48 protein-coding genes, 1 tRNA gene and 1 pseudogene (1 of these 50 running past the window's edge) are annotated in these 57,671 nt (G+C 38.4%); 12 read left to right on the top strand and 38 right to left on the bottom strand.

The window, feature by feature from the left end:
• Positions 1-89, top strand: the 3' end of a protein-coding gene (locus tag PVV57_RS05290) for a DEAD/DEAH box helicase (protein ID WP_273783602.1). 1,315 nt of this gene lie to the left of the window's left edge; 89 of the gene's 1,404 nt are visible here — the last part of the coding sequence; its start codon lies off the left edge, out of view; its stop codon occupies positions 87-89.
• A 59-nt stretch (positions 90-148) separates the two neighbouring features.
• Here PVV57_RS05290 and gltX (PVV57_RS05285) read toward each other — a convergent pair whose 3' ends face one another.
• The 7 genes from gltX (PVV57_RS05285) to PVV57_RS05255 form a co-directional block, all read right to left on the bottom strand.
• Entirely contained in the window at positions 149-1,522 is a 1,374-nt protein-coding gene (gene gltX, locus PVV57_RS05285) for a glutamate--tRNA ligase (protein WP_273718638.1), read from the bottom strand.
• A 10-nt stretch (positions 1,523-1,532) separates the two neighbouring features.
• On the bottom strand, positions 1,533-3,194 hold the full coding sequence (locus tag PVV57_RS05280; protein WP_273718636.1) for an NAD+ synthase: 1,662 nt from the start codon (positions 3,192-3,194) through the stop codon (positions 1,533-1,535).
• 127 nt (positions 3,195-3,321) lie between these two features.
• Positions 3,322-4,701, bottom strand: coding sequence for a class II 3-deoxy-7-phosphoheptulonate synthase (locus PVV57_RS05275; protein ID WP_273718634.1), 1,380 nt, complete (start codon positions 4,699-4,701; stop codon positions 3,322-3,324).
• A 71-nt stretch (positions 4,702-4,772) separates the two neighbouring features.
• On the bottom strand, positions 4,773-6,164 hold the full coding sequence (gene gor, locus PVV57_RS05270) for a glutathione-disulfide reductase (protein WP_273718632.1): 1,392 nt from the start codon (positions 6,162-6,164) through the stop codon (positions 4,773-4,775).
• 202 nt (positions 6,165-6,366) lie between these two features.
• On the bottom strand, positions 6,367-6,924 hold the full coding sequence (locus tag PVV57_RS05265; protein ID WP_273718631.1) for a DUF2059 domain-containing protein: 558 nt from the start codon (positions 6,922-6,924) through the stop codon (positions 6,367-6,369).
• Between the two features lie 98 nt (positions 6,925-7,022).
• Complete coding sequence (gene rpiA, locus PVV57_RS05260; RefSeq protein ID WP_273718630.1) at positions 7,023-7,727, bottom strand: ribose-5-phosphate isomerase RpiA; 705 nt, start codon at positions 7,725-7,727, stop codon at positions 7,023-7,025.
• A gap of 331 nt (positions 7,728-8,058) precedes the next feature.
• The gene (locus tag PVV57_RS05255; protein ID WP_273783601.1) at positions 8,059-10,335 is read right to left on the bottom strand and encodes a ComEC/Rec2 family competence protein; all 2,277 of its coding nucleotides are present in this window, start codon (positions 10,333-10,335) and stop codon (positions 8,059-8,061) included.
• Between the two features lie 116 nt (positions 10,336-10,451).
• Here PVV57_RS05255 and gltX (PVV57_RS05250) point away from each other — a divergent pair, with 116 nt between their 5' ends.
• From gltX (PVV57_RS05250) to PVV57_RS05220, 7 genes are all read left to right on the top strand, one after another.
• On the top strand, positions 10,452-11,882 hold the full coding sequence (gene gltX / locus PVV57_RS05250; RefSeq protein WP_273718627.1) for a glutamate--tRNA ligase: 1,431 nt from the start codon (positions 10,452-10,454) through the stop codon (positions 11,880-11,882).
• Between the two features lie 277 nt (positions 11,883-12,159).
• Positions 12,160-13,455: a citrate synthase gene (gene gltA / locus PVV57_RS05245; RefSeq protein ID WP_273718625.1), complete on the top strand. Its 1,296-nt coding sequence runs from the start codon at positions 12,160-12,162 to the stop codon at positions 13,453-13,455.
• Between the two features lie 807 nt (positions 13,456-14,262).
• On the top strand, positions 14,263-15,015 hold the full coding sequence (locus tag PVV57_RS05240; protein WP_273718623.1) for a transporter substrate-binding domain-containing protein: 753 nt from the start codon (positions 14,263-14,265) through the stop codon (positions 15,013-15,015).
• A 487-nt stretch (positions 15,016-15,502) separates the two neighbouring features.
• Positions 15,503-16,255, top strand: a complete 753-nt coding sequence (locus PVV57_RS05235) for a transporter substrate-binding domain-containing protein (protein ID WP_273718621.1) — start codon at positions 15,503-15,505, stop codon at positions 16,253-16,255.
• A gap of 78 nt (positions 16,256-16,333) precedes the next feature.
• Complete coding sequence (locus tag PVV57_RS05230) at positions 16,334-17,056, top strand: ABC transporter permease (protein WP_273718619.1); 723 nt, start codon at positions 16,334-16,336, stop codon at positions 17,054-17,056.
• The gene (locus PVV57_RS05225) at positions 17,053-17,760 is read left to right on the top strand and encodes an ABC transporter permease (RefSeq protein ID WP_273718618.1); all 708 of its coding nucleotides are present in this window, start codon (positions 17,053-17,055) and stop codon (positions 17,758-17,760) included. The genes PVV57_RS05230 and PVV57_RS05225 overlap by 4 nt, the downstream gene beginning before the upstream one ends.
• A gap of 80 nt (positions 17,761-17,840) precedes the next feature.
• A complete protein-coding gene (locus PVV57_RS05220; protein ID WP_273718616.1) occupies positions 17,841-18,614 on the top strand; it encodes an amino acid ABC transporter ATP-binding protein in 774 nt (257 codons plus the stop codon).
• A 20-nt stretch (positions 18,615-18,634) separates the two neighbouring features.
• Here the strand turns inward: PVV57_RS05220 and lpxB are convergent, their stop codons facing one another.
• The 14 genes from lpxB to PVV57_RS05150 all read right to left on the bottom strand — a co-directional run bounded on the left by lpxB (position 18,635) and on the right by PVV57_RS05150 (position 32,728).
• Positions 18,635-19,831 carry a lipid-A-disaccharide synthase gene (gene lpxB / locus PVV57_RS05215; protein WP_273718614.1) on the bottom strand — a complete coding sequence of 399 codons (1,197 nt, stop codon included), beginning with the start codon at positions 19,829-19,831 and terminating at the stop codon, positions 18,635-18,637.
• Positions 19,824-20,696 (bottom strand): LpxI family protein, encoded by an 873-nt coding sequence (locus tag PVV57_RS05210; RefSeq protein ID WP_273783600.1) that lies wholly within the window; start codon positions 20,694-20,696, stop codon positions 19,824-19,826. Before PVV57_RS05210 ends, lpxB begins: the two co-directional genes overlap by 8 nt.
• A gap of 2 nt (positions 20,697-20,698) precedes the next feature.
• On the bottom strand, positions 20,699-21,523 hold the full coding sequence (gene lpxA, locus PVV57_RS05205) for an acyl-ACP--UDP-N-acetylglucosamine O-acyltransferase (protein WP_273718610.1): 825 nt from the start codon (positions 21,521-21,523) through the stop codon (positions 20,699-20,701).
• A 24-nt stretch (positions 21,524-21,547) separates the two neighbouring features.
• Positions 21,548-22,015, bottom strand: a complete 468-nt coding sequence (gene fabZ / locus PVV57_RS05200; protein ID WP_273718608.1) for a 3-hydroxyacyl-ACP dehydratase FabZ — start codon at positions 22,013-22,015, stop codon at positions 21,548-21,550.
• A 1-nt stretch (position 22,016) separates the two neighbouring features.
• Positions 22,017-23,063, bottom strand: a complete 1,047-nt coding sequence (gene lpxD, locus PVV57_RS05195; protein WP_273718607.1) for a UDP-3-O-(3-hydroxymyristoyl)glucosamine N-acyltransferase — start codon at positions 23,061-23,063, stop codon at positions 22,017-22,019.
• Positions 23,064-23,128: 65 nt separating this feature from the next.
• A complete protein-coding gene (gene bamA, locus PVV57_RS05190) occupies positions 23,129-25,525 on the bottom strand; it encodes an outer membrane protein assembly factor BamA (RefSeq protein ID WP_273783599.1) in 2,397 nt (798 codons plus the stop codon).
• A gap of 203 nt (positions 25,526-25,728) precedes the next feature.
• Complete coding sequence (gene rseP / locus PVV57_RS05185; protein WP_273718605.1) at positions 25,729-26,877, bottom strand: RIP metalloprotease RseP; 1,149 nt, start codon at positions 26,875-26,877, stop codon at positions 25,729-25,731.
• Positions 26,878-26,892: 15 nt separating this feature from the next.
• Positions 26,893-27,708: a phosphatidate cytidylyltransferase gene (locus PVV57_RS05180; protein WP_273783598.1), complete on the bottom strand. Its 816-nt coding sequence runs from the start codon at positions 27,706-27,708 to the stop codon at positions 26,893-26,895.
• 736 nt (positions 27,709-28,444) lie between these two features.
• Positions 28,445-29,005 carry a ribosome recycling factor gene (frr, locus tag PVV57_RS05175; RefSeq protein WP_273718603.1) on the bottom strand — a complete coding sequence of 187 codons (561 nt, stop codon included), beginning with the start codon at positions 29,003-29,005 and terminating at the stop codon, positions 28,445-28,447.
• Positions 29,006-29,042: 37 nt separating this feature from the next.
• Positions 29,043-29,762 carry a UMP kinase gene (gene pyrH / locus PVV57_RS05170; RefSeq protein ID WP_273718602.1) on the bottom strand — a complete coding sequence of 240 codons (720 nt, stop codon included), beginning with the start codon at positions 29,760-29,762 and terminating at the stop codon, positions 29,043-29,045.
• Between the two features lie 23 nt (positions 29,763-29,785).
• Positions 29,786-29,914: a hypothetical protein gene (locus tag PVV57_RS05165; RefSeq protein ID WP_273783597.1), complete on the bottom strand. Its 129-nt coding sequence runs from the start codon at positions 29,912-29,914 to the stop codon at positions 29,786-29,788.
• Between the two features lie 3 nt (positions 29,915-29,917).
• Positions 29,918-30,841, bottom strand: a complete 924-nt coding sequence (gene tsf, locus PVV57_RS05160) for a translation elongation factor Ts (protein ID WP_273718601.1) — start codon at positions 30,839-30,841, stop codon at positions 29,918-29,920.
• A gap of 102 nt (positions 30,842-30,943) precedes the next feature.
• Entirely contained in the window at positions 30,944-31,723 is a 780-nt protein-coding gene (gene rpsB, locus PVV57_RS05155; protein WP_273718600.1) for a 30S ribosomal protein S2, read from the bottom strand.
• A 168-nt stretch (positions 31,724-31,891) separates the two neighbouring features.
• Positions 31,892-32,728 (bottom strand): cell envelope integrity EipB family protein, encoded by an 837-nt coding sequence (locus tag PVV57_RS05150; RefSeq protein WP_273718599.1) that lies wholly within the window; start codon positions 32,726-32,728, stop codon positions 31,892-31,894.
• 142 nt (positions 32,729-32,870) lie between these two features.
• On the opposite strand from PVV57_RS05150, the gene PVV57_RS05145 reads away from it, so the two are divergent.
• Together PVV57_RS05145 and PVV57_RS05140 are read left to right on the top strand one after the other, a co-directional pair.
• Entirely contained in the window at positions 32,871-33,332 is a 462-nt protein-coding gene (locus PVV57_RS05145; protein WP_273718598.1) for a RidA family protein, read from the top strand.
• 134 nt (positions 33,333-33,466) lie between these two features.
• On the top strand, positions 33,467-33,901 hold the full coding sequence (locus PVV57_RS05140; RefSeq protein WP_273718597.1) for an HIT family protein: 435 nt from the start codon (positions 33,467-33,469) through the stop codon (positions 33,899-33,901).
• Here the strand turns inward: PVV57_RS05140 and clpA are convergent.
• Positions 33,898-36,249: an ATP-dependent Clp protease ATP-binding subunit ClpA gene (gene clpA, locus PVV57_RS05135; protein ID WP_273718596.1), complete on the bottom strand. Its 2,352-nt coding sequence runs from the start codon at positions 36,247-36,249 to the stop codon at positions 33,898-33,900. The two genes, PVV57_RS05140 and clpA, sit on opposite strands and share 4 nt — an antisense overlap.
• A 6-nt stretch (positions 36,250-36,255) precedes the next feature.
• Positions 36,256-36,627, bottom strand: coding sequence for an ATP-dependent Clp protease adapter ClpS (clpS, locus tag PVV57_RS05130; RefSeq protein ID WP_273718652.1), 372 nt, complete (start codon positions 36,625-36,627; stop codon positions 36,256-36,258).
• Positions 36,628-36,859: 232 nt separating this feature from the next.
• On the opposite strand from clpS, the gene PVV57_RS05125 reads away from it, so the two are divergent.
• Both PVV57_RS05125 and PVV57_RS05120 read left to right on the top strand, forming a co-directional pair.
• Positions 36,860-38,209: a D-alanyl-D-alanine carboxypeptidase gene (locus PVV57_RS05125; RefSeq protein ID WP_273783596.1), complete on the top strand. Its 1,350-nt coding sequence runs from the start codon at positions 36,860-36,862 to the stop codon at positions 38,207-38,209.
• A gap of 31 nt (positions 38,210-38,240) precedes the next feature.
• Positions 38,241-38,519, top strand: a complete 279-nt coding sequence (locus tag PVV57_RS05120) for a hypothetical protein (protein WP_273718594.1) — start codon at positions 38,241-38,243, stop codon at positions 38,517-38,519.
• An 832-nt stretch (positions 38,520-39,351) separates the two neighbouring features.
• Here PVV57_RS05120 and PVV57_RS10520 read toward each other — a convergent pair.
• From PVV57_RS10520 to tuf, 15 genes and pseudogenes are all read right to left on the bottom strand, one after another.
• Complete coding sequence (locus tag PVV57_RS10520) at positions 39,352-39,573, bottom strand: phage integrase central domain-containing protein (RefSeq protein ID WP_404977240.1); 222 nt, start codon at positions 39,571-39,573, stop codon at positions 39,352-39,354.
• A 101-nt stretch (positions 39,574-39,674) separates the two neighbouring features.
• Positions 39,675-39,944, bottom strand: a complete 270-nt coding sequence (locus PVV57_RS10515; protein WP_404977239.1) for a hypothetical protein — start codon at positions 39,942-39,944, stop codon at positions 39,675-39,677.
• A 1,179-nt stretch (positions 39,945-41,123) separates the two neighbouring features.
• Positions 41,124-42,518, bottom strand: a complete 1,395-nt coding sequence (locus PVV57_RS05110; RefSeq protein ID WP_273783595.1) for an L-serine ammonia-lyase — start codon at positions 42,516-42,518, stop codon at positions 41,124-41,126.
• 339 nt (positions 42,519-42,857) lie between these two features.
• Positions 42,858-43,547: a nitroreductase gene (locus tag PVV57_RS05105; protein WP_273718591.1), complete on the bottom strand. Its 690-nt coding sequence runs from the start codon at positions 43,545-43,547 to the stop codon at positions 42,858-42,860.
• A 211-nt stretch (positions 43,548-43,758) separates the two neighbouring features.
• Positions 43,759-44,145: a MerR family DNA-binding transcriptional regulator gene (locus PVV57_RS05100; protein WP_273718590.1), complete on the bottom strand. Its 387-nt coding sequence runs from the start codon at positions 44,143-44,145 to the stop codon at positions 43,759-43,761.
• 550 nt (positions 44,146-44,695) lie between these two features.
• Entirely contained in the window at positions 44,696-48,907 is a 4,212-nt protein-coding gene (gene rpoC, locus PVV57_RS05095; RefSeq protein ID WP_273718589.1) for a DNA-directed RNA polymerase subunit beta', read from the bottom strand.
• A 170-nt stretch (positions 48,908-49,077) separates the two neighbouring features.
• A complete protein-coding gene (gene rpoB / locus PVV57_RS05090) occupies positions 49,078-53,229 on the bottom strand; it encodes a DNA-directed RNA polymerase subunit beta (RefSeq protein WP_273783594.1) in 4,152 nt (1,383 codons plus the stop codon).
• A gap of 286 nt (positions 53,230-53,515) precedes the next feature.
• Positions 53,516-53,887, bottom strand: coding sequence for a 50S ribosomal protein L7/L12 (gene rplL / locus PVV57_RS05085; protein ID WP_012231477.1), 372 nt, complete (start codon positions 53,885-53,887; stop codon positions 53,516-53,518).
• A 101-nt stretch (positions 53,888-53,988) separates the two neighbouring features.
• Positions 53,989-54,507 carry a 50S ribosomal protein L10 gene (rplJ, locus tag PVV57_RS05080; RefSeq protein ID WP_012231475.1) on the bottom strand — a complete coding sequence of 173 codons (519 nt, stop codon included), beginning with the start codon at positions 54,505-54,507 and terminating at the stop codon, positions 53,989-53,991.
• A 354-nt stretch (positions 54,508-54,861) separates the two neighbouring features.
• Positions 54,862-55,566 (bottom strand): 50S ribosomal protein L1, encoded by a 705-nt coding sequence (rplA, locus tag PVV57_RS05075; RefSeq protein WP_273718582.1) that lies wholly within the window; start codon positions 55,564-55,566, stop codon positions 54,862-54,864.
• Positions 55,567-55,570: 4 nt separating this feature from the next.
• Positions 55,571-55,999 (bottom strand): 50S ribosomal protein L11, encoded by a 429-nt coding sequence (gene rplK / locus PVV57_RS05070; RefSeq protein WP_012231471.1) that lies wholly within the window; start codon positions 55,997-55,999, stop codon positions 55,571-55,573.
• Between the two features lie 148 nt (positions 56,000-56,147).
• Positions 56,148-56,678, bottom strand: coding sequence for a transcription termination/antitermination protein NusG (nusG, locus tag PVV57_RS05065; RefSeq protein WP_273718580.1), 531 nt, complete (start codon positions 56,676-56,678; stop codon positions 56,148-56,150).
• 20 nt (positions 56,679-56,698) lie between these two features.
• The gene (secE, locus tag PVV57_RS05060) at positions 56,699-56,911 is read right to left on the bottom strand and encodes a preprotein translocase subunit SecE (RefSeq protein WP_273718579.1); all 213 of its coding nucleotides are present in this window, start codon (positions 56,909-56,911) and stop codon (positions 56,699-56,701) included.
• 224 nt (positions 56,912-57,135) lie between these two features.
• Positions 57,136-57,211, bottom strand: a tRNA-Trp gene (locus tag PVV57_RS05055).
• A 47-nt stretch (positions 57,212-57,258) separates the two neighbouring features.
• A pseudogene (gene tuf / locus PVV57_RS05050) lies at positions 57,259-57,671 on the bottom strand (elongation factor Tu); the annotation flags it as partial.

Below are 57,671 nucleotides of genomic sequence, written 5' to 3'. Positions count from 1 at the left end.
AACAGCGCCTTCGAAAAAATAAGAATTACGCTCCCCTTGGATTTGGTGATGATATTCCTGCATTCATGCTCATAAAAACGAGTAGATAACCCTGCGTTTTACTCTCTGTAAGCGTAAAATAAATAAAAAAGCTTTTAAAAAGTTGCTCTTATTTCCTAGAGAGTCTTTCTATTACCTTTTCACGCCCTAAAAGCTGCAAAAGCTTTCCCATTTCAGGTCCATGATCCACGCCCGTAAGTGCTTGACGTAATGGCATAAATAAAGACTTTCCTTTCCTCCCCGTTTTTTCTTTTAATGCCATCGTCCAAACTTTCCAGCTTTCATCCTTCAAGACACCTTTAGGTAAGAAATTGAGCGACTGCTGCACAAATGCGCGATCCTCTTGTGCCACTGTATCAAAATTCTGTTCATCATGAATGATTTTCCACCACAAGACAGCCTCATTGACTTTATCAATATTGCTTCTTATCGCATTCCAGAAATACTCCGCCTTTTCTCCTTCAATAGAAAGATTTTTAAGGCGCGTTTTAACGTCCTCATAATTTAGTTCATGAACAAGATGACTATTCAAAGTACAAAGATCAGCAATATCAAATTTTGCAACTGATTTTGATGTATCTTGTAAATTGAAATGTTCTAAAAGTGCTTCTTGATGGGGATAGGGATGTACATTTTGTGATGTTCCAATTAAAACAGCAAGACACTGAACGGCTATTGATTCAAATCCTTCTTCTCGTAGAGAACGAATAGAAAGATCATTATTACGTTTTGAAAATCCTTTTCCTAAAACTGTTGCCAATAAATTGGTATGACCAAAAACAGGTAATTCTGCATCAAGAGCTTTAAAAAGAGCAATCTGAACACCTGTATTTGTAATATGATCATCACCACGAATAATATGTGTAATGGCCATATCGACATCATCCACAACAGATGGTAATGTATAAAGATAGGTTCCATCTTCACGAATAAGCACAGGATCTGAAAGAGAAGCCAAATCAATCGTCTGTTTTCCCTTTACGGCATCATTCCAGCAAACTTCTGTTCGCTTTGTTTGCAAAGGATTATTTTCAAAATTAGGAAGAAGAAAACGCCAATGGGGCTTGCGACCTTTTAATTCAAAGTTTTTTTTGTCTTCTTCTGTTAACTTCAATGCTGCACGGTCATAAATGGGAGGTAGTTTGCGTGAAAGCTGGATTTTCCGACGCCGCTCTAATTCTTCCGCTGTCTCATAACAAGGATAAAGAAGACCACGTTGTTTGAGAATTTCTGCCACCTCGTCATATCGACTAAATCGCTTAGATTGGTAATAAATTGCATCTGGTTGAATACCAAGCCATTCAAGGTCAACAGCAATAGCATTGATATATTCTTGTTTAGAACGCTCAACATCTGTATCATCATAGCGCAAAATAAATTCTCCCTTATGCGCTCGTGCATAAAGCCAATTGAACAGGGCACTACGGATATTGCCAATATGAATATAACCTGTTGGAGAGGGAGCAAAACGAACTTTAACCATAAAAGAATACTCAACTTTTATCACGAAAATGATTGACTATGGGATAACGACGATCGCGTCCGAAATTCTTGTAACTGATTTTTACACCGGGTGCAGATTGTCGTCTTTTATATTCAGCACCATAAAGAAGCTGTTCAATTTTCTCAACAGTTTCCCTCAAATACCCACGTTGAACAATATCATCAATACTCATGTCATTTTCTACAAGAGATTGCAAGATATCATCTAGAATAGGATAAGGTGGTAGAGAATCTTCATCTTTTTGATTTTCCCGCAGTTCTGCAGAAGGTGCTTTTTCTATAATATTGGATGGAATGACAATTCCTTCTGGGCCCTTTAAATGGTGCAAATAATTTTTATTACGCCACTCAGCTAAGGCATAAACCTGCATTTTATAAATATCTTTAAGAGGATTAAACCCGCCATTCATATCACCATACAGTGTTGCATATCCCACAGCCATCTCTGACTTATTGCCTGTTGTTACCACCATTGAGCCAAATTTATTTGAAAGAGCCATTAAAAGCGTACCGCGTATACGACTTTGAAGATTTTCTTCCGTCACATCAGGTAGTAGCCCTAAAAAAAAAGGTGATACTATATTTAAAAAAGTCTCAACAGCTTGCTCAATTGGTATGATTTCATAGTGGCATCCCAAAAGATCGGCACATTCTTTGGCATCTTTCAATGATTCTTGTGAAGTATAACGATAAGGCATCATAATGGTGCGAACTCTCTCAGCACCAAGAGCATCTACCGCCATTGCTGTACACAGAGCTGAATCAATTCCTCCGGAAAGACCAAGAATAACATCCTTAAAGCCGTTTTTATTAACGTAATCTTTCAAACCTAAAACACAAGCTTGATAATCAGCCGCTACCCCATCGAGAAGACTTTCATTAGGGCCTGAAACACAGTGCCACCCTGTCGTTTTTCGTTGCCAATGACTTACAGAAATATGACTTTCAAAATGTTTCATTTGAAATACCATTTTGCCTTGACCATTCAAGGCAAAAGAGCCTCCATCAAAAACCAGCTCATCCTGACCACCAACTTGATTAGCATAGATAATCGGCACTCCAGATTGAAGTGCATGCGCATGAACAACTTCTATCCGCTTTCGTATTTTATTATGATAATAGGGAGATCCATTAAGAACCAGAATCATCTCAGCACCTTTATTGCTAAGTTCTACACACACAGAGGAATCATTCCAAATATCTTCACAAATCACTATCCCCAATTTTATCCCATGATAATTAATCGGCTTAGGACGCGGTCCAGAAGAAAATAGACGCTTTTCATCAAACTCAGCATAATTAGGTAAATCAAACTTCAAGCTTTCAGCAATGACTCGTCCTTCATCAAGAAGCATGACACCATTGTAAATATTGCCATTACGTCTTAATGGAAGACCAATAATAATTCCTGGTCCGCCTACGGTTATTTTTGCTAATTTTTCAACAGACTCTTCACATGCTTTCGTAAAAGCAGGTTTTAGAACAAGGTCTTCTGGCGGATAAGCACTTATAAAAAGCTCTGTGAATAAAACAAGGTCAGCCCCCTCTTCTTTAGCCTTTTGATGCGCCATAACGGCTAGAGAAAAATTTCCCCCAATATCACCGACAATAGGATTTAATTGGGCAACTGCGACCCGAAAGTTATTTTTCATAAGCCTTTGTATCACTTCATCAGTTTGGCAACCACAACTTTATTCCTCATTATCGGAAATACTCCTTTTTAAAAATTCTTTATCTGCCATAATGATCTAAAATAAAAAATGTCAGACAAATTTTTGCCTACTCACCAACAGCAAGTGCTAATGGATCAGTTACACGTTTTTTTTTAAGGAGTTCAGCAACAAGAAAAGCTAATTCTAACGCTTGATCTGCATTTAGTCGTGGATCACATTGCGTATGATAACGATCAGATAAATCATCTACAGAAATAGCATGCGCTCCTCCCGTACATTCAGTGACATCACGACCTGTCATCTCGATATGAATGCCTCCTGGATAGGTTCCCTCTCCATGATGCACTGCAAAAAAATTCTCTACTTCTTTTAAAACATAATCAAAGGGACGCGTCTTATAACCATTAGCAGTAATGGTATTGCCATGCATTGGATCACATGACCATATAACCTCACGCTTCTCGCGTTCAACAGCATGGATGAGTTTAGGCAGATAACTTTCAACCTTATCATAACCAAAGCGCGTAATAAGAGTAAGACGCCCCGGTTCGTTTTCAGGATTTAAAATATCAATTAATTTTAAAAGCTCGTCCGGCTCAATAGAAGGACCACACTTTAATCCTATAGGATTTTTAATGCCGCGACAATATTCAACGTGAGCATGGTCAATCTGACGTGTGCGGTCACCAATCCATAACATATGACCAGATGTTGCATACCAATTTCCTGAAGTTGAATCAATCCGCGTCAAAGCCTCTTCATAACCAAGCAAAAGCGCTTCATGACTGGTATAAAAAGATGTTTCACGCAACGAAGAATGCGTTTTGGATGTAATCCCTATGGAACGCATAAAATCAATTGCTTCAGAAATACGCTCTGCTAATAATTCATAACGTTCCCCCTGCGGACTGTTAGAAACGAAACTCAACATCCATGTGTGAACATTTTCTAAATTAGCATAGCCACCTTGTGAAAACGCACGCAATAAATTAAGTGTTGCCGCAGATTGGCGATACGCCATAGACATCCGTTGCGGATCTGGAATACGAGAACCGGCTCCAAATTCAATGCCATTAATAATATCCCCCCGATAAACAGGAAATTCAATTCCTTCTTTTCTTTCTATATCAGAAGAGCGGGGCTTTGCAAATTGACCAGCAATACGACCAATTTTAACAACGGGTTTAGAACTACCAAAGGTTAAAACAATCGCCATTTGCAAAAATACACGAAAAAAATCGCGGATATTATCAGCTTCATGTTCTGCAAAGCTTTCGGCACAATCACCACCTTGCAATAAAAAAGCCTTGCCTTGCGCAACAGCTGCTAATTCATTTTTTAAATCACGTGCTTCACCGGCAAAAACCAAAGGAGGATAGCTCCTCAGCTTTCGTTCTACATCTTCTAACATAGACTTATCCGGATAAGTCGGAACTTGTTTAATTGGCCGTTTTCTCCAAGAGTTAGGCGCCCATTCTTTTATCATTACACTCTCTCTAAAAATGAAGTTTCCAAGCCTGCCATATCAAAAACTTTTTACCACACTATGAATGTTGTTTAATTTTCTATTTTCTTCCCATTTTCATATATATAACTTGGTTTATACATCGTTACCAATTCTTCTGCCATTGTTGGATGCACTGCCATCGTTTCATCAAAGATATCCTTCGTCAGTTTGCCCTTAAGAGATATGCCAATAAGTTGTGCCATCTCACCAGCATTTTCTCCTAAAATATGAGCGCCTACAACAATACGGCTTTCACCATCAACAATGAGCTTCATAAACATTTTCTCTGAACTACCAGACAGAACATTACGCATAGGACGAAAGACTGTACGATAAATTTCAAGATGCTTATAACGCTGTATTGCCTCTTCTTCTGAAAGACCTACCGTCCCAATCTCGGGCTGTGAAAAAACTGCTGTTGTAATTAAATCATAATTAGGTTTTGTGGGAATATTCTCAAATGCTGTCTTAACGAAACACATTGCATCATGGATCGCAACAGGTGTTAATTGAATATGGCCCGTTACATCTCCTACAGCCCAAATATGGGGGATATTTGTTGTCATTTTCTCATCAACAATAACACCACCAAACTCATTAACTTCTATACCTGCCCTCTCAAGTCCTAAACCCACTGTATTGGGCATACGCCCCGTGGCTAACATAACTTGATCAGTGTTGATCGTTTGCCCGTTTGATAAAAGAACATCATAACAATTTTCTGCCGCCTGCACTTTAGAAATTGTTACTCCATAGAGAATAGAAATCCCTTTTTCAATCATTGCATCGTTGAGCAATTGCCGCAAATCATGATCAAAATCACGGAGAATTAAATCACCACGATGAAGGAGTGTTGTTTTTACACCTAGCTCATGAAAAATATTAGCAAATTCAACACCAATATACCCTCCACCAACAATGACTATTGATTTTGGGAGTTCATCAAGATCAAAAATCTCATTAGAAGTTAGGCAAAAATCACCGCCTTCTATGGTCGTATTTGTTGCAACTTTTGCCCCCGTTGCAATCAAAATTTTTTCCGCCCTTACTCGCTCACCCGTAGCACAAAGCTCTAATGTATGATCATCGATAAAAGTAGCACGACTTTCATAAATATGCACATTGTTATTTTCTAACCCCTGACGATACAGTCCTTCTAATCTTGATATTTCTTTATTTTTAGCCGCAACCAACTTTTCCCAGCTAAAAATTGGATCCGCATATTTCCACCCAAAACCAACGCTTTTCTTAAATTCTTTTGCATATTGTGAAGCATAAACATAAAGCTTTTTGGGAACGCAACCACGAATAACACAGGTTCCCCCTATACGATATTCTTCTGCTATAGCGACACGCTTACCAAGACCTCCAGCAAGCCGTGCTGCACGCACCCCACCAGAACCACTTCCAATAACAAATAAATCAAAATCAAAAGAGCCCACGAACTATTCCTTCTCATATATCTGCAACGATAGGCTAAGGTCATTTATTATCAAATGAAAGTCTTTTTTCTTTTAAAGGAGCATTTTTCTATAAAGAGTAGTCTAAAAGGACAGACTCTTAATTAAAATACTAAAAACGGCGGAAAAACCGCCGCTCTTAAAAAATCAGAAATTGCCGATCTCTGTCATGATATCAATCAAGTTATTTTTTATTTTCTGAAGCTTCTGATTTTGTAGGCATTGTAGAATTATTCAAATTAAGTGTTTCAGACATCTCTTTTTTCACATTTTCTACAAGATCCTGCATAAGAGCAGAGCGCCATACATCAAATGCGGAATAGGAATCACGTGCAATATTGGGAACTTCTGTTAAAAACTTTTTACCGGTATCAGAATTATAAAATGCTGTGATTGCATCAAGCTCTTTTTGAGTAAAATATTTTGCATACACATGAGCAATCTCTTTTTCTAGATCCGAGCGCCTTTTAATTAAAGCAAGCGCCTGCTTATCAACGATATCAGAAATAGCTGTTGCCAAATTCGGATCATCACTGATCAGTTCATTTTTTAAATCTTGGACTGCATTTGGTAAAAAACTATCAAATTGATCCGTTGCATGAATGGCCCTAATCGCCTTTCGGGCAGAATCTAAATGTTGATCACTCACACCTTGTGCATGAACCATTCCAATATTCACAAAAAAAATGGCAATTGCACCAAAACATACGAAAAAACGCTGAAAAGAAAATATTATTCTCATTTTAATGATTACCCCAATCGCTAATTATAATTTAAATTCGTTATTCTACTCAAAATCTTTTTTTATTCTGCTAACATATCACAATGTAAATGTCTTTTCTAAAAATCAAATGGTTCTAAAACTTTTATTTGACCATCCGCCATAGCGACAATTGCACGTGAAGCCAACCCCAAAAAAAGACCATGCTCAACAACACCAGGAATGGCAAGAAGCGCATCTGATAATAATTTAGGCTGCAAAATGCATCCCCAAAATGCATCAAGAATAAAATGGCCACCATCTGTTTTAAAAGGATTTTTTCCATTCATTCGCAATGTAATTTCTCCAGAAAGTCCTAAATCATCAGCGACTTTTTCGATGGCTTTGCGTGTTGTATGGACACCAAATGGATTCACTTCAATCGGTAGTGCAAAAGCACCAAGTCTTTTGACCATCTTTGTTTCATCAGCAATGACAAGCATTGTACGAGATGCCGATGCGACAATTTTTTCATACAATAATGCTCCCCCTCCCCCTTTAATGAGCATCATCTCAGGACCAATTTCATCTGCTCCATCAATATCAAGATCCAGTTCAGGTATTTGTTCTAAAGTGCTAACAGGCACTCCAAACTTATGACAAAGTTGTTCAGAATATCTTGAAGTAGCAACACCAGTCACCCGAAGACCATCCGTAACACGCTCACCAAGAAGACGAATAAATTCATTAACAGTTGAACCAGATCCGATACCAAGCCGCATATCATCTTCAATAAATTCAAGCGCCTTAACAGCTGCCCTTTTTTTTAACTGCTGAACATCCATAAATGACTTTACCTTTTATCCGCAAACAACATTTATCACCACGATTACTACCAATAACAATGATAATAAAAGGCAGCCTCTTGACTCAATTTTTTAAATTTAACCGTCATCTTTTTTTGAAGAGATGTTACTCGTTATAGAAATATATGATAAGAATAAAATAGAATAATCAACAATTATCTTTTTTATTTTTTCAAAAAAAATTGTTGGTATTTCTCTCATTCACAATAAAATTGATAAACTGATCAATTAAAAAACGCAAAATATATCAGAAAAATCTTCTCTTATTTTTTTTCTATCAATTATCCAGATATGAAAAAAACGCGATAAATTATATGTTTTTTTGTAAATGCTGTCTGTGCATATTCCATGGTCTATGAAATCCTAGCGAAGACCAAATAATATCCCCATCTTTAGTCATCATAACACTTCCTCTTGATAATAATTGCCGGGGAGTAAATATTATTTTTGCCTTCTTGTGACATGTTGGAGTATGCATTACAAATGTCTGAATGAGGATATCTGCCTCTATGCAGTGATCTATTTCTCCACGTAAAACGATAACTTTTAATCCATTCTCTAATAAGGATGTACAGACATAGTGATCACAAATAAATTGTCCGTGAAACGAAGGTCCATACCTTGTTGATTTAATCGTTTCATTCAAACGAAATGACTTTTTCCATATGGATGTCGTAAACTTAGAATGATGATAACGATCAATATATAATTTTTTATCCTGGATAACGCCCACAAGACGCATATTATCTGCTATAATCAATTGTACAGGTGAATGCGTGATACAAATAGAAATACCAGCCAAAATAAAAAGACTAAAAAAAAGCCTGATGGGTGTTTTGCAAAAAGTCAGTCCAACCAAGCCTATACTCAATAAAAGCAACGCAGACAACGGCATAAAACCAGGATTCAAATCAGGAGAAATAGCCTTGATAGCGTGTGCAATCTTTATCACAAGATCAACACCAAAACCCATAATTTGAAGGGGAAGCCATTCGACACCTCCTAACATTGCCAGAACTGCGATTAAGCCAAAAGGAATGACGAAAATAGAGATGATAGGCAAAGCAAAAGCATTACTGATAACGCTCAAAGATGCCGTATTAGAAAAATGATAAGCAGCATAAATTCCACTTGCACTCCCTGCTACAAACGAAGACGCACATGTCGAAAATATTGATAAAAAAGCAAAATTTATCACTCCCCCTCCAACATAAGAGGAGACTGTTTTTCTTTTACGAAAAAGTGACCTTCTGCTCCACCAATCAAAAAACGCAATCAAAGCTGCCGTCGCAGAAAAGGACATTTGAAAGCTAGGGCCTAATATTTCATGGGGCCTAATTGCTAGAGTTATCAACCCCGCAATAGAAAAATTACGCATTGTTACAGCCGAGCGATTACACAATATAGCAACCAACATAACAGCAATCATCACAAAACTTCTTTGCGCTGATATCGCTAAGCCCGACAAGAGCAAATAAAAAGATGTTATCATAAATGCAACGATAGCAGCAAATTTTTTACTGGAATAATAGGAAGAAAAAACTGGAAAAAATGCTAAAAAACTACGGATGCTCAAAAGAACTAGACCGCTCAACAGAGCCATATGTAAACCTGATATTGACAAAATATGCGCTAATCCAGCTTTACGTAATGCTTCATTTGTCTCACTTGAAATCCCAGCACGCTGTCCTGTTATGAGAGCCGCCGCAACACTCCCCTTTTCTCCTTCAAGCGCTATATGGATTCTTTGCGTCATCTTCAGGCGTAAATTTTCAATTTTCTGTAGAATGATAGCGAATATTCCATCAGGCTGCGAAACGGATATTTTTTTTGGTTTTCCTAAATAAACACCTTGAGCCCCAATTCCTTTAAAATAATTATGAAAACTAAAATCGTAGCCTCCTGGACGCACCGGCCCAGAAAATGCACGAATCTTAGCTTTCCCATACAAGCCATCACCAATTGCTAATCCAGATGGCAAATATCTTGCCGATAAACGAATACGATGAAGACTATGGCGTAATATGGGCTTTTCTGTACTCAAAACATCCACGACTAAACGAAATCCCCCTTTGGTAACTGACTCAATAGAAACAATTCTTCCCGTCAATGTGGTGACAATATCACTGCTTAACATGGGGGTTGCAATACGCCATGTTTCTATTTTTGCCGCCAAAGCCCCCAATACGATACAAAACAAAAAGCCCGTAGGAATCCATACTTTTCGATAAAAACGTGTAATATAGAATATTCCTAGAAAGATGCCGATCAATGCCCCCAATTGTCCCCAACTTGGCTCCTGTTCTAAATGAAAATAAAACATGATTCCTAAGGAAAAAAAGACTAAAATCAGCGAAAAAAGGATCCCAAAAGAAACCTCTTTATTGATACAATCCGCTAACCATTGTCTCATAAAAATGATTGCTTCTTTTAAGAACGTCAATACAGAAAGTTTCTGTTGGCTATAACTGCCATTCTTTGCATCATCACACCTAGAAAAAACATCCTGCTCTATTTGACATGCGCCTTTTCTTTCTGTAGCAGATGTTACGGATAAACCCTCTTTAACTTTATTTTGATTAAACATCCGCAAATCCCCACTTTAACTTGCAATGCATCTATTGCACACCCCATCACCTATGCTAACATAACCTTTCTATAAAATTCCATAAGTAATATCTCAATATTTAAAGGAAAATATTCGTGTCTGTTATTACTCGTTTTGCTCCCTCCCCCACAGGCTTCCTTCATATTGGTGGCGCTCGTACTGCTCTTTTTAATTGGCTTTATGCAAAACATACCGGTGGGAAAATGCTTCTACGCATTGAAGATACAGACCGAGAGCGTTCAACAGAAGCAGCTGTAAAAGCCATTATAGATGGCTTGCAATGGATGGGGCTTAGTTATGATGGTCCCCCTATTTCGCAATTCGAACGTGCAGAACGTCACCGCCAAATCGCCGAACAGTTGGTCGAAAATGGTAAAGCATATTATTGTTATGCCTCACCTGAAGAGTTAGCTGAAATGCGTGAAAAAGCCCGTGCAGAAGGACGCCCACCACGTTATGATGGACGTTGGCGTAACCGTGATCGTTCTGAAGCTCCTCAAGGTGTCAAACCTGTTATTCGTATCAAAACCCCTGAAGATGGAGAAACGATTGTACACGACCGTGTTCAAGGTGATGTTCGTTTTCCTAATAAAGATTTAGATGACTTTATTATTTTGCGTTCTGATGGTTCGCCTACCTATATGCACGCTGTTGTCGTTGATGATCATGATATGGGGGTTACACATATCATACGGGGTGATGATCATCTAACCAATGCAGCCAGACAAACGATCATCTTTAAAGCGATGGGATGGGATATTCCTGTTATGGCCCATATTCCTCTTATCCATGGTGAAAACGGTGCAAAATTATCAAAGCGGCATGGTGCACTCGGTGTTGATGCTTATCGAACAATGGGATACCTTCCTGCTGCTTTGCGCAATTACCTTGTCCGTTTAGGGTGGAGCCATGGTGATGACGAACTCATGTCACTTCAAGATATGATTTCTTGGTTTGATATTGAAGATATTAACAAAGGTGCTGCTCGTTTTGATCTCAAAAAGCTCGATTCCATCAACGGACACTATATGCGCATGAGCAATGATGCAGAACTTTTTGATGCCGCTCTTGATATTCTACCAGAAACCGATGGGGGAGCACAAATCATTGAAAGACTTGATGAACAACGCCGTGTTCAATTTTTCAAAGCCATCCCACATTTGAAAGAACGTTCAAAAACACTGTGCGAACTGATTAACAATGCCTCCTTCATTTTTACGCAACGACCATTACAGCTTAACGAAAAAGCACAAATGCTCTTAGATAAAAATGGACAAACCATTTTAAACGATCTTTATCTTGCCCTGAAAGCTTGCCCCTCTTGGGATACAAAAAACCTCGATGAAACGCTTCGCTCTTATATCCAAACACAGAATCTCAAATTTGGATCTATCGCCCAACCACTTCGTGCAGCTCTTACAGGATGTACCACATCGCCAGGTGTTTTGGATGTTCTTATTTTATTGGGACGCGATGAATCTCTTCATCGCATCAAAGATCAACTTATCACAACAATAGGTTCATGATATGTACTGAGTATATCTCCTCAAATGGGCATCTATGTAGACATCTCAACACAATCTAAAAGAGTTTTTTTATCTTATATCATTGAAATACAGTTTTTATTGAGTAATAATGATTAATAAGGAAATATTTTTGATTGCATGTCCTCACTTTTAGAGGCAATCTGCCCTTAATATAAGTAAGAAAAATAAGTAAAAAAGCTTCAGTTATTATATATCTCGCACTCTGATGAAGCAGAGTCTTAATTTTTAGAAGAAAAGGATCTGAAAGGAATACCGAATGTCTGAGAATAACGCACATATTATTGTGAATGATAAAAAAGTAGAGCTTCCCTTGCGTAAAGGCACGAGTGGACCTGAGGTCATCGAAATTGCTTCTCTCTACAAAAAAACCGACATTTTTACTTATGATCCTGGTTTTACTTCAACAGCTTCTTGTGAATCAAAAATTACTTATATCGATGGCGATAAAGGGATATTGCTTTATCGTGGATATCCTATCGACCAATTGGCTGAAAAAGGAGACTTTCTCGAAAGTTGTTATCTTCTCCTTTATGGGGAACTCCCAACACAGCAAGAAAAAAATGACTTTGATCGATGTATCATGCAGCATACCATGGTCCACGAACAGTTTGCGCGCTTTTTCCATGGCTTTCGTCGTGACTCACATCCCATGGCCGTCATGGTTGCCTGCCTTGGCGCTATGTCTGCGTTCTATCACGACTCTATTGATATTACAGATCCTCACCAGAGAATGATCGCTTCTGTTCGTCTTATCTCAAAAGTTCCAACACTTGCTGCTATGGCCTATAAATATAGTATTGGACAAGCATTTGTTTATCCACGCAATGATCTGAGTTATGCTGCAAATTTCCTCCGTATGTGTTTTGCTGTTCCTTGTGAAGAATATAAAACAAACCCTGTGCTTGCTCGGGCAATGGATCAAATCTTTATCCTTCATGCTGATCATGAACAAAATGCTTCTACATCTACAGTACGTCTTGCTGGATCATCGGGTGCTAATCCGTTTGCCTGTATTGCAGCAGGTGTTGCATGTCTTTGGGGACCAGCACATGGTGGTGCCAATGAAGCATGTCTAAAAATGCTACAAGAAATAGGTTCTATTAAAAGAATTCCTGAGTTTATTGCACGTGCAAAAGATAAAAATGATCCTTTCCGCCTTATGGGCTTTGGTCACCGTGTCTATAAAAATTATGATCCACGTGCAAAAATCATGCAAAAAACCTGTCATGAGGTGTTAAAAGAGCTCAACATTCAAGATGATCCACTTCTTGATATTGCAATAGAACTTGAAAAAATTGCCTTGAGTGATGAATATTTTATTGAGAAAAAGCTTTATCCCAATGTTGATTTCTATTCCGGTATTACATTAAAAGCTCTAGGCTTTCCAACGGAAATGTTTACTGTTCTTTTTGCATTAGCGCGCAGTGTCGGATGGGTAGCGCAGTGGAAAGAAATGATTGAAGATCCTGCACAAAAAATTGGTCGTCCTCGACAACTCTATACAGGCCACCCTATGCGTGATTATGTTCCTATAGATAAACGTGTAAATTAAAGAAAGAAATCAATAAAGCTTCAGTAAACTGAAGCTTTATTGTAAATGATTTAAAAAACATCCTTTAAAACTTTTACAAAGTCTGATTTAAAAACTCTTTCTACAGAAATAACAGCATCATAAAAGTTTATAAAAAAACTCTAAGCTTTGGCTCTTTCAATAAATTGAGAATATTCTTTTAAAATGAGTCAAAAGGAAATTAAAAATTCTTACCTTATAATTCTCATTATCTTTAATGAAGCATACTTCCTATCATTCCTTCATGTTTAAAAGCCTTATTGTGTATTTTAACTTGCAATGTTAGAATTATTTTATTCTCTAATCTTCGCAAATAAAATTGCAAAAAGCTTACCTAAAGTGCTTTTTTACCATGCCAAAAACTTTTTATTCTCTTGAATCAATTAGAATAAACATGAAATGTCCTCTTAAAATTTCTACCCCAAATGACACTTTTCTATAGGAAGCATTATAAAAATCACTTTATTTTGATATTCTTTAATATCGAGGCATTTCATACAAGAGCTGAAATTTTCTTTGTATTTAAACGAATAGTTTTTCTTTTAAAGATAATTAATTGATTTTAAAAAAACTATTAAAACTCATCTCTTCATTAACGAGAATTTGCCTTCTTGCCTGTATTTCTCCCTTCATATTAATACGAACAAATCATTTTTTTGACATTAATATCCAGCGTAATGATAATAAAATGGAGGCAGATAAATTTTTTACATTGCTCCCAAAGGGCTTACGAATTATAAAAATGTCTCATGGTTTCATATTTGCCTGCTTATTGAATAGGAGAACATAATGAAGTTATTAGCAAGAGCTCTTATAATAAGCGCAACACTGTTTACCTTATCAGCCAATTCTCAAACGCTGAAAATAGCAAGTGATGCTTCCTACCCACCGTTTAGTTATATTGACTCAAATAACGAGCTTCAAGGGTTTGATATTGATATATCTTATGCACTTTGTAAAAAAATGAATGTTGAATGTACCATTGTCACGCAAGACTTTGATGGAATGATACCCGGCCTTCTGGCCAAGAAATATGATGCTATTGTTTCTTCCCTTTCTCCTACAAAAGAGCGCTTACAAAAAATTGATTTTACCGGTCCTTACTACAACACAGTACTTGCTGTCATTGTTACCAAAGATTCGGGAATTAAAGAAATCTCAACACAAGCCTTTAGAGGTAAAAACCTTGGTGTACAATCAAATACAACACAAGCTGCATATGCGGAAGATCATTATGCCTCTGAAGGCGTGAATATCAAACTTTATCCTACAGCAATAGAAGTGAATCGTGATCTTTTAAGCCATCGGCTTGATATCATCATCTTTGATAAATTAAAGGCATTAAATTGGCTTGAAAATGAAGGAAAAGATTGTTGTAAGCTTCTAGGAACATTAGACGAAGTAAAATTCCCTGTCGCAATTGCACTCCGTAAAAATAATAATGACCTTAAAAACAGCTTTAATAAAGCAATAGAAGCGATACGCACCGATGGAACCTATGAAAAAATTATGAGAAAATATTTTACATCCGATATCGATTAAATATCACTATCAATTAAAATTGAATCTTTTCAGAAAAGATCTTTTGACTTGTTGTTGAACAGGAAAAAAATGTTGGAAATTCAGAATTTTCATAAGAAAAATTTACATTTATCAAAAAATTAATTTTTAATGTTTCTCGATAGTTAAATGTTTATGAAATCTAATGGCAACAATGAGATTGTATTTTTATCTTATCTAAATCTAATTTTTTATGTTCAAATTGAATAGCCTTATTCTTAAAGAAAAGCCCTCAGTTTTTACTTGTGAAATGATGTAAACTTATCATTTCATGAAATTTAATCGTCGTACAGCAATAAGATGTTTATTCTTCTTTAAATTAATAAAGAAGATAATTTTTTGATAATAATGCCCAGCATAATAATCTAAAATAAACACCGATAAATTTTTGCATTGCTCCAGAAAAGCTTACAGATTATAAAAACGTAGACGACTTCATATTTGCCCGCTTATCCAATAGGAGAATATCATGAAACTATTCGCAGGAGCTCTTATAATAAGCGCCGCGCTATTCACCCAATTGGCTGATGCGAAAACGTTAAAAATCGCGAGTGAAGGCACTTATCCTCCCTTTAGCTATATTGACTCAAATAACAAACTACAGGGATTTGATATTGATATATCTTATGCACTTTGTAAAAAAATGAATGTCGAGTGTACGATTGTTACGCAAGATTTCGAGGGAATGATCCCTGGACTTATTGCAAAAAAATATGATGCTATCGTTGCTTCCCTCTCTCATACACAAGAGCGTTTACAAAAAATTGACTTCACAGATCCTTACTACGACACAGCACTGGCTGTCATTGTTACTAAAGCTTCGGGGATTAAAGAAATCTCGGCACAAAGCTTTAGAGGCAGAAATCTTGGTGTGCAATCAAATACAACACAAGCTGTTTATGCAGAAGATCATTATGCCTCTGAAGATGTAACAATCAAACTCTACCCTTCCACAATAGAAGTGAATCGTGATCTTTTAAATCATCGACTTGATGTAATTATTGTTGATAAATTACAAGCATTAAATTGGCTTAAAAATGAAGGAAGAGATTGCTGTCTCCTCTTAGGTGCTTTAGAAGAAACAAAATTTCCTGTTGCAATTGCCCTGCGTCAAAACAATAATGATCTTAAAAATAAGTTCAATGAAGCAATAAAAGAAATCCGTTTGGATGGAACTTATGAGAAAATTATGAAAAAATATTTTACAAGCGATGTTTATTAAATATCCCTATGATATTTAAATGAAAACCACCGTTTATTTCTAAAAACATTATCTAACTCTTTCATGAGGAACACAAGAATGATTGAAAATTTAGCATTGCTATCATTTAGCAATGGTGGATGGGGAACGGTGATACTTTCTAGTGCAGGAATGACATTGTCATTGGCGTTATGTTGCGGCCTTCTAGGACTTCCTCTAGGACTTTTAAATGCAGTGATGATTCGATCCAATATTAAGATGGCTAAAGCTATAGCACGTCTTTTTTCAACGGTGTTTCGTGGGCTACCAGAGCTTTTAACCTTGTTTTTAGTGTACTACGGATTACAAAGCCTTATTCAAAATGTCTTTGACTATTTTAATCTTGAAGTCATGTTCAGTATCAATGCTTTTGTTGCTGGTGTTCTTGCATTGAGTATGGTTCTTGCCGCTTTTTCTTGTGAAGTTTGGCTTGGAGCCTTCAACATTTTTGATAAAGGTCAATATGAGGCGGCCAAAGCCTTAGGCCTTTCACGGTCAACCACATTCTTTCGTATTGTCTTTCCTCAGCTCATCCGAAATGCCTTGCCAGGGCTTTCCAATAATTGGCTTACTTTACTGAAAGATACATCCCTCGTTTCAACCATCGCGCTTGTTGATCTCATGCGACAAACGAATTTAGCTGTCGCTGCGACCAATGAACCCATGCTATTTTATCTTGTCGCATGTTTACTTTATTTATTATTTTCAGCATTTTTTGCTGCAATCTTACGCCATTTAGAAACATACACTCAAACTGGTTATAAAAAGGTACTAAGTCAATGATTCCTGAGTGGCTTTATTTCCTTTTTAATCCTGATCTTTTAAGCCGTTATGGGCCAAAATTTATTAATGGCTTTATTGTTACTGTTGAGCTTGTTTCTATTTCTTGTTCTCTTGGTTTTTTCCTTGGTATGCTCATCGCTTTTGCACGTTTATCAAAGAATACGTTTTTACAATATTTTGCAAATTCTTATGTTTATTTTTTCCGCGGCTCTCCTTTGTTAGCCCAACTCTTCCTTTTTTATTATGGGCTTGGTTCAATGAACAGTTTTTGGCAACAGGTTGGTCTATGGTGGTTTTTTCAAAACGCGTGGTATTGTTGTCTTTTTATTTTCACACTCAATTCTGCTGCTTATCAATCTGAGATCTTTAAAGGAAGTTTTCTATCCGTAACAAATGGGCAACGTGAAGCATCAAAAGCTTTAGGTCTGAGCAATTCTGTCATATTTTTTAGAGTTATTCTTCCACAAGCAATGATTGTCGCATTACGCCCCCTAGGAAATGAGTTGATTTTAATGATTAAATCGAGTGCCATTGCCTCACTTGTTACTGTTTATGATTTAATGGGGATTGCCAAACTCACTTATTCACGTACATTCGATTTTCAAGTTTACGTTTGGGCCGCTCTTATCTATCTTTTTATTGTTGAACTCATTCATCGTTTTATCGTTTTTCTCGAACATCATCTCACGCGATATTTACGGTAAAATACAATGATCATAAAAAACTTTACCAAACCAAAATGTTGAATTAATCAATTTATTCATCAATGAAAGAATAAAACAAGATGAATTTGGAAAATAATCAATCGATCTCTCCCAGTAAAAACCCTGTGATCTCCATTCGAAACCTCAATAAATGGTATGGAAACTTTCAGGTCTTACACGATATCAACTTTGATGTTCAAGCTGGTGAACATATCGTTATTTGTGGACCATCCGGATCAGGAAAATCAACGTTAATTCGTTGTATTAACCAATTAGAACAAGCACAAAAAGGTTCAATCTGTATTCATAACGTTGATATCAATACCGCTCCTCTACAACAGCAAAAAGATGTTCTGCGAAAAATAGGAATGGTTTTTCAGAACTTTAATTTATTTCCCCACATGAGCGTTATACAAAATTGTATTTTAGCCCCTATGACCGTTCAAGGACTTTCCAAACAACAAGCAAAAGAACGGGCAATGCGTTACTTAACGCATGTCGGTATTGAAAAACACTGTGATAAATACCCTTTACAACTTTCTGGTGGACAACAACAGCGTGTTGCGATTGCCCGTGCGCTTTGTATGGAACCGGAAGTTATGCTTTTTGATGAACCCACTTCAGCTCTTGATCCGGAAAGTGTGGGAGAAGTTTTGGAAGTGATGGCTCAATTGGCCGATACAGGAATTACAATGCTTTGTGTTACCCATGAAATGGGATTCGCACGGAAAGTCTCAGAAAGAATACTCTTTCTAGAAAATGGAAAAATTGTTGAAGATACCGCCTCTGACAAATTTTTTACCACCCCTAAAAGCCAACGTGCCCGTGATTTCCTTGCTAAAATTAAACATTAGTCATCAAAATATTGCTTCATTTATACAATTTTACCCCTGCTTTTTAAAAGAGTGATAATTTTTTGCGCACCAACAATTCCCGATGGTACTTCAGTTTTCATTTTCTGTTCTACTATCTCAAAAGCATCGAGTTGGGCCTGGCGCAATAAAGGATTAAATAAAAGTTGTTCTATCTGTCTTGCTAACATGCCAGGACGTATCAGTTCATTCAAATATTCTGGAACAATAGGCTTATCAGCAATAATGTTTGGGAGAGCAGCACTCCATAACATCATTTTAGGAAAAATAAATAATTTAGAAAAACGATCAAGTTTATAGCAAAGAGCCATAGGAATTTTTGCTAAAGCTAATTCAAGTGAAACCGTCCCATGGGCTGCAAGAGCAACATCTGCTTGTGCAAAAGCACGCCATTTTTCATCTTCACCAACAACAATTTCTACTTTGCTTTTCCAGCCCTGCACAAAGTCACGGATTCTATCAACCAAATGGGGTAACGTTGGTAAAATAATCTGTAAATGAGGAATACGTTGTACAAGAATTTCTACTGTTTCTTGAAAAACAGGCATTAAGGAACGAATTTCTAAATTGCGTGATCCTGGCAAAATAACCAATGTAGACGATGATGTTTGTTGATCACACAAATTTCTTTGTTCTACTTGGCGCTTTTTTTCTGACTGAACTCTCAAAAGGGGAGGATATGTCAAAAGACGATGTCCAACATAGGTGGTCGCAGGACCTCCTAAATCCCGCATAACCTTTTCTTCAAAAGGAAAAACCGCTAAAACATGATCAACAAATCCGCGCATAGCTTTTGCACGCTCTGGCCTCCATGCCCAAACGGTTGGTGCAATATATTTAATAATCGGAATAGAAGGCGCTAGAGCGCGTACCTTTTTTGCAACACGATGTGTGAAATCAGGACTATCAATAATAATTAAACAATCAGGTTGTTCTTGTGCGATAAATTTGGATAAATTGCGAATATGGAGCAACAACAACGGTAATTTTTTCAACACCTCCTTTAAACCTATTAAAGCAATATCATGAGAATCAAAAAAGCTTTTTAAACCTAATGCCTTTAGGTGCCTCCCCCCAACACCAATCAAATGAGTGTTGCATCCTATTTGTTGTGATAAACAAGAAATTAAATCCGCCCCAAGCAAATCACCAGATTCCTCACCTGCAACCACAGCAATCTTTAAGAAACAATTATTCATGATCAAACTTTTCAAATGTTTCTATAAATAGAGAATATTTGTTGGCTTTTTCTATTGTTGTTTTCACCGATAATATGAGACTTCTATTTGCCTCTACCGCAATACCAGATAAACCACTCTTTGCAATATTCATTATTGTCGCGGGCCCAATTGATGGCAAATCAACGCGATTATCCTGTTGTGGCTTTGCACATTTAACAAGAACACCACCTTTAGGGGGGATTTGCCCTCTTTCTCGCATTTCACAAACACGCCACAACATATTATCAGTTCCCTCAGCGCCCTCCAAAGCAACCACCCTTCCTTGAACAACGACAACGGCTTGCCCGATATCCAATTGACCTAAAAGCTTTGCTGCTTGTGCTGCTAAAAAAATATCTTTCTTCTCTTTTTGCGTCGCACGCCGTACCGTTAAATGAAATTCTATGGGAGCTAAAAGATCTGGGACTATTTCGTGAGCACCGATAACACAAAAACCATGCGCTTCAATAACCCGTATAAAAGCTTTTAATAACGCATCATCCCCCTTCCTCAAAGCTCCGATTAACTTAGGAAGCGCTAAAAATGTTGTCCAGTCTAGTCGCAATTGTGTAAGAAGTGGTCGCTTTTTCACACCACCTGCCAAAACAACATTATAAACTCCAGCCTCTTTTAAGATTTTAATGAGTCGCGCTAACTCTACAATTGATAGCTCGCAATGCTCATAGCGATAAAGAACAGAATCTGCCTCACCATGCAAAAGCACAAGAAAAGGATTCCCTCCGTTCTTCTCAAGAACCTGCGCAACAGTAATCGGTAAAACACCACTTCCTGCTATAATAGCAGTACGGCCGGAAAGAAAATTTCTGGCACCCCAAATAGGCATTTTTAATCCTTATGTTCTTTTATTCTATCACCTTCAAATTTTGGTGTACAATAAAAACGTTTTCCTTCTTCTTTAATAAAATTAACAACATCAATAACCGACTGAGAAGAAGAATAGCAAGAAGCAACATCGCTAACACGCTCTTTAAATGGCTTGCTATGATCAAAAAGCATGGCAACCGCATGACGAAGTGCGTGAATATCTTGATGCTCAAGCCCTGCACGTTTCATGCCAATAATATTGAGTCCGGCAAGTTTTGCCTGCACACCAACAGCTGTTCCATAAGGAATCAGATCACCCACCAGAGCAGATACACCACCGATAAATGCATGATGCCCAACACGAACAAATTGGTGAACAGCAGCACCACCACCGATAATCACATAATCACCAACAGTAACATGACCAGCAATCATTGCATTATTAGCAAATGTTACATGATTGCCTACATGACAATCATGAGCGATATGCGCATAACAAAAAAATTGGCAATTATCACCAACAACTGTCATTCCCACACTCGAATCGGAACCTCTATGCATTGTTACGCCTTCACGAATCGTACAATTCTTACCAATAGAAAGAGTCGTAACTCCCCCTTTATGTTTATTATTTTGCGGATCTGCTCCCAAAACTGCATGAGAAAATACTTTACTCTTGGCTCCTAACGTTGTCTTTCCCATTATTACAACATGACTTGTCAAACTACATTCATCACCAATAACAGCCTCTGAACTAATATGGCAAAATGGCCCAACGCGTACATTCTCACCAAGCTGCGCTCCCTTCTCCACAAGAGCAGTTGGATGGATTTTCGTACCGGACATTTTTAAATTCCCATCAAATATCGTTTATTCTTCTTCAACAATCATCGCAGCAATTTCTGCTTCAGCCACGCGGACATCTTCTACTTTTGCAACACACGAAAAACGTCTCATACCAGATCTCTTTTTCAAAAGCTGAACATGAATCTTGAGCTGATCTCCAGGCATAACCGGCTTACGAAATTTCGCATTATCAACCGTCATAAGGTAAACTAAATTTGTTTGCTTATTGCCTAAATTTAAAAGTGCTATTGCTCCTGCTGTTTGTGCCATAGCTTCTAAAATCAAAACACCAGGCATAACAGGCTTTGCAGGAAAATGTCCCGTAAAATGTGGCTCGTTAATCGTTATATTTTTAATACCAATCGCTTCTTGTTCACCATCAATATCAACGATACGATCGATCAATAAAAATGGATAACGGTGCGGTAATATTGATAGCAGTTTCTCAATATCAACAGCTTCTAAATTTTTCATTTCTCCGGTGCTGATCATATCAGCTTTTCTCCTTTTTAACTTTTCCCATACTGCGCAACGTCGCTACTTCACGAAACCATTGTTTAAATGGTCGCGCTGGACTACCTCCCCATTTTTCACCATCTGGAATGTCATTCATAACACCGCTGCGCGCAGCAATCTGAACAGATTTTCCTATTACGATATGATCCGCTACTCCAACACACCCGCCAAGCTGAGACATATCCCCTATAGATGTACTTCCGGCAATTCCACATTGAGCGGCAATAAGGCAATAACGACCAATTTTTACATTGTGGGCAATTTGTACAAGATTATCAATCTTGCTTCCTTCTCCAATAACAGTATCTTGAAATGTCCCTCGATCAATAGTGGTATTCGCACCAATTTCCACACCATCCTCAATAATAACGCGACCAAGTTGTGGAATTTTTTCGATTCCAGAAATACCCCCAACATAACCAAAACCATCTTGCCCAATGCAAACACCAGGATAAAGCTGAACTCTATCACCTATTAAAGAACACTGAACGGTTACTTTAGGAGCAATATAGCAGTCACGTCCAATACGGCAATTTTCACCGATAACAGCTGTGGATGAAATAAGAGTTCCTGCGCCAATCTGAACATTTCTACCGATAACAGCTCCCGCTTCAATACACACATCATGGGCAAACTTAGCCGTTGGGTGAATATGCGCATGCGGTGAAATCTCCTTCTGTCCCAACCAAGGAACCGGCTTGACAGAATCAGGAAACAAAATACGACCAATCTGAGCAAAATCACGCTGCGGCGTGGAAGTTACCAAAATTGCCATCGTGTTAGGAACTTTAAAAACAATCTCATTCGTACAAAAAACAGCAACAGCAGAGCTGTCCCGTAGAGCATCAGAAAATTTCCGATGCTCCACAAAAACAAGAGAGCCTTCCACTGCACTCTCAAGCGAAGAAAGAGTATTGATAACTTTATGAGAAAACTCTGGATTAAGAAGCTTTGCACCCGTCAACTCAGCAACATTTGCAACTGTCAATTGCCGGGACGGCGTAAAAAAAAATGTATCCGCCATCAAAACACTTTCTCTCCCAGCTTAAGCCATTTTCTTCAAATTTTTCCTTCTTAAAACCACTCAAATCAGAACTTCGTAGAAATACCAAAGTTTAATTGCTGCAAACGATCCCCCTCCCGCTTTGTTATTGGCCAAGCATAATCAAAACGCAAAGGACCAAATGGAGAATCCCACATCAAACTCACACCTGCAGATGAGCGCCAAGCACTTTTTGTATTGGTAACAGGCGGCTCCCCCTTAAAAACGGCTTTATAATTATTGCCATAGAGTGTAGCAATATCCGCAAATAAAGCGCCGCGTAATCCAAATCCTTCCGGCACAACAGGAATAGGAAACTGTACTTCAGCAGTCGCATTCATATAGGTCGTTCCCCCTAAGAAATAAACTTCACCTTTACTGGAAACCTGACGTGGACCTATTCCATTGTATTTGAATCCTCGAATCATATCAGTATTCGCTTTAAACATATCGAAAATACGAACACCTTCTTTGCCTATTTCGTGGATATAACCACCGCCAAAAGAAAGCAAACCAACAATATCCCTCTGATCAGAAAGAGTCTTGTACATCATCGCCTTACCCGTGGTCTTCAAGAACTTTGCCCTCCCGCCAAGTCCTGCATATTCCTGAAGAAGATGCACATACCATCCATCATGGGGGCTTCTCATATCGTCAATCGTATTATAGGTTAAACCATAACTAATTGATGAACGTTTCCAAGGGCTTTGCTTCGCTGCTTGAACAATCGCACCAGAATATTTCCCATATAATTCTACTATATCACTCTCTTTGTTGAAATCATACTCTCCGCCAAAATCGTATTCTTCCTGTACATAAGAATAAGCTACATTTGCAGATAACTTATTATTAATAGGGAGTGAAAACCGTAGTGACCCCCCTGTCTGTCGTACATCATAGGCTTTATCAGCACGGTAAGTGCTGCGAAAAACATCAACGCCAGCTGATAAACGGTACCCTAAGAAATAAGGATCAACAAATGATAAATTATAATTACGGGACTTTTCTTGTCCCGCTCCTAACCCTAAACGAACGTACTGACCACGTCCCCCAAGATTACGCTCAGTAACAGAAACTTCAAGTGACATACCAGGGCTTGTTCCCCCCGTTGTATACCCTCCAGAAAGAGAGAGATCTCCTGTTGAAGCTTCAACGACATCTATCACCAAAACAACCTGGTCAGATTGCTCAGTGGGAACCATTGAAATATTAACGGCTTTGAAGAAACCTAAACTTTCTAGACGACGTTTCGCCCGCTGTAATAAAGTCTGGTTGTAAGCATCTCCTTCATTTAAATCAATTTCACGGCGAATGACGTAATCACGCGTTTTTTCATTGCCCCGTATATCAATACGCTGAATATAAGCACGTGTACCTTGTTCAATATTATATAAAATTGAAATTGTATGATTTGCTAAATTACGGTTTCCCCGTGGTTCAACTTTAGCAAAAGCATATCCCGAATCAGCAACCTTATTGTTAATAATTGCAACAGATTGTTCAATATCTTCTGCACTATAAACATTACCTGGCTGGGTTTTAAGCATCCCTTTCACAGATTGAACGTCAATTCCATCAACATCACTTTCAACCTGAATATCACTAATTTTATAGCGTGCCCCTTCATCAAGAACGAAAGAAATTTTATAGGTATTGCTTGCGGCATCAAAAGTCGCTTTAGAAGAGACGACACGAAAATCTGCATAACCACGATTATAATAAAAGCGACGTAAAGCTTCTTCATCAGCAGCGAGGCGCTCTTCACTATAAACATCGCCTCCTAACAACTTCGAAAAAATTCCTGAAGATTTTGTTGAAATCACATCACGCAACCGGCGGCTTGCAAAGACACTATTTCCCTTAAAAGTGATATCACCAATCTTTGTTTTTTGTCCTTCAACAACATTAAACACCACATTAACACGCCCTTTTCCAAGGTTAATCGTTTGAACGTTAACAGTGATATTGTTACGACCAAGAGTTTTATAAGCTTCACGAATCGTATTTATATCAGCAGAAAGCTTAGCAGAATTAAAAGGCTCATTTGGCTTTAAAGAAATAAACCGTTTAAGATCTGGGTCTTTAAAAGATTTATTTCCCTGAAATAATATTTGATTGACAACCTCATATTCTTTTACGAATACAACCAATTTATCACCGACTTGATTTATTTTAACATCATAAAATAAACCTAATTCGAAAAGATTTTTCACAGCATGATCAACATCACCACTGGAAACTCCTTGTCCAGCCTTAATACCCATATTGTCCCGAATCGCCTGAGAACTTACAAACTTATTCCCACGAACCTCAATAGAACGGACTACAGATGCTTGTATTTCTCCAACCGCAGCAATTGACATAAAAACCGTTGCTGGGGCAATCATCCCCATCTTTAACACCAACACAGATGCTGCATTTAAAAACTTTGAATTCGTAGTCATTGGCTTTTTTACCTTACTCTTGTTCCTTGGACATGATGCCTTAAAAAGCTAACTGCCATAACAACCTTTTTACAGCGAGACTTTTCATCCCTTAATTACTCATTATAATGTACGACGCCACAATATTTTGCAGACATGGTAAACAACCTTCAATTTGTTTTTGCCATTATTACCCAATTTACAAAGTGTTTTCCATAATTTAATTAGCTAAACCAACAAAAATAATCATTAAAGAAGACAAAAATCATAAAAAGGAGAAGAAGGGAAAAACCTAAACGAAAAACAATTCCCTGAATTTTAGCGGATATTTCCCTCCCAGTAATAGCCTCAATGACATGAAATAAAAGGTGCCCACCATCAAGCGGTAGAATCGGAAAAAGGTTAATAAACCCAACGCTTATTGAAAGAAAAGCAGCCAAATTCAACAAAGAGATAAAACCTGTCTCGCTTACTTTCCAAGCAATTTTAACGGTTTTAGAAGGCCCACTTAGCCGACAACGATCTTCTTTGCCTCCGATTAAACGACTCATAAAAAGAACCGTTTGAGTGGTAATCAACTCAGTACGGTTTAACGCTTCTTTTATAGCTGTTACAAAACCATAGCGAATATGTTTTATATAAGTTGAATCTAAACGTGCAGGATTATTTAAATCAACAGGAACACCTACACCGATTATAGCACTTTGTGTTCGATTTCCAAATCCATCATCTCGCTCAACGACTTTCGGGGTAATGACCGTCGTAAACACACGCCCCATGCGTTCTATTTTAAACTCTATCGGTTCTTTTCCATGAAAAGATACATAATTCATCAAATCTTCAAAACTTTCAACCCGTCGACCATCCATTTCAACAAAACGGTCCCCTAATTTCAAACCAGACTGAATAGCAGGGCTATCTTTTACCAAGGAACCAACAACCGGTTCAATGGCGACACGACCGTAAATAAAGAAAAAAAACGTTAGAATAACAACAGTAAAAAGAGCATTGAAAAAGGGACCAGCAAAAACAGTTGCTGCTTTTTTCCAAGGATGCGCACTGGCAAATGAACCATCAACAATCGGAGATGATGGAGATAATAGCGTATCGTTTTTTTCCTCATCTCCAACAAATTTTACATAACCTCCTAGGGGGATAAGTGCTAAACGCCATTTCGTGCCATGCTTATCTGTATAACTGGCTATTTGCGGTCCAAATCCAAGTGAAAAAACTAATGCCTTAATACCACACCACCGCCCAATGAGATAATGCCCAAGTTCGTGCACAAAAATGATAAGCATAATGATGAAAAGAATACTCAAACTTCTTAAAAGAAAATCACCCATAGTGACCATATGATTTAAAAGTCCCAAAATATCTTCTCCCCATTAAATCATATTAAAAAGATTAAAAGGTGCATCCATATCAGATATCAATGAACCAATTAAATAAAGAAGACAAGTTGCCCCTACCAATCCATCCATACGATCCATAAAACCACCATGTCCAGGCAATAAAGAACTGGAGTCTTTAACAGAAAAACGTCTTTTAAGCCATGATTGTCCTAAATCACTCAATTGTGAAATAATTGACAAAACAAGTGTAAGGAGTGGCACAAAAAAACTTGCTAAATTTATATCAAAAAATACAAAAGCAACCCATATACCACCGAAAACGCCGACAAATGTACCACCAAGTGCTCCTGACCATGTTTTATTAGGAGAAAATTGTGGTGCTAATTTAGCCCCCCCCAATGCACGTCCGATAAAATATCCACCAATATCGGTTCCCCAAACTATCGTAAATAAGAAAATAACAACTTGGAACCCCAACATCTCATGATCCCGTAAAAAGCATAAAGCTACAACAGGAAAAGATGCATATAAAAAACCACAAAAAACCCAACCACTGTTTTTTATAGATATAATAGCCAACACCGCAGCCAATACGATTAAAACACAAAAAACCAATGGAGCAGATACATTCAACATTAAAAAAAAGCCAAAGAGCAAATAAAAAATACTTGCTAATATCTTTTGTAAAACACACCATTTCTCTTGAGTAATACTCATCCACTCATAAAGAATAAAACCACCAATACACCATGCGAACAGAAAAAATGAGATCCCCCCCAACCATGTTAGATACAAAGCAATAACGCCAAACACAAAAGCTGTTAGAATACGATAAACCAAATTAGACAAAACAACATCCAAACAATAAAAATAGAAAATACAAGCTCTAAAATTGATGCAATAAAAATTTCCCTACCTCGTATTTTTATTTCATACTTGTACAAATTTCTCTTATAATTTACCATAAATGATTTAGTCTACCAAGATAGCGCTTATAAGACGAATAATCAATGAAAACAGCTTCAAAAATCTTCCTTATCAAGGGTTAATCCTAAAATAAGTTGTTAAATATTTTCTCAAACATAAAATGAAAAAGCAGCCATCTACGCCCCACATAAATTAATTCATATAGGTTTCTGTATAAAAAACTTCTCTATCAACTCTTCATCATTAAAAAACGAATTACGGCCCATAACATCTGCTTACCCCATCCTACGCGCATGCTTTATAATGGGTATTAAGAGTAAGATTAAGGCATTATTTTTGCGCTATATTATTTTCCCAAACCCATCTTAGAATATTGAGTAATCCCTCATCATGCAGTTTAACAAAGATATGCTGAACAAAAAACTCTCATGACGCTGTTAAACAGTGTTCTCCAGTAAAGGGTGGAATTCACTCACAGATTAAAGAATAAAAGCATCAACCCTTTCAAATCAATCTTTCCCTTGATCAAGATGATAAAACGATAAAATAGCTTCCTTCCTCACACCTTGCTATCATAGTGTACATTATTCCCTGCTCTTATCCATAAAAATAATTTACATGCAGGGAGTAGAATATCTTTTCTAGCGAAAAAGCCGTCTTAAACGTGCATAATTTCAGATTCTTTCACAGCTAAAATTTTATCGATATCAGCAATAGTTTCATCTGTAAGTTTTTGAACTTTCTCGGAGAAACTATGGGCTTCATCTTGTCCAATTTCACCATCTTTTTCTAACTTTTTTAAATTGTCCATACCATCACGGCGAACATGACGTGTAGCAACACGCGCTTGCTCTGCATAGTGATGCGCAATTTTTACAAGTTCTTTACGGCGCTCTTCATTCAACTCAGGCAAAGGAATACGTAAATTCGTACCATCAGTTATGGGGTTTAAACCAAGACCAGAATCGCGAATAGCACGCTCAACTGCTCCCACCATCGTTTTATCCCATACAGAAACGGAAAGCATCCGAGGTTCGGGAACAGAAATATTAGCAACCTGGTTGATGTGTACAACAGAACCATAAGATTCAACAGTCAACGGTTCTAATAAACTCGCTGATGCCCGTCCCGTCCGCAAGCCACCTAATTCATGTTTAAAAGCCGTAATAGCGCCATCCATGCGACGTTTCAGATCATCCATAATTGATGCAACATTCATATTTCTGTCTCCTTCAATTGTCCTTTGAAGCTTATCCTTATTCCGATACCATTGTAAAGCGCCCTGTTCCATTCAAGACCTTTGCTAAACCACCTTTTTCATGAATGGAATACACAATAATCGGTACATTGTTCTCACGGGCTAAAGTAACCGCCGTTGAATCCATAACCGATAATCCCCACTGCAAAACTTCAACATGTGTTAATTGGTCAAAACGCTTAGCTGTAGGGTCTATCTTTGGATCTGCTGAATAAATACCATCGACTTGTGTTCCTTTAAGAAGAACATCCGCCCCAATTTCTGCTGCACGTAAAGTTGCAGCAGAATCAGTGGTAAAAAATGGATTTCCTGTACCGCCCGCAAAAATAACAACTTTTCCCTGATTCATATAAGCTATTGCTTTACGTTGCGAGAAACTTTCACAAATTTGTGGCATAGCAATCGCAGAGAGTACAACAGTTTCAACGCCTAATTTTGTCAATGATGTTCGCAATGCTAAAGAGTTAATAGCCGTTGCTAGCATTCCCATATGATCACCTGTCACGCGATCCCCACCATGCGAAGCAACAGCAACACCACGAAAAATATTTCCCCCACCGATAACAACCGCAACTTCTATCCCCATTGCGCGTACTTCTGCAATATCAGCGGCAATACGGTCGACAACAGAAACATCAATGCCAAAACTTTGTCCCCCCATAAGAGCTTCACCAGAAGCCTTTAAAAGAATACGTTTATACGGACGTGTTAATGCCATTCATAATCTCCCCAAAAGCACATTTACTTTTTGCTTTTGACACCACGAAGGGCACCACTTTTTTCACGTGACGCCCTCACAATAATCACATCGTTTCCGTCAGAGTTTCTAAAACCAATGATGATTTTAAATCCCTGATCAAGATTTTTCAATAACTAGCCTTTTGCAGCTGCCGCAACCTCTGCAGCAAAATCAGACTCCTCTTTTTCTACACCTTCACCGAGTGCAAAACGAATAAAGCCTGTGATTTTTGCTGGAGCACCTATTGATTTCTCAGCGTCCTTTAAAGCAGCCTCAACAGTCATATCAGGATTCATAACAAAAGCTTGAGAAAGCAAAACAACCTCTTCAAAAAACTTACGCATACGCCCTTCTACCATTTTTTCAATGATATTTTCAGGTTTTCCAGACTGACGTGCTTGATCTGAAAAAATTGCTTTTTCACGTTCAACAGCACCAGCATCAACATCTTGTGCTGTAAGCGCTAATGGATTGGTTGCCGCAATATGCATCGCGACCTGCCGACCAAAAGCAAGAGCAGCTTCTTTATTTCCCGTTGTTTCAATTGCAACCAAAACACCAAGTTTCCCAAGCCCATCAGACACGCTATTGTGTATATAAGTCGCAACAACACCATTCTCAACAGACAATTTAGCGGAACGACGAAACGTCATATTTTCGCCAATTGTACCAATTGCATCTTTAATTGTAAGTTCTACAGTCTTCTCAGAGCCTGGATAAAGAGAAACAGAAACAGATTCAACATCACCCGGCGTATCTAAGGCAGCAGTTGCTACATTACGCACAATGTCTTGGAATCCATCATTGCGTGCAACAAAATCCGTTTCCGAATTAATCTCAACCAAAACTGCATGTGAATCTTTTGATACGACTCCGATTAATCCCTCAGCTGCTGTACGACCAGCCTTTTTATCTGCTTTAGCTATGCCTTTTTTACGAAGCCAATCAACAGCTGCTTCCATATCGCCATTGGTTTCTGCTAAAGCGGCTTTACAGTCCATCATACCGGCGCCAGATAATTCTCGAAGTTCTTTTACTTGTGCAGCAGTAACGCTCATATTTGCCTCTTCATTCTGTAACAGTGAATGCGTGCAAATTTCCTCTGCACGCCTATAACTTTTTCCTTAGATAATAAAAATACCTTAATTAGGCGTTTTATATTACTCAGAAACTGCCAAAACCGCATTTTCTTCCAAAACAGGCTCCACAGGTGCATCAACTTGAGCTCCCAAATCGATACCCATTGCACCTTGCTGACGAGCAATACCATCAAGAGCGGCACGAGCAAAAAGATCGCAATAAAGAGAAATTGCACGTGAAGCATCGTCATTCCCTGGTATTGGATGTGTTACGTCATCGGGATCACAATTGGTATCAATAATAGCAATCACTGGAATACCCAAACGTTTTGCTTCTTGGAGTGCAATATTTTCTTTATTTGTATCGATAACAAAGATAAGATCTGGAACAGAGCCCATATCTTTAATACCACCAAGCGCACGATTAAGTTTTTCACGATCACGTTCAAGATTTAAACGTTCTTTTTTGGTAAAGCCTTGTGCTTCAGCAGCAAGAATCTTATCAAGCTTCCGCAAACGATGTATCGAATTGGAAATTGTTTTCCAGTTCGTCAGCATACCGCCAAGCCAACGCGCATTAACATAATATTGGGCGGAACGATTCGCTGCATCAGCGATAATTTCAGATGCCTGCCGTTTCGTGCCAACAAAAAGAATACGACCACCACGCGCAACAGTATCTGAAACAAGTTTAAGCGCTTGATGTAAAAGAGGAACAGTCTGAGCAAGATCAATAATATGAATATTATTACGCTGACCATAAATATAGGGAGTCATTTTGGGATTCCAGCGATGAGTCTGGTGACCAAAATGCACACCTGCTTCTAAAAGCTGGTGCATAGTAAAATCGGGTAGTGCCATAAATTTTATCCTTTCCGGTTTAACCTCCGCGGAAAAAGCAGGAAAACCTACTACCGGCGGATGCTTGCTAGACTTTTCTCTCGAGATCATCTATAAACACCCAAACTCCGCGTGTGGAATAGCGCAAACATACTAAACTTTGATTCTTTTTCAAGTCATTTTCTTCAATCATTTAATATTTGCATTTTCACATTGATTAAGATCTTTTCCAAGTTCGAGAAATTCAAGACTGTTCAATTTTGCACGCACTGAAAAAGTCCCATAATCTATATGAAGATCACGCATGACACCATTCTCATGTAAGAGAAAACTGCTCCGATAAATCGGCAAACCATCTTTATTTTCACCATCATCAAAATAAGAGATTGTAACAGGCCAATATTCTTCTTCATCCAATTTTCTCATTTTTTCCGTCTCGCTATCAGATAAAAGCGCCTTCTTTTCCCCTATGACGATACTTTCTTTTATAACTTTATCCGCTTTATTTGTCCCATCAAATACAGTAACATTATAAAAATGATCCCCCGCTTTTGCATGGCGGATAATATTCTTTAGTTGCATCATTGGAAATTCAGCCATTGCAAGTTTATACTTTTTTTCCTTTGGCTTTTTTAAGGTAACTGTAATGCCATCTCCCGTTCGCTCCGCGACCCCTTCGGCACGATGCGCAACCTCTTCCCCCTCTTGATCGGTAATATTAAAACGAAATGTACGGCTATCTCCTGTTTCATAACTCGTCGTCTGTTGATCCGTTAAACGCACCGGCATATCTTCAACATGAAGACGGCTAATGAAACGAAAACGTGTGCTATAGCCTTGGCATGCCGAACCAGTAAGCTCGTAAACCATTCGCCCTGACATCCCAGAAATTGCCATTTCATGAGAAACACTATCGAGATAAAAATCATAAATTGCTCGATGAGGCACAATAAAAATAGGCTCTTCAGATCTCGCTGTACAGAAAAAAATAATATATAAAATTATTGTCAATAATGCTCTAATCATTCCCAACTTCCAAACTTTATCCCCGTTGCATAACATCATACAATAAGGCAAAAAAGGCTATTTTCTTAATTAACCACACATTTCCTTAAATTAAAAAATAGGTTATGCAATGAATATATAGAACAGCTATGGAGTTTAAATTATGACCAATGTGATTGAAAAAAACTTAGAAAAGTTTGGAATCATTCTTCCTGCAGCAACGCAACCCCTTGCCAATTACATCACCACTTCACAAAGTGGCAATCAACTCTTTATCTCTGGGCAGCTCCCTCTTATAAATGGAAAACCTATAGCCATCGGTAAAGTTGGTGCAGCTGTGAATGTCGAACAAGCAAAAAAAGCATCTGAAGCTTGTGCTCTCAATATTCTCGCTCAACTCAAAGCAACTCTGGGTGATCTAAATAGAATAAAACGCGTGGTAAAAATTACTGTTTTTGTAGCTGTCGATTCTCATTTTACCGATATCCCTTTTGTCGCCAATGGAGCTTCTGATTTATTCGTCAATATTCTTGGTGAAATTGGAAAACACGCCCGTTCTGCTATTGGTGTTGCCTCTCTTCCTATGGATGTTCCTGTAGAAGTTGAAGCCATTATAGAAATCTAAATCTTCACTAAAGAGAGTGCGTGCCTTAAAGATAACTGAAGTCAAAATATTTTTTTGTTTTAAACTCTGATAAATCTTGCATTTTTCCGTTTTGAAATTAAAATTCTAAACTTACAATAAAAGGAAATACTTGTATGAAACAAGCTTATGACAATAACAATATTTTTGCTAAATTAATTCGTAATGAAATCCCTTCTGTTCGTGTTTACGAAGATGATGATGTTATTGGATTCATGGATATCATGCCACAAGCACCAGGTCATACACTGGTCATTCCCAAAAAAGGTTCTAGAAACTTACTTGATGCTGATACTGAAACATTATTTCCTGTTATTAAAGCCGTTCAAAAAATTGCTAATGCTGTTAAAAAAGCCTTTCAAGCAGATGGCATAACGATCATGCAATTTAATGAAGCGGCTAGTCAACAAACCGTTTATCATCTCCATTTCCATATTATACCGCGTATGGAAGGAATAGAACTTACCCCTCACAATGAGGTAATAACGCCTACAGAAATACTTGAAGAGAATGCAAAAAAAATCCGTGCTGCCTTGTCTCCATGTTCTTAAGATGTTGTGCTTTTCCTTTCTACACGTTTTTTTGTCAAATTTTTCATTTTACTTTTCTTTGAGCCAACAGATAGATCGGAAGAAGAAATTTTTAACTGTAATCTTTCTTTTTCATCATTTGATTTTTCTGTTGATACGCGAATGATGCCGCCATTGCGTAACTTTCCAAATAAAATTTCATCCGCTAATGGCTTTTTAATATATTCTTGTATAACACGCCCTAATGGGCGTGCTCCCATTTGAGAATCGTATCCTTTATTGGAAAGCCATAAAGTCGCAGAAGGGCTTAATTCAAAACAGATCCCCCGATCAGCTAATTGTGCTTCAAGCTGAAAAATAAATTTTTGCACGATCTGATTGATGCTTAAGTGAGATAAAGGCGCAAACGGAATGATTGCATCCAACCGATTACGAAATTCTGGCGTAAATAACCGATTGATTGCTTCTATATCCTCACCATCACGATGGACTTTTCCAAATCCAATAGCTGATTTTGCCATATCTGAAGCACCAGCATTGGTTGTCATAATCAAAATAATATTGCGGAAATCAATTTTCTTGCCGTTATGGTCTGTTAATCGACCATAATCCATGACCTGCAATAAAATATTAAATAACTCTGGATGGGCTTTCTCAATCTCATCGAGCAATAGGACTGCATGAGGCTTCTGATCAACTGCATCTGTAAGGAGACCTCCTTGATCAAACCCTATATAGCCTGGAGGTGCACCGATTAAGCGTGCTACCGTATGGCGTTCCATATATTCTGACATATCAAAACGTAATAGTTCAATGCCTAAAGATGATGCAAGCTGTTTTGCAACTTCGGTTTTTCCAACACCTGTTGGTCCTGAAAATAAATAACTTCCTATTGGTTTATCTGGTTCGCGCAAACCTGCACGCGCCAATTTTATGGATGAAACTAAAACGGAGATTGCCTGATCTTGCCCATAAACAACATGCTTGAGTTCTCTCTCAAGCTTACTCAATATCTTCTGATCATTCCGTGAAACTGTTTTGGGTGGAATCCTTGCAATTGTAGCAACAGTCGCTTCAATTTCTTTAACACCTATAGCTTTTTTGCGTTGTTTTTTTGGCAAAAGCTTTTGCGCTGCACCACTTTCATCAATAATATCAATTGCTTTGTCAGGTAATCTACGATCAACCATATAGCGTGAAGATAATTCTACGGATGCCTTCATCGCCTGATCTGTATATTTTATCTGATGAAAATCTTCAAAGTAAGGCTTCATCCCCTGCAAAATTTTAATCGCATCAGGGACAGAAGGTTCATTAATATCAATCTTCTGAAAACGGCGCTCTAAAGCACGATCTTGTTCAAAGAATTTTCGATATTCTCTGTAAGTCGTCGACCCAATACATCGCATAGCTCCAGAAGATAATGCAGGTTTTAAAAGATTTGCTGCATCCATATTTCCCCCTAATGTTGCCCCTGCACCAATTAAGGTATGAATTTCATCAATAAATAAAATAGCATCTGGATACAGCTCAAACTCTTTAATAACTTGCTTTAATCGTTCTTCAAAATCACCGCGATAACGTGTACCAGCAACAAGTCCCCCCATATCAAGAGAAAATATCGTTGCATTTGATAAAACTTCAGGCACTTGCCCATCAACAATACGCTTTGCCAATCCCTCAATGATCGCGGTTTTTCCTACTCCAGGATCACCAACCAAAAGCGGATTATTTTTTGATCTTCGACATAAAATCTGAATCATGCGTGAAATTTCTCTTTCACGGCCAATTAATAAATCAATTTTTCCATCCCGCGCTTTACAATTGAGATCAATACAATAACTCGTTAAAGCACATGTTACCCTTTCACCATTGTCTGAAATCTGCTGATCTAATTGCTCTTCAAGTCCTTCAAGTAACATGGATAATCCATCATCACGCGTAATACCATGTGAAATAAAACGTACAGCATCATAGCGTGTCATTCCCATCTCTTGAAGAAAATAGGCTGCATGGCTTTCACGTTCAGAAAAAATAGCAACAAGAACATTTGCCCCTGATACTTCATCTTTTCCAGCAGATTGAGCATGTATTACCGCACGTTGGATAACACGCTGGAAAAAAGCTGTAGGCTTTGTATCCTCATCAGCTCTAATCTGTTCATCTAATTCTGAGCGAAGATAATTGGTTAAACGCTCGCGCAATTCCTCCACATCTACCTGGCATGCCTGAATAACGGAATTTGCATCGGCATCATCTAACAGCGCAAGGAGAAGGTGCTCTAATGTTGCATATTCATGCCGTGCTTGAGTGGCAATTGTTAATGCACGATGCAAAACCTCTTCAAGACTAGGTGTAAAAGATGGCATAATTCCTCACTTCCATTCCATTACACATTGTAACGGATGCTCATTTTGACGCGCACACTCCCTCACTTGTACTATTTTCATTTCAGCAACTTCATAAGTATAAGCTCCACATTCTCCTATCCCATTGTGATGAACATTTAACATAATTCGCGTTGCCTCTTCGAAACTTTTTTTAAAAAAGTTCTTCAAAACGAAAACAACAAAATCCATAGGTGTATAATCATCATTAAGTAAAAGAACGCGATATAATTTAGGTTTTTGGAATTTTGCTCTAGCCTTAGGTATTATAACCGCACTATGCCTACCTTCATCCCAATTCTTGCCTTTTTCATTATGCATAATATGAGGTATAGAGTTTATTATGAGTGTTTGTCCCATTAACGTTTTCCATATAGCAAATTTTTTATTAATTTTAAGTTCTTTCAAAACTATTGCAATACCTCTTTAGCATCAGAAAAGACTTTCCCCCTATGATTAGATGTAAGTCACTCATAAAATAACTTCTGTAAATAAATTAGTAATACCATTCGTCTAAACTGCATCAACACGTTACAGAAAAGGAAGCTATATAGAAGTTTTTCAGGGTAAATGGAGAAATAGGATACGACAAGTGTATATTAACGATCAAAAAATTATGCGCTGCTATAAAAAAATAGCAATTTCTTTTGTTATGTTAGCTTTTTCTTACTGTTGGGCATCAGCAACACCTCAAGGAGCCTATCCTGATAAGTATGCTGCTATTGTGATAGATGCCACGACGGGGAAAACTCTTTTTCAAGCCAATGCAACACTGAAACGTTATCCTGCTTCCCTAACAAAAATGATGACATTATACTTACTGTTTGAAGCTATGCAGATAGGGCGTGTGACATCCAATACTCCAATTCCTGTTTCACATTATGCAGCAATGCGCCCACCAACAAAAATTGGATTTAAAGCAGGCCAAACAATTTCTGCAGAAGCAGCTGCTAAAGCACTTATTACAAGATCTGCAAATGATGTTTCTGCAGCCATTGCAGAATATCTTGGTGGGAGTGAAAAAAAATTCGCTCGAATGATGACAGCAAAAGCTCGTAAACTTGGCATGAAACATACACATTTCGCCAATGCTTCAGGACTTCCGGATGTGCACAATTATTCTACAGCACGAGACATAGCCACTTTGTCATTAGCCTTACGTAAACATTTTCCAAAACAATATAAATTGTTCAAAACAAAAAGTTTTAGTTTCCGTGGACATACGATTAACAGCCACAATAAACTCGTCCAAATAATGAAAGGTGTTGATGGAATTAAAACAGGATACACACAAATGTCAGGTTCTAATTTAGCAACTTCGATGCGTCTTGAGGGACGCTCTGTTGTTGCTGTTGTTATGGGAGGTAAATCATCTACTGCACGTGACGAGCACATGGCTAGCTTATTGAATCAATATTTGCCCAAAGCAAGCCAAATGAAAAGTGGGGAACCTTTAATGGCCTCTGTACACTATCACTTACCCACTGGCGCAAATACGCCTATACCAACCATTAAAGCTGATTCAAATGATTTTAACGATGAAATTTCGACTATGTTGACAGCATTTGCAGAACAACCTAAAAACTCTAATATCGCAATAACGGCTGTAAATAGGGTCATTGTACCAATACCTAACCCTCAAAAAATTATACCGGTTGAGACTCATAAAATTGTGAACGCTTCTTTGTCCACAAATGCCGGATGGGCTATCCAAATTGGTTCTCTTCCTAGTAAAGAACAAGCAAATACTCTGCTTTTAAAAGCAAAAAATACAGCTTTTTCTACTTTAAAGAACACCTCTTCACATATGCAACTGTTTGAAAAAAATGAGCAGCGTTATTATCGAGCCCGATTTACAGGATTTCAATCAAAAAAAGCTGCATTTGACGCGTGTTCTACATTAAAGAAAGCAAATTTTAACTGCTATACTGTAGCCTACTAAAAGTTTTTGAATTTGCATTAAGGATAGTATTATGACAGATAATGCTTTTGCTTCATTCCCTAAAAAAGAAATTTTATTGAAGCAATCATCCCTCCTTTCATTGCGTTCTCTTCACGATGCTGCAGCAAAACTTGTTGGTTTAAAGTATAATTCAACTGCATTAGATACACAATCTCTTGTTAATCTTCTCATTTGCCAAACAATGCGCAATCGTCGTCTCATGATGCCTCCTGTACGCATTCATTTACGTGTTGCGAGTCAAACTGGTAATGTACCTATTAAAATCCGTCTAGGAGCAACAAATATTTAATTCTACAGACTTCTCTAAACAATTATTTTATTATTGCACCATTATCTACAATCTTAAAAGATCCTTTGATAAACATATTTCTTTCTTAAATTACAGGAATTGTGCTGATATCTTTTCTACTATCCAATATCTTCAAGCTTTCAATAAAACCATTTTTAAAGACATAAAAATACTAAATGTTTTTCCAATTTTTGATTTAATATTAAAAAAGTGTCCTGGATATCGTTCGGGAAAAAATGAACCCTACATGGGATGAAAGCTTATCACTTTAGAGGTTATTGTAAAAGTGCAATAAAGAAAATCCCTTTTAATAACGCTTCTCCCTACAACACAAATACTGTAAAAAATAATTTAAGTCCTTTTACTTTTTCTTTTTTTCAACAAACAAAGCAAATTTAAAAATACAAATACTATCCATAAAAAAACGTAAAAGAAATTATCAGATTAAATATCATAATACGATCTCCATAAGATTTTAATTTATATAATGATCATTTTTTTGCATATACCAGCAGCAAGTAAAATAGGACAATGACGGGTAGATGAAAAACTAAAATCACTTTTAGAGATGCAAAAGGCTTTTTCAATTATTCTCATTGCTTCTAATGATAAAGGTAAAAGAAATTCTTTTTATTCATGCCTTCAGCAGGGATTATCCAATAAATCATCCCCAATCTGACTGCCACAATAACGCAATGGATGCGTACAAACACCTGTAAGAATAAACAAATGCAAAGACAAATATGTTATGGGTGTTGTTTCATAAAATTTTTTTATAAAAAGCAGGCTCTTCTCTTCAATCTATTGCTGGTAAATTTTGTGTTTTATGGAGTTATTTTCCTAAGAGAGCCCGTCGTGCTTTTCTATCGCTTGTAAAACCCAATGTAGTCGCATGTTTGAAACAAATATTAAGACGATTTAGTGTTTTCTCTACTGTTGCAGCTTTTGTATGCCAGATGGGAGTAAGGGTATTGCGTATCTCTGTTTGTATAATCTCTGAAACAAGCAGAAAACCTAATTTTGGAAGAATATGAAGTTTTAAAGTGACAACCAATCCTAGTCCTTGCCATCTCCTTTTAATGCAGCTTTACCGCTTTCAAAAGTATCTAAAGCAATATCCTTTAAATAATGGAGATTACGCATTGTCTTATGCTTTTATTTATCGCGTTCTTTAATGCTGTCACAACCTTCACGTAAAACAGAGTGCCATTGTTGCTCATTCATGAGTTTTGTTTTAGAGAGACATCTCTCAACGCTCCCAAGCCCATTTCGCGCCGGCGCCCATGAGATGATATAACGGTAAATCCATTGAGCGCCACCATCTCTACGCTTATAAAGGAGTAAGCTGACACTATCACATATTTGGGCCTCAATGTTGCTGCGCGGGAACAGCCCTTGACACTTGAAACGGTTCATAAGAGGCATTTTGAGGTCCTTTCTTATACAATTTCACTTCATACGGCTCTCTCCACTTGTGATGCGCAAGCGAATGTTTTTGACTAATTCAGCATAAACAGATTTGAAAGGAGAGAATCTTACGGTATTCAAGGTTTTAATTCAATATAAATAACGTTACATTATCTTGATATATCAATATATTACATATTAAACGAGAAATTTTCTAAGATTCTCTTATTTTTCTCCTTATATTGAATCAGTCAAAATCATTTGCTTGCTCATCACGAGAATGATTCGTATATACACGACTAAAAAGGACTCAAAATGCCTCTTATGAACCTTTCAAGTGCCAAGTCCTATATCTTACAAATATTGGGGCTGGAAAAATGTGTGATGGTGCTGGCTTGTTCTTTTATTAAGCGTAAAGATGAAGGTGCTCAATGGATTTACCATTATATCATTTCACAGGCACCGTCCCGAAATAGGCTTGGGAGCGTTGGGAAATGCTTTAAAAAAAACTCATGAATGAGAAACACGATAATGTTCTATTATATACATTCTATTCTTCATAAGAATTTTGACAAATATTTTTTAATGTACACGTTATTATTTATTTTAATTTTTTTTGACGGTACAAGATTTATAAATAAAAGTTGGAGAATAAGATTTTCTAAGATAGCTTTTAATTATTGCGAATTAGAGTTTTTTTCAAGGTATTTTTTTCGCAATATCAGATGTCTAAAAGATCTGCACTTCTAAAAAATTAAAATCTTTAAATCTCTCTCACACCTCATCACAATTATTTAGATTTAAAACAGATTTTCCTTGAATACCAAAGTATAATCCTCCATTCCTTAAAAGATATTGCTACGAAAACTTTTAAAAGTAATAAAATCCAGCTAGAAAGTAATGACAGATTGATCACTCATTTTACTTTAAGCTTTTTTATTTTTTCCCAATGAGACTGTTTTTCCATTTCTGAGACAAATCAAACAGATATAAGCAATACTCTCTTCCCAATCTTGCAGGCAAGAGCTATTACTCGTCCAGAAAGCATGAACCTATTTCAAATTTATCTCAAGCATGCTGCTGAATTAAATTTAAATTCTGATTTATAAGCCACAAAAAACATAAGCTTTCTCACGAAGAAGAATATGATCCTTCCCCAAAGAGCCCAGTTATGGATTGAGAAAAATACTCCAGATCTTAACAAGAGATTGCATTGACTGCGAGGCCACCTTTACTTGTTTCTTTATAGCGTTCACTCATATCATGACCTGTCTGACGCATTGTTTCTATACAAGCATCAAGAGAAACAAAATGTTCTCCATTACCATGTAATGCAAGAGAAGAAGCCGTTACTGCCTTAACAGCCCCCATTGCATTACGCTCAATACAAGGAACTTGTACAAGACCTGCAACCGGATCACACGTCATTCCCAAATGATGCTCAAGCGCAATTTCCGCTGCATTTTCAATCTGAGCCGATGTTCCACCTAACGCTGCGGTCAACCCTGCCGCAGCCATTGAAGATGCCGCTCCAACTTCACCTTGACACCCAACTTCTGCACCAGAAATAGAGGCATTATGTTTGATAACACCGCCAATAGCTGCAGCCGTCAATAGAAAATTATGTATTCCCTTTTGATCTGAATCATCATTAAACTGAAGATAGTAACGCAAGACTGCGGGGACAACACCAGCTGCCCCATTTGTTGGTGCTGTAACAACACGACCACCTGCTGCATTTTCCTCATTGACTGCCATAGCATAGACTGACAGCCAATCATTTGCCCAAAGTGGATAATTGCAATTTTTCTTTTGATTTTCCAAAAGCGTTTCATGAAGCTTTTTAGCACGCCTTAGAACACGCAATCCACCAGGCAACTCGCCTTCTTGTGAAAGACCTCTATCAATGCAATTTGTCATCGCTGAAAAAATTTCATCAAGCCCTGCATCCAGAGAAGAACGCTCTATCTTGGTTTCTTCATTTAAGCGTTTCATTTCAGCAATCGAAAGTCCGGATTTCTCCGACATTGATAACATTGTACGCGCAGAATCAAAAGGATATGGCACCTCAAATGCTTCTGGTTGCATACCACCACCATTCATATGGCTTAATTCATCCTCAGTCACAACAAAGCCACCACCGATAGAATAATAAATCTGCCGCAATAGAACATTCCCACCCGTATCAAGTCCTTCAAATGCGAGTCCATTCGTATGTCCAGGTAAGATTTCCTTTCGTTCAAAAATAAGATCACGTTGCAAATCAAACTGATAAGCGGGCTGGTCTTCTGATTGCACTTTTTTCTCACGGATAACTTTTTCTAACAGAAATTCCATATTATCAGGATCAACAGTAGAAGCTTTTTCTCCTAAAAGTCCTAATATAATAGCCCTATCTGTCGCATGACCAATACCCGTGAAAGCTAAAGAACCGTAAAGATAAACACGTATACGAGAAACTTGAATATTAGAAGACTGGGAAAAATCTCGTATTTTTTGCAAAAACATATTAGCAGCTGTCATCGGCCCCATCGTATGTGAGCTAGAAGGACCAATCCCAATTTTAAAAAGTTCAAAAACAGATAAAAACACGCATCACCTCAAAACTCTAGTATGGTCTGAGCATACGTTTTTTATAACGTTTGTCCTGTTTAAAATCAAATTGCGATATAAACTAAAAAAATGACAGCAATAAACACGAATGTCGCTCGTCTTGCTACCACCCAACACTTTCTTTCTATAGTGCTTTCCATAGTCAACCTTCAAAATGGACAATACCTCTAGAGTCATCCTCTCTCAATTTTCTGAACGTAGTAAAATAAGTGTTAATATGCAATACTAGAATTCAATAAGAATGTGAGATTCTTACCGAAAATATTCCTCATAATGCACCAAGTTCTTCAAAACGTATGATTAATTATACAAAATATTTTATGGATATGCTTCAATGAAACGTACAAAGTTTTCTAACGGTTCTCGTTCTGTCTCAAAATTGTTCTCTGGAGCATTCATATCGCGATAACCAAGCGCCATACCACAGATAATATGGCGATCAGAAGGGATAGATAAAAGTGTACGAATCTGTTTATGATAATCAGCAAAAGCTGCTTGGGGGCAAGTATCTAATCCAAATCCACGTGCTGCTAACATAATAGTCTGCATAAACATACCCAAATCAAGCCAGCTCCCCATTTCCATGTCGTGATCCATTGTAAACAAAAGCCCTACCGGTGCACCGAAAAATAAAAAATTTCGCGCCTTTTGATGAAGCATTTTTTCTTCATCACCTTTTTGAATTCCAAGACTCTGATAAAGATCTAAACCAACTTTTCGACGTCTTGAAAGGTAAGGCTCACGCCACTGACGTGGATAATAATGATATTCACGCTCTCCTTTTACACCTGAAAGCACAAGTTGTGAAAGCTCTTGCCCTACTTTCTGTAATACACCTCCCGTAAGCACAATCACTTGCCATGGCTGAATATTTGTTCCAGATGGTGCACGTGCTGAAAGTTTTAAGATTTCTTTGATTGTTTCCAGACTCACTGGCTGGTCAGTAAAAGCGCGAATTGACTTTCGCGACAAAATAGATTGAAAAACACTCATGGAAGAAACTGCCATTGTCTTTACTCTCTTTATGAAAAATATTTTTTACTTATTAAGGACAATATACTGCGAAAATACCTTTGTTGCTTTTTTCGCACGCTCTATTTCTTCAAATGACTTACACATTTCACGCAGTGCTAAAAAACACCCACCCATTAGGATAGTACAACCTATCCCTTTTAATGACAAGAAAATTGCCTAAAAGTAGATAAAATAAATTTCATAATCAACGATTAACCCCCAACTCTGCTAAGCTCTCAAAAAAAGCCTCCTCAATTCGTTCTAAATCCTGTAGAAGATCATCAATATCATGCTGCATCTTCTTTAAATCAGCTCGTTTTTTATGAATTCCTGCAATTAATTTCTTAAGCTTTTTCTCATCATCAGGTGGTTTTCCAACCATAGCCAACATATCAGATATTTCAGACAACGAAAATTTAACTCTTTTAGCACGCAGTATTTGTTTTAACTTATGACGATCCGTTTGTGTATAAAGCCGTGTACTTCCACGTCTGAAAGGAATAAGAAGCCCCTCTTCTTCATAATAACGCAAAGTCCGAGCTGTTATTGAAAACTCACGCGTCAATTCTCCAATGGAATAATATTCGTACATTTTATCATTCTGTCTTCATAGACCACATTGTTATAAGAAATATGTCTAATTTTTATAAAACTTGAGGCAAGCACTCTATTCTCTACTTTCCCGCACTCTAAAATGTAAAGACATACAGCCTTATCATACAAATATTATACAGCAAAAAACCAATTATTTTTTTAGATTACAGAAAAAACTACTGATCTTTCATTATAAGACCTTTTAAATCTTTATAGAAGATATCAATCAAAAATTTTCTTAAAATTCGAAATCAGCCGTTACTTTACTTGTAGAGAATACTCTCTTTTCCTTGGAATATGGCTTTTAGACTTCACGTATCTTGAAAAAAAATTCTATACAGCCTTCAGAAATAAGAAAACTTTAAAATAAAGCAATAAAAAAGATAAGCACCATCATAAAACAACAAACTATTCAAGATGAGTGAAATAACTATTACCTTATAATTTTTAACATTTTCAGGAAAATATGCAATTTCCGTATTTTGAGATAAAAAAACGCCTGAACTTTTTATTCAGACGTTTTTATATTATGTGACGCTATCTTTAAATTATTCAGCAACAGCTTCAGTTGTCATATTTGTCAACATAGCCTTGGCCACTTCGTTATTATTAGACTTACGTTGCTCATCTACAATCAAATCATCACGAACTGCTGCAATACGACGGATTTGAGAAATCGTGCCCCCTGTACCGGCAGGAATAAGACGACCGACAATAACGTTCTCTTTAAGACCTTGCAAAGTATCAATTTTACCAGAAACCGCTGCTTCGGTAAGAACACGCGTTGTTTCCTGAAACGATGCCGCCGAAATGAAAGAAGGCGTTTGAAGAGAAGCTTTTGTAATTCCAAGAAGAATGGGATTACCAGATGCAGGTTTTTTCCCTTCTGCAATCAAATTATCATTGATTTCATCAAGTTCAATACGATCAACATTATCACCTGGAATATAACCAGAATCTCCAGAGTCAGTAATTTCAACCTTTTGCAACATTTGACGAACAATCACTTCAATGTGCTTGTCATTGATAAGAACCCCCTGCAAACGATAAACCTCTTGAATCTCATTAACAAGGTAAGATGCCAAAGCTTCAACACCCTTAATTGCTAAAATATCATGAGGAGCTGGATTACCATCAAGGATATAATCACCCTTTTCAATTTGATCGCCTTCTTGGAAGTGAAACAACTTACCTTTTGGAATCAAATATTCTACTGCCTCAAGAGTTTCATCATTTGGTTCAATAATAATACGGCGTTTGTTCTTATAACCACGGCCAAATCGAATTGTACCACTGACTTCAGCAATAATCGCATGATCCTTTGGACGACGCGCTTCAAAAAGCTCTGCCACACGTGGTAGACCACCCGTAATATCTTTCGTCTTGGCACTTTCCATTGGCAAACGAGCAATAACATCACCAGCTTTAACATGCGCACCAAGCTCAACAGAAAGAATAGTTTCCACTGACATCATATAACGGGCTTCACCTCCCTTATATAATTTAGCGATGGATTTACCTTCTTTATCTGCATGAATAATAATGGCTGGTTTGAGCTCCGCACCACGTGGATTAGCACGCCAATCAATCACCAAACGCTTCGTAATCCCCGTCGATTCATCAGCTGTTTCAGTGACCGATAAACCATCAACCATATCTTCAAAACCCACATAGCCTTCAACTTCCGTTAAAATTGGACGTGTATAAGGATCCCATTCTGCTATACGTTGACCACGTTTAACCACATCACCATCATCAACAAAAATATGTGCTCCATAGCTAATACGATGCACAACGCGCTCTTTTCCTAACTCATCCTTGATAAGGATAGCCATATTACGCCCCATAACAACTAAATGTCCTTCAGAGTTACGCGCCACATTACGATTACGAATCTCCACCGTACCTTCATAAGATGCTTCTAAATACGATGAATCAACAACCTGTGCAGTTCCTCCTAGGTGGAAAGTACGCATAGTAAGCTGCGTTCCCGGCTCACCAATTGACTGAGCAGCAATAACACCAACAGCTTCTCCCTGATTAACCGGTGTTCCACGCGCCAAATCACGACCATAGCATTTTGCACAAACCCCAAGACGTGTTTCACATGTTAAAGCAGAACGAATTTGAACAGATTGAATTCCTGCTTCTTCAATCTTCGCGACATCGGCCTCCTCAATCATCGCTCCACCTTCAAGAATGACCTCTCCAGAGATAGGATGTAAAATATCAACAAGGGCTGTACGACCAAGAATTCTTTGCCCAAGAGAAGCAACAATTTGTCCGGCATCAACAATTGGCTGCATGGTAAGCCCTTTTGCCGTACCACAATCAACGGCTGAAATAATAGCATCCTGTGCAACATCAACAAGACGCCGTGTTAGATAACCAGAGTTCGCCGTTTTTAACGCAGTATCAGCAAGTCCTTTACGCGCACCATGTGTGGAGTTGAAGTATTCGTTAACAGTCAGACCTTCCTTAAAATTTGAAATAATAGGTGTTTCAATAATTTCACCCGATGGTTTTGCCATTAATCCACGCATACCAGCCAATTGTCTCATCTGGTTAGCAGAACCACGGGCACCAGAATGCGACATCATATAGATCGAATTCATAGGCCGTTGACGACCTGTTTTAGGATCAAAATCGACAGCTTGAATTCGTTTCATCATTTCATCTGCAACACGGTCTGTACATTTACCCCAAGCATCTACAACCTTATTGTATTTTTCACCTTGTGTAATCAAACCATCATTATATTGCTGTTCGTATTCCTTAGCCAAAGCTTCTGTTTCTGCAACCAAACGCGACTTGCTATCAGGAATAACCATATCATCCTTACCAAATGAAATTCCTGCACGACAAGCATAAGAAAAACCAAGCTGCATAATACGGTCACAAAAAATAACCGTCTCTTTTTGTCCACAGTGGCGATAAACATAATCAATCATTTTAGAAATATTCTTTTTTGTCATTTCTTGATTGACAATATCAAATGAGATATTCGGATTTTTGGGCAAAAGCTCACCGATAATCAAACGACCAGGTGTCGTATCATAAAGTTTAGCGACTTCTTTTCCATCCTTGCCGATATTCTTAACACGGCCTTTAATCTTCGTATGAAGCGTTACGACCTTATTTTCCAAGGCATAATGAAGCTCACCTATATCAGAAAAAGCCATTCCCTCACCTGGTTCTTTTTCAGAAACAATCGAGAGATAATAAAGTCCAAGAACCATATCCTGTGATGGAACAATAATGGGGGCACCATTAGCTGGATGAAGAATATTATTAGTCGACATCATCAAAACACGAGCTTCAAGCTGTGCTTCAAGAGAAAGTGGAACGTGAACAGCCATCTGATCTCCATCAAAATCCGCATTAAAAGCGGTACATACCAATGGATGAAGTTGGATAGCCTTTCCTTCAATTAAGATAGGTTCAAAAGCCTGAATCCCCAAACGGTGCAATGTTGGCGCACGATTGAGTAAAACAGGATGTTCACGAATAACCTCATCCAAAATATCCCAAACTTCTGGATGCTCTTTTTCAACAAGCTTTTTTGCTTGTTTTACAGTTGAGGAATATCCTTTCGCATCAAGCCGCGCATAAATAAAGGGCTTAAATAATTCAAGGGCCATTTTTTTGGGAAGACCACATTGATGTAATTTTAATTCAGGACCTGTCACGATAACAGAACGACCCGAGTAATCAACACGCTTTCCAAGTAAGTTTTGACGGAAACGACCTTGTTTACCCTTTAACATATCTGAAAGAGATTTTAACGGACGTTTATTGGCCCCCGTAATCACACGCCCACGCCGTCCGTTATCAAACAATGCGTCAACAGCTTCTTGCACCATACGCTTTTCATTACGCACGATAATTCCAGGAGCACGCAATTCAATCAGCCGTTTCAAGCGGTTATTACGATTGATAACACGTCGATAAAGATCATTCAGATCTGATGTCGCGAAACGTCCACCATCAAGCGGAACCAATGGACGTAAATCCGGTGGAATAACCGGAATTGTTTTCATAATCATCCACTCTGGTTTATTCCCAGACTCAAGAAAATTTTCTACGATCTTAAGTCGTTTAATTAATTTTTTCTGCTTTAACTCTGAAGTTGTTTCAGCTAATTCGAGACGCAAATCATTGGCAATTTTATCTAACTCCATACTCGCTAAAAGCTCGTAAATAGCCTCAGCGCCAATCATAGCTGTAAACTGATCTTCTCCAAACTCATCAATAGCAAGCATATATTCTTCTTCAGAAAGAAGCTGGTGGAGCTTAAGAGATGTCAACCCTGGTTCGGTTACAATATAATTCTCAAAATAAAGAACACGCTCAATATCTTTTAAAGTCAAATCTAAAAGTGTAGAAATACGGCCTGGTAACGATTTAAGAAACCATATATGTGCAACAGGTGCTGCAAGCTCAATGTGCCCCATACGCTCACGACGTACGCGCGAAAGAGTAACCTCCACTCCACATTTTTCACAAATAATGCCCTTATATTTCATACGCTTATATTTGCCGCATAGACATTCATAGTCCTTAATCGGGCCAAATATACGTGCACAAAAAAGACCATCCCGCTCTGGTTTAAAAGTCCGATAATTAATAGTCTCAGGCTTCTTAATCTCACCATACGACCAGGACAAAATTTTCTCAGGACTCGCAATGGAAATACGAATAGAGTCAAATGTCTGCGCTGGCGCTTGAGGATTGAAAAGATTCATGACCTCGTGGTTCATGCTGTTCTCCTTCAAAGATTCTTAGAACCTGTTGTAATATCTCTTTTTATTTTATAACAGATCTTCTTTAAAATACATTTACTTTTAAAAATGATCTACACAACCCGAATAAGGTTATTGAGCCTTTTAAAGTAATCAGAGCGCAACCTTTTTCCAGTGCGCTCCTTGAATTATTGTTCTACCCTCTCAGATAAAACACGCTGTGCAATAAGTTCACGTGCATCATCAAGCTCTACATTAAGAGCGAGTGAACGCATTTCTTTCACCAACACATTAAAGCTCTCAGGTATACCGGCTTCAAATGTATCATCACCACGCACAATCGCTTCATAGACTTTCGTCCGCCCAGCAACATCATCCGATTTGACGGTCAACATCTCCTGCAAAGTGTATGCAGCACCATAAGCTTCAAGGGCCCACACCTCCATTTCACCAAAACGCTGTCCACCAAACTGTGCCTTACCTCCCAATGGTTGTTGCGTAACAAGTGAATAGGGACCAATAGAACGTGCATGAATCTTATCATCAACAAGGTGATGCAATTTCAACATGTAAATATACCCCACCGTTACTGGACGATCAAAAGGCTCTCCTGTGCGACCATCATAAAGCGTAACCTGCCCTGAACTATCTAAGCCTGCATCTTCCAGCATCATGTTGATATCAGACTCATGTGCTCCATCAAAAACAGGCGTTGCAATTGAAACACCTTTCTTCATCTGAAGTGCCAATTTATAAAGGCTTTCGTTATCATACTGACGCACAGGTTCATTATGATAATCATCCGGCATAAGATTTTCAATACGCTGACGTAAAGGAAGTATATCACCAGTCTCTTGATATAATTCCAACAAATCACCAATCTTTTTGCCCATCCCCGCACATGCCCAACCAAGGTGCGTCTCAAGAATTTGCCCAACATTCATACGACTAGGCACACCAAGCGGATTTAAGACGATATCAGCATGCGTTCCATCTTCAAGAAATGGCATATCTTCTACGGGAAGAATACGTGAGACAACACCCTTATTCCCGTGACGTCCCGCCATCTTATCACCTGGTTGAATTTTGCGCTTCACAGCCACAAAAACCTTTACCATTTTCATGACACCAGGAGGCATTTCATCACCTCTTTGGACCTTTTCAACTTTATCCATAAAGCGACGTTGTAATGCTTCTTTTGATTCATCATATTGCTTGCGCAGAGCTTCAATTTCATTTTGAAGCTTTTCATCCTCAACAGCAAATTGCCACCACTGCGAACGCGGATAACGCCCCATCACCGTACTATCAAGCTTTTTGCTCTCCGAAAAGCCTTTCGGACCTTCTACAGCGACTTTCCCTGTCAACATATCGGTAAGACGCGCATAAACATTGCGATCAAGAATCGACTGCTCATCATCACGATCTTTCGCTAAACGCTCAATTTCTTCACGCTCAATTGCCATAGCGCGCTCATCTTTCTCCACACCATGGCGATTAAAAACGCGAACCTCAACAACAGTACCAAACGTCCCAGGCGGCATACGCATAGAAGTATCACGAACATCAGATGCCTTTTCACCAAAAATTGCTCGCAGAAGCTTCTCTTCCGGTGTCATGGGACTCTCACCCTTTGGTGTAATCTTTCCAACCAAAATATCACCCGGTTGAACTTCAGCACCAATATAAATAATGCCAGCTTCGTCAAGATTCCTTAATGCTTCTTCCGCAACATTAGGAATGTCACGGGTAATTTCCTCAGGACCAAGTTTTGTATCCCGTGCTGCAACTTCAAATTCCTCAATATGAATTGAAGTAAACACATCATCCGCAACAATGCGCTCAGATAACAAAATGGAATCTTCGTAGTTGTATCCATTCCACGGCATAAACGCGACAAGAACATTCCGCCCAAGAGCCAAATCACCAAGATCTGTGGATGGACCATCTGCAATGATATCACCCTTCTCTACCCGATCACCAACATGCACAAGAGGACGCTGATTAATACAAGTGGATTGATTAGAACGCTGAAATTTTTGTAAGCGATAAATATCAACGCCTGATTTTGAAGGATCTAAATCTTCTGTTGCACGGATAACAATACGGGTAGCATCAACTTGATCAACAATACCACTCCGTTTTGCGCTCACAGCAGCTCCTGAATCTCGTGCAACAACGGCTTCCATTCCCGTACCAACAAATGGCGCCTCAGCGCGTACAAGAGGAACTGCCTGACGCTGCATGTTCGATCCCATCAGTGCACGATTCGCATCATCATTTTCCAAAAAAGGAATAAGCGCGGCCGCGACTGAAACCAACTGTTTTGGTGAAACATCCATCAAATCCACATGATCGCGCGGCGCCATTAAAACTTCACCAGCATGACGGCAAACAACAAACTCTTCTATAAAACGGCCTTCACTATCTAATGAAGAATTTGCTTGAGCAACATAATGCTTTGCTTCTTCCATTGCTGAAAGATAAATAACTTCTTTGGTGACTTTACCATCAATAATTTTACGATATGGGCTCTCAATAAAGCCATATTTGTTAACCCGAGCAAATGTTGCTAAGGAGTTAATGAGGCCAATATTGGGACCTTCTGGTGTTTCAATCGGACAAATACGGCCATAATGCGTAGGATGGACGTCACGAACTTCAAAACCCGCACGCTCACGTGTCAAGCCACCTGGACCAAGAGCAGAAAGACGGCGCTTATGGGTGATTTCTGACAATGGATTGGTTTGATCCATAAACTGTGACAATTGTGAAGACCCAAAAAACTCGCGAACTGCTGCAGCAGCAGGCTTTGCATTGATCAAATCCTGCGGCATAACTGTATCAATTTCAACCGATGACATACGCTCTTTTATCGCACGCTCCATACGCAGCAAACCAATGCGATATTGATTTTCCATCAACTCCCCAACGGAACGAACACGACGATTGCCTAGATTATCAATATCATCAATTTCACCACGGCCATCACGCAATTCAACCAACATCTTAACAACAGCAAGAATATCCTCTTGACGTAAAACGCGAACTGTATCTGGACAATCAAGATCCATACGCAAATTCATCTTAACACGTCCAACAGCTGAAAGATCATAACGCTCTGGATCAAAAAACAATGAATGAAACATTGTTTCTGCTGTATCGATTGTTGGAGGCTCACCTGGACGCATTACTCGGTAAATATCAAACAATGCATCCTGTCGACTTTCATTTTTATCCACCTTTAAAGTATTGCGAATATAAGCCCCAATATTCATGTGATCAATATCAAGGATATTGATTTGATCAGCACTAACCTCAAGCAAAATTTTTAATACTCTTTCGTCAATTTCATCACCAGCTTCAAGGTAAATCTCACCTGTCTCGTAATTGACGATATCTTCGGCAAGATAACACCCTAATAAATCATCTTCACTAACTTTAACCGCTTTGAGGCCTTTTTCTGCCAAAGACTTCGCAGTACGAACTGTTAGCTTTTTACCAGCTTCTGCAACAACTTCACCACTATCTGCATCTATAAGATCAGAAATGAGCTTCATTCCTTTAAAGCGATCAACAGAATAAGGAACACGCCATCCTTCTCCATCACGCTCATAAGCCACTTTATCATAAAACGTCGACAAAATATCCGACGCATCCATACCTAATGCCATTAAAAGACTGGTAACAGGAATCTTGCGCCGCCGATCAATACGCGCATAAATGATGTCCTTAGCATCAAACTCAATATCCAGCCAAGAGCCACGATAGGGAATAACACGAGCAGCAAAAAGAAGCTTTCCCGATGAATGAGACTTCCCTTTATCATGATCAAAAAAGACACCAGGAGAACGGTGCATCTGAGAAACAATAACACGCTCCGTACCATTAACGATAAAGGTACCATTCGTCGTCATTAAAGGCATATCGCCCATATAAACGCCCTGCTCTTTAATGTCTTTGATATCTTTAGAGCCAGTATCCTCATCAACATCAAAAACAATCAAACGCAATATCACCTTTAATGGGGCTGCATAAGTTAAATCACGTTGACGACATTCTTCAACATCAAATTTCGGTAAATCAAATTCATAACCAACAAACTCAAGCATAGCCGTACCAGAAAAATCGGAAATAGGAAATACCGATTTAAAAACAGCTTGCAAACCTTCATCTGGTCGTCCACCTTTCGGTTCCTCAACCATGAGAAACTGATCATATGACGCTTTTTGAACCTCAATAAGATTCGGCATCTCTGCTACTTCAGGAATCTTACCAAAAAATTTGCGTACCCGCTTACGACCATTGAATTGAGACATCATTGCGTGAGTCTGAGCCATCGTCGCTCCTTGATCCTTACTCTTCAAGGTAGACCAACCTTGAAAGCCTTATATCATTAACCTGCAAATGCAGACCAGTTTACTCGACACCCAATAATGAGCATCATTAACTTTCCCCACCAACACAAGCCTTTCTTTGGCTTGGCTCCATGATGAGGGATGAGTAACCCAAACCTATACCCATTCCTGCAATTAAACCGTTGGTAAAAGTTTTTTTACTCATTATTTTTCCTCTTTTTAGAGAAAGAAAATCGGCGAACATATATGGCCGCCGATAAAATTTAATTTATTTAAGTTCAACTTTAGCACCAGCAGCTTCAAGTTGAGATTTAATTTTCTCTGCTTCTTCTTTAGAAGCGCCTTCTTTAATAGGCTTAGGTGCTCCTTCAACCAGATCTTTTGCTTCTTTAAGACCAAGTCCCGTAAGAGCACGAACTTCTTTAATAACATTAATTTTTTGCGCGCCACCTTCAACAAGAATAACATCAAATTCTGTTTTTTCTTCAGCAGCTGGAGCAGCAGCACCAGCAACAGCAGCGACAGCAACAGGAGCAGCAGCCGAAACGCCCCACTTTTCTTCAAGTAACTTAGAAAGCTCAGCAGCTTCCAAAAGGGTTAGATTAGAAAGGTCTTCTACGATCTTCGCTAGATCAGCCATTTTTAAATTCCTTTAATTAAAAGATTTGAACCATTATTAAAACTTATTCAAAAAAACAGAAAAGCATTAAAGCTCTTCCATCAACGTGAATACAAACAGCCTTAAGCCGCCTTATCCTCCTGAGCATATGCTCCAATGACACGTGCAACCTGACCTGCTGGTGCATTAACAACCTGTGCAATACGGGTCGCAGGAGTAGAAATCATACCCACAAGTTTTGCCCGCAACTCGTTTAATGAAGGCAATGAAGCCAATGACTTCACAGCGTCTACAGTTAAACTTGTTGCACCCATTGAACCGCCAAGGATGACAAATTTGTCATTGCTTTTTGCAAAATCAACAGCAACTTTTGGTGCTGTGATTGGATCTTCTGAATAAGCAATAAGTGTTTGTCCTGTAAACAAACCCGCTATCGATTCAGATTCCGTGCCCTGAAGAGCGATTTTAGCAAGACGGTTTTTGGCGACTTTAACGGCACCGCCAGCTTCACCCATTTTCGAACGCAGATCGTTCATCTGTGAAACTGTCAGACCGGAATAATGTGCAACAACAACAGAACCAGACTTTTGAAAAGCCTCGTTAAGCCATGTAACAAATTCGCGTTTTTCCGCTCTATTCACTGTCTCTCTCCATTTAACAGATTTGCTTAAAACAAACCTGTTGGTTACCTTTGATAACATAAAACATTTCATGTTACCGATGAGGATCCTGTCCCCTTTTTCACGCACAGCGTTCAAAGGCAACCCTGGCTCAAACCCTTTAAGTCTTTTAACTCTCAGTTTTTACCCCAGTCTCATGCAGGTTTTTTTGATTAAGATACTTAAAGCATCACCTACAATCTCGGACAGGATATTCCGGAATTTCTCCCGGTATAACCTAAGCCCTATAAAGCTTAGATGGCTAAATGTCGGTTAAAACCGACATTTAAAATATAATTTTAATCGTCACTTACCTCAAAAAAATTATAAATCAGTTTATACTGACTCTGAACGAACCGTTGCTGGATCAACTTTAACACCAACCCCCATAGTCGAAGAAACAGCAACGCGCTTAACATACTCACCTTTTGCACCTTGCGGCTTTGCTTTAATAACAGCACTTGCAAAGGCTTTAATATTTCCTACGATTTTTTCAACGCCAAAAGAAGCTTTCCCAATACCAGCATGCACAATACCAGCTTTTTCAACACGAAATTCGACAGCACCACCTTTAGAAGCTTTGACAGCACCGGCAACATCAACTGTTACAGTACCAACTTTTGGATTTGGCATCAAACTCCGTGGACCAAGAATCTTACCAAGACGACCAACAAGAGGCATCATATCTGGTGTTGCAATACAACGATCAAAGTTAATCTTCCCCCCATTAATGCTTTCAAACAAATCTTCAGCACCCACGATATCGGCCCCCGCTGCCTTAGCTTCCTCAGCCTTATCTCCACGAGCAAAAACGGCAACACGAACATTTCGTCCCGTTCCGTTAGGCAAATGCGCAACACCTCGAACCATTTGATCAGCATGACGAGGATCAACACCCAAGTTCATTGAAATCTCAATTGTTTCATCAAACTTAGCTACAGCACGCTCCTTAACCATTGAAACAGCATCATTCAAAGCGTAAAGTTGATTAAAATCAACATCTTTGCGGATATTTTTTATTCTCTTTGCTACTTTTGCCATAACATTAGCCCACCACTTCCAAGCCCATCGAGCGCGCAGAACCTTCAACCATACGCATTGCTGCCTCAATGTCATTTGCATTAAGATCTTTCATCTTTGATTCCGCAATCGAGCGAATTTTATCGCGAGAGATACTTCCTACGGACACTTTACCGGGCTCTTTTGAACCAGATTTCAGTTGTGCTTCTTTCTTTAAAAAGAACGATACAGGAGGTGTCTTGAGAGAAAATGTGAAAGACTTATCTTGGTAATACGTAATAACAACTGGAATCGGTGCCCCCTTTTCCATTTCTTGTGTCGCTGCATTAAACGCCTTACAAAATTCCATGATATTAATACCACGTTGACCAAGAGCTGGACCAATCGGTGGAGATGGAGTAGCAGCCCCTGCAGGAACCTGCAACTTGAGCTGACCTATACTTTTTTTTGCCATAATAATCTGCCTTCAATTTCACTGGTACACTAACAATTCATCTTGCTCGCTACCCGCTGCAGTCATGTGGTTCGGATCATTAAGCCGACAAAAGCCATAAATCACCTCCCACTCCTTCCTTAAAGTAATTAAACTACTCTAAGCTTAATCAGAGTTTTTCAACCTGACCAAATTCCAAATCAACAGGCGTAGGACGCCCAAAAATGAGCACTTCAACCTTAAGACGAGAGCGCTCTTCTTCAACCTCTTGAACAATTCCATTAAACGAAACAAAAGGACCATCAGCAACGCGAACTTGCTCTCCAACCTCAAACGACACAGAAGACTTTGGAGATTCAACTCCTTCCTGAACTTGTTTGAGAATTTGCTCAACTTCTCGATCAGAAATGGGAACAGGACGTGCCTCAGACCCTAAAAAACCTGTCACTTTAGGCGTATTTTTAATAAGATGATAAACCTCATCTGTTAATTCAGCACGAACAAGAACATAACCAGGAAAAAATTTCCGTTCAGTATCAACCTTGCGTCCACGACGAACTTCTACAACACGCTCCGTTGGAACAAAAATCTTTTCAAACAAATGATCAAGTCCCTTTTGCTTTGCCTCCTTATCAATAGCCTCCGCTACTTTCTTTTCAAAATTTGAATATGCCTGAACAATATACCAACGAGCTGCCACAGTCACACTTCCTTACATTCTCAACTAAAAAGATATTTCAGAAGATCAATAACCCGCCAAACACCAAAATGCATAACCTGATCCACAATAAAAAAGAAAGCTGAAGCCAATGCCGTTACCAACAAAACCATAACAGTAGAAATAACCGTCTCGCGACGCGTAGGCCACTTCACTTTAACTGTTTCTGCATAAACCTGCTTCAAAAAGGCAATTGGGTTGGTTTTAGATGCCATCGTCACACTATACTCTCTCTAGCCTTATATACTCTCTTCTAGTCCTATTGTGCTTTATCCCCAAAAAAATAAATACGAAAAAAATGCAAAAGCCACCTTTCAGACTGATGCAATTTTCTACTTCCTATCCAATAGCGTTTCACACACAAAAAAACAAGCCCCATATAAAAAAAAGCGAAAAAGGCAGCAAGACCTGCCCTCACATCTAAAATCCTATTCCCCTTTGGCAGGGGCAGCAGGACTTGAACCCGCGACCTGCGGTTTTGGAGACCGCCGCTCTACCAACTGAGCTATACCCCTAACTCTCAAGACTAAAACACCTTTAGCAAGCTTTCAATAAGCATTATTTATTCAATGATCTTAGAGACGATACCTGCACCAACAGTACGACCACCTTCACGAATAGCAAAACGAAGCTTCTCTTCCATCGCTATCGGCACGATCAGAGACACATCCATCGCAACATTATCCCCTGGCATAACCATCTCTGTTCCCTCTGGAAGCGTAACAATACCCGTAACATCCGTCGTACGGAAGTAAAACTGAGGGCGATAGTTCGTGAAAAACGGCGTATGACGACCGCCTTCATCTTTCGTCAAAATATAAGCCTCTGCTTTAAAACGTGTATGAGGCGTAACAGATCCGGGCTTCGCCAATACTTGACCTCGCTCAATCCCTTCACGGTCAACACCGCGAAGCAGAGCACCAATATTATCACCCGCTTGACCTTGATCTAAAAGCTTACGGAACATTTCAACAC

The sequence above is a fragment of the Bartonella sp. AU15XJBT genome (assembly GCF_028618615.1).
Taxonomy (GTDB): domain Bacteria; phylum Pseudomonadota; class Alphaproteobacteria; order Rhizobiales; family Rhizobiaceae; genus Bartonella.
The sequence above is the reverse complement of the archived record's forward strand: the minus strand, read 5'-3'. Positions and strand labels throughout refer to the sequence as shown.

What these genes read in the sequence shown, in the direction of transcription:
- gltX (WP_273718638.1), bottom strand. Translation starts at nt 1,522, where the DNA reads ATGGTTAAAGTTCGTTTTGCTCCCTCTCCAACAGGTTATATTCATATT.
- PVV57_RS05280 (WP_273718636.1), bottom strand. Translation starts at nt 3,194, where the DNA reads ATGAAAAATAACTTTCGGGTCGCAGTTGCCCAATTAAATCCTATTGTC.
- PVV57_RS05275 (WP_273718634.1), bottom strand. Translation starts at nt 4,701, where the DNA reads ATGATAAAAGAATGGGCGCCTAACTCTTGGAGAAAACGGCCAATTAAA.
- PVV57_RS05265 (WP_273718631.1), bottom strand. Translation starts at nt 6,924, where the DNA reads ATGAGAATAATATTTTCTTTTCAGCGTTTTTTCGTATGTTTTGGTGCA.
- rpiA (WP_273718630.1), bottom strand. Translation starts at nt 7,727, where the DNA reads ATGGATGTTCAGCAGTTAAAAAAAAGGGCAGCTGTTAAGGCGCTTGAA.
- PVV57_RS05255 (WP_273783601.1), bottom strand. Translation starts at nt 10,335, where the DNA reads ATGTTTAATCAAAATAAAGTTAAAGAGGGTTTATCCGTAACATCTGCT.
- gltA (WP_273718625.1), top strand. Translation starts at nt 12,160, where the DNA reads ATGTCTGAGAATAACGCACATATTATTGTGAATGATAAAAAAGTAGAG.
- PVV57_RS05240 (WP_273718623.1), top strand. Translation starts at nt 14,263, where the DNA reads ATGAAGTTATTAGCAAGAGCTCTTATAATAAGCGCAACACTGTTTACC.
- PVV57_RS05235 (WP_273718621.1), top strand. Translation starts at nt 15,503, where the DNA reads ATGAAACTATTCGCAGGAGCTCTTATAATAAGCGCCGCGCTATTCACC.
- PVV57_RS05230 (WP_273718619.1), top strand. Translation starts at nt 16,334, where the DNA reads ATGATTGAAAATTTAGCATTGCTATCATTTAGCAATGGTGGATGGGGA.
- PVV57_RS05225 (WP_273718618.1), top strand. Translation starts at nt 17,053, where the DNA reads ATGATTCCTGAGTGGCTTTATTTCCTTTTTAATCCTGATCTTTTAAGC.
- PVV57_RS05220 (WP_273718616.1), top strand. Translation starts at nt 17,841, where the DNA reads ATGAATTTGGAAAATAATCAATCGATCTCTCCCAGTAAAAACCCTGTG.
- lpxB (WP_273718614.1), bottom strand. Translation starts at nt 19,831, where the DNA reads ATGAATAATTGTTTCTTAAAGATTGCTGTGGTTGCAGGTGAGGAATCT.
- PVV57_RS05210 (WP_273783600.1), bottom strand. Translation starts at nt 20,696, where the DNA reads ATGCCTATTTGGGGTGCCAGAAATTTTCTTTCCGGCCGTACTGCTATT.
- lpxA (WP_273718610.1), bottom strand. Translation starts at nt 21,523, where the DNA reads ATGTCCGGTACGAAAATCCATCCAACTGCTCTTGTGGAGAAGGGAGCG.
- fabZ (WP_273718608.1), bottom strand. Translation starts at nt 22,015, where the DNA reads ATGATCAGCACCGGAGAAATGAAAAATTTAGAAGCTGTTGATATTGAG.
- lpxD (WP_273718607.1), bottom strand. Translation starts at nt 23,063, where the DNA reads ATGGCGGATACATTTTTTTTTACGCCGTCCCGGCAATTGACAGTTGCA.
- bamA (WP_273783599.1), bottom strand. Translation starts at nt 25,525, where the DNA reads ATGACTACGAATTCAAAGTTTTTAAATGCAGCATCTGTGTTGGTGTTA.
- frr (WP_273718603.1), bottom strand. Translation starts at nt 29,005, where the DNA reads ATGAATGTTGCATCAATTATGGATGATCTGAAACGTCGCATGGATGGC.
- pyrH (WP_273718602.1), bottom strand. Translation starts at nt 29,762, where the DNA reads ATGGCATTAACACGTCCGTATAAACGTATTCTTTTAAAGGCTTCTGGT.
- tsf (WP_273718601.1), bottom strand. Translation starts at nt 30,841, where the DNA reads ATGAGCGTTACTGCTGCACAAGTAAAAGAACTTCGAGAATTATCTGGC.
- rpsB (WP_273718600.1), bottom strand. Translation starts at nt 31,723, where the DNA reads ATGGCACTACCCGATTTTACTATGCACCAGCTTTTAGAAGCAGGTGTG.
- PVV57_RS05150 (WP_273718599.1), bottom strand. Translation starts at nt 32,728, where the DNA reads ATGATTAGAGCATTATTGACAATAATTTTATATATTATTTTTTTCTGT.
- PVV57_RS05145 (WP_273718598.1), top strand. Translation starts at nt 32,871, where the DNA reads ATGACCAATGTGATTGAAAAAAACTTAGAAAAGTTTGGAATCATTCTT.
- PVV57_RS05140 (WP_273718597.1), top strand. Translation starts at nt 33,467, where the DNA reads ATGAAACAAGCTTATGACAATAACAATATTTTTGCTAAATTAATTCGT.
- clpA (WP_273718596.1), bottom strand. Translation starts at nt 36,249, where the DNA reads ATGCCATCTTTTACACCTAGTCTTGAAGAGGTTTTGCATCGTGCATTA.
- clpS (WP_273718652.1), bottom strand. Translation starts at nt 36,627, where the DNA reads ATGGGACAAACACTCATAATAAACTCTATACCTCATATTATGCATAAT.
- PVV57_RS05120 (WP_273718594.1), top strand. Translation starts at nt 38,241, where the DNA reads ATGACAGATAATGCTTTTGCTTCATTCCCTAAAAAAGAAATTTTATTG.
- PVV57_RS10515 (WP_404977239.1), bottom strand. Translation starts at nt 39,944, where the DNA reads ATGCCTCTTATGAACCGTTTCAAGTGTCAAGGGCTGTTCCCGCGCAGC.
- PVV57_RS05105 (WP_273718591.1), bottom strand. Translation starts at nt 43,547, where the DNA reads ATGGCAGTTTCTTCCATGAGTGTTTTTCAATCTATTTTGTCGCGAAAG.
- PVV57_RS05100 (WP_273718590.1), bottom strand. Translation starts at nt 44,145, where the DNA reads ATGTACGAATATTATTCCATTGGAGAATTGACGCGTGAGTTTTCAATA.
- rpoC (WP_273718589.1), bottom strand. Translation starts at nt 48,907, where the DNA reads ATGAACCACGAGGTCATGAATCTTTTCAATCCTCAAGCGCCAGCGCAG.
- rpoB (WP_273783594.1), bottom strand. Translation starts at nt 53,229, where the DNA reads ATGGCTCAGACTCACGCAATGATGTCTCAATTCAATGGTCGTAAGCGG.
- rplL (WP_012231477.1), bottom strand. Translation starts at nt 53,887, where the DNA reads ATGGCTGATCTAGCGAAGATCGTAGAAGACCTTTCTAATCTAACCCTT.
- rplA (WP_273718582.1), bottom strand. Translation starts at nt 55,566, where the DNA reads ATGGCAAAAGTAGCAAAGAGAATAAAAAATATCCGCAAAGATGTTGAT.
- rplK (WP_012231471.1), bottom strand. Translation starts at nt 55,999, where the DNA reads ATGGCAAAAAAAAGTATAGGTCAGCTCAAGTTGCAGGTTCCTGCAGGG.
- secE (WP_273718579.1), bottom strand. Translation starts at nt 56,911, where the DNA reads ATGGCATCTAAAACCAACCCAATTGCCTTTTTGAAGCAGGTTTATGCA.